51 protein-coding genes and 1 pseudogene (2 of these 52 running past the window's edge) are annotated in these 57,671 nt (G+C 38.4%); 27 read left to right on the forward strand and 25 right to left on the reverse strand.

The window, feature by feature from the left end; all coding sequences use genetic code 11:
* The 5 genes from QK255_RS01955 to mdxK form a co-directional block, all read right to left on the reverse strand.
* Positions 1–493, reverse strand: partial view of an RNase A-like domain-containing protein gene (locus QK255_RS01955; RefSeq protein ID WP_002292604.1) — the 5' portion only. The gene continues 1,466 nt to the left of window position 1, outside the view; only the first 493 of its 1,959 coding nucleotides appear in the window; its start codon is at positions 491–493; its stop codon lies beyond the left edge, outside the window.
* Positions 494–870: 377 nt separating this feature from the next.
* A complete protein-coding gene (locus QK255_RS01960) occupies positions 871–1,896 on the reverse strand; it encodes a LacI family DNA-binding transcriptional regulator (RefSeq protein WP_002292606.1) in 1,026 nt (341 codons plus the stop codon).
* Positions 1,897–1,917: 21 nt separating this feature from the next.
* On the reverse strand, positions 1,918–2,925 hold the full coding sequence (locus QK255_RS01965; protein ID WP_002292607.1) for an aldose epimerase family protein: 1,008 nt from the start codon (positions 2,923–2,925) through the stop codon (positions 1,918–1,920).
* Positions 2,918–3,583, reverse strand: a complete 666-nt coding sequence (gene pgmB / locus QK255_RS01970; protein WP_002292608.1) for a beta-phosphoglucomutase — start codon at positions 3,581–3,583, stop codon at positions 2,918–2,920. Before pgmB ends, QK255_RS01965 begins: the two co-directional genes overlap by 8 nt.
* Positions 3,576–5,870 carry a maltose phosphorylase MdxK gene (gene mdxK, locus QK255_RS01975; protein ID WP_002292609.1) on the reverse strand — a complete coding sequence of 765 codons (2,295 nt, stop codon included), beginning with the start codon at positions 5,868–5,870 and terminating at the stop codon, positions 3,576–3,578. The genes pgmB and mdxK overlap by 8 nt, the downstream gene beginning before the upstream one ends.
* 257 nt (positions 5,871–6,127) lie before the next feature.
* Between mdxK and QK255_RS01980 the strand changes: the two genes are divergently transcribed.
* Positions 6,128–8,293, forward strand: a complete 2,166-nt coding sequence (locus QK255_RS01980; protein ID WP_002292610.1) for a PTS transporter subunit IIBC — start codon at positions 6,128–6,130, stop codon at positions 8,291–8,293.
* Between the two features lie 188 nt (positions 8,294–8,481).
* On the forward strand, positions 8,482–9,312 hold the full coding sequence (locus tag QK255_RS01985) for an endonuclease/exonuclease/phosphatase family protein (protein WP_002292611.1): 831 nt from the start codon (positions 8,482–8,484) through the stop codon (positions 9,310–9,312).
* Positions 9,313–9,413: 101 nt separating this feature from the next.
* Here the strand turns inward: QK255_RS01985 and QK255_RS01990 are convergent, their stop codons facing one another.
* Positions 9,414–11,114, reverse strand: coding sequence for a putative glycosyltransferase family protein (locus tag QK255_RS01990; protein ID WP_016853106.1), 1,701 nt, complete (start codon positions 11,112–11,114; stop codon positions 9,414–9,416).
* Positions 11,115–11,696: 582 nt separating this feature from the next.
* Here QK255_RS01990 and QK255_RS01995 point away from each other — a divergent pair.
* Together QK255_RS01995 and QK255_RS02000 are read left to right on the forward strand one after the other, a co-directional pair.
* Positions 11,697–12,857: a class C sortase gene (locus QK255_RS01995; RefSeq protein WP_002292615.1), complete on the forward strand. Its 1,161-nt coding sequence runs from the start codon at positions 11,697–11,699 to the stop codon at positions 12,855–12,857.
* A gap of 15 nt (positions 12,858–12,872) precedes the next feature.
* On the forward strand, positions 12,873–13,316 hold the full coding sequence (locus tag QK255_RS02000) for a GNAT family N-acetyltransferase (RefSeq protein ID WP_002292616.1): 444 nt from the start codon (positions 12,873–12,875) through the stop codon (positions 13,314–13,316).
* 627 nt (positions 13,317–13,943) lie between these two features.
* On the opposite strand, the gene QK255_RS02005 is transcribed toward QK255_RS02000, so the two are convergent.
* Positions 13,944–15,161: an IS110 family RNA-guided transposase gene (locus QK255_RS02005; protein ID WP_002329618.1), complete on the reverse strand. Its 1,218-nt coding sequence runs from the start codon at positions 15,159–15,161 to the stop codon at positions 13,944–13,946.
* Between the two features lie 223 nt (positions 15,162–15,384).
* Positions 15,385–15,942 (reverse strand): phenolic acid decarboxylase, encoded by a 558-nt coding sequence (locus QK255_RS02010; protein ID WP_002336071.1) that lies wholly within the window; start codon positions 15,940–15,942, stop codon positions 15,385–15,387.
* 104 nt (positions 15,943–16,046) lie between these two features.
* On the opposite strand from QK255_RS02010, the gene QK255_RS02015 reads away from it, so the two are divergent.
* Positions 16,047–16,601, forward strand: coding sequence for a PadR family transcriptional regulator (locus QK255_RS02015; RefSeq protein WP_002293202.1), 555 nt, complete (start codon positions 16,047–16,049; stop codon positions 16,599–16,601).
* Positions 16,602–16,757: 156 nt separating this feature from the next.
* On the opposite strand, the gene QK255_RS02020 is transcribed toward QK255_RS02015, so the two are convergent.
* Positions 16,758–17,231 carry a MerR family transcriptional regulator gene (locus tag QK255_RS02020; protein ID WP_002293203.1) on the reverse strand — a complete coding sequence of 158 codons (474 nt, stop codon included), beginning with the start codon at positions 17,229–17,231 and terminating at the stop codon, positions 16,758–16,760.
* Between the two features lie 137 nt (positions 17,232–17,368).
* On the opposite strand from QK255_RS02020, the gene QK255_RS02025 reads away from it, so the two are divergent.
* The 3 genes and pseudogenes from QK255_RS02025 (at position 17,369) to QK255_RS02035 (ending at position 19,939) form a co-directional block, all read left to right on the forward strand.
* Entirely contained in the window at positions 17,369–18,841 is a 1,473-nt protein-coding gene (locus tag QK255_RS02025) for an MDR family MFS transporter (RefSeq protein ID WP_002293204.1), read from the forward strand.
* Positions 18,838–19,548 carry a DUF4811 domain-containing protein gene (locus QK255_RS02030; protein ID WP_002293205.1) on the forward strand — a complete coding sequence of 237 codons (711 nt, stop codon included), beginning with the start codon at positions 18,838–18,840 and terminating at the stop codon, positions 19,546–19,548. The genes QK255_RS02025 and QK255_RS02030 overlap by 4 nt, the downstream gene beginning before the upstream one ends.
* A gap of 107 nt (positions 19,549–19,655) precedes the next feature.
* Positions 19,656–19,939: pseudogene (locus QK255_RS02035) on the forward strand (DUF1905 domain-containing protein).
* Between the two features lie 42 nt (positions 19,940–19,981).
* Here the strand turns inward: QK255_RS02035 and lpdD are convergent.
* The 3 genes from lpdD to QK255_RS02050 are packed head-to-tail and all read right to left on the reverse strand — an operon-like array spanning position 19,982 to position 22,509.
* Entirely contained in the window at positions 19,982–20,401 is a 420-nt protein-coding gene (gene lpdD / locus QK255_RS02040; protein WP_002315934.1) for a prenylated flavin chaperone LpdD, read from the reverse strand.
* A 1-nt stretch (position 20,402) separates the two neighbouring features.
* A complete protein-coding gene (locus tag QK255_RS02045; protein ID WP_002293209.1) occupies positions 20,403–20,987 on the reverse strand; it encodes a UbiX family flavin prenyltransferase in 585 nt (194 codons plus the stop codon).
* Positions 20,988–21,033: 46 nt separating this feature from the next.
* Positions 21,034–22,509, reverse strand: a complete 1,476-nt coding sequence (locus QK255_RS02050; RefSeq protein ID WP_002329604.1) for a UbiD family decarboxylase — start codon at positions 22,507–22,509, stop codon at positions 21,034–21,036.
* Between the two features lie 180 nt (positions 22,510–22,689).
* On the opposite strand from QK255_RS02050, the gene QK255_RS02055 reads away from it, so the two are divergent.
* Positions 22,690–23,001 (forward strand): hypothetical protein, encoded by a 312-nt coding sequence (locus QK255_RS02055; protein WP_025477542.1) that lies wholly within the window; start codon positions 22,690–22,692, stop codon positions 22,999–23,001.
* A gap of 262 nt (positions 23,002–23,263) precedes the next feature.
* Here QK255_RS02055 and QK255_RS02060 read toward each other — a convergent pair whose 3' ends face one another.
* The gene (locus QK255_RS02060; protein ID WP_283341575.1) at positions 23,264–25,600 is read right to left on the reverse strand and encodes an ABC transporter ATP-binding protein/permease; all 2,337 of its coding nucleotides are present in this window, start codon (positions 25,598–25,600) and stop codon (positions 23,264–23,266) included.
* 141 nt (positions 25,601–25,741) lie between these two features.
* On the opposite strand from QK255_RS02060, the gene QK255_RS02065 reads away from it, so the two are divergent.
* Positions 25,742–26,410: a response regulator transcription factor gene (locus tag QK255_RS02065; protein ID WP_002293217.1), complete on the forward strand. Its 669-nt coding sequence runs from the start codon at positions 25,742–25,744 to the stop codon at positions 26,408–26,410.
* Between the two features lie 2 nt (positions 26,411–26,412).
* Positions 26,413–27,456, forward strand: coding sequence for a HAMP domain-containing sensor histidine kinase (locus QK255_RS02070; protein ID WP_002336068.1), 1,044 nt, complete (start codon positions 26,413–26,415; stop codon positions 27,454–27,456).
* 233 nt (positions 27,457–27,689) lie between these two features.
* Here QK255_RS02070 and QK255_RS02075 read toward each other — a convergent pair whose 3' ends face one another.
* Entirely contained in the window at positions 27,690–28,571 is an 882-nt protein-coding gene (locus QK255_RS02075; RefSeq protein ID WP_002293221.1) for a LysR family transcriptional regulator, read from the reverse strand.
* Between the two features lie 161 nt (positions 28,572–28,732).
* On the opposite strand from QK255_RS02075, the gene QK255_RS02080 reads away from it, so the two are divergent.
* The 10 genes from QK255_RS02080 to QK255_RS02125 all read left to right on the forward strand — a co-directional run bounded on the left by QK255_RS02080 (position 28,733) and on the right by QK255_RS02125 (position 37,318).
* On the forward strand, positions 28,733–29,461 hold the full coding sequence (locus QK255_RS02080; protein WP_002293223.1) for a DUF554 domain-containing protein: 729 nt from the start codon (positions 28,733–28,735) through the stop codon (positions 29,459–29,461).
* Between the two features lie 155 nt (positions 29,462–29,616).
* A complete protein-coding gene (locus QK255_RS02085; protein ID WP_002293224.1) occupies positions 29,617–29,934 on the forward strand; it encodes a PadR family transcriptional regulator in 318 nt (105 codons plus the stop codon).
* Entirely contained in the window at positions 29,927–30,535 is a 609-nt protein-coding gene (locus QK255_RS02090) for a DUF1700 domain-containing protein (protein ID WP_002293226.1), read from the forward strand. The genes QK255_RS02085 and QK255_RS02090 overlap by 8 nt, the downstream gene beginning before the upstream one ends.
* Before the next feature lie 14 nt (positions 30,536–30,549).
* Complete coding sequence (locus tag QK255_RS02095; RefSeq protein WP_002293228.1) at positions 30,550–31,380, forward strand: DUF4097 family beta strand repeat-containing protein; 831 nt, start codon at positions 30,550–30,552, stop codon at positions 31,378–31,380.
* Positions 31,381–31,517: 137 nt separating this feature from the next.
* Positions 31,518–32,006 carry a DUF5348 domain-containing protein gene (locus tag QK255_RS02100; protein WP_002293229.1) on the forward strand — a complete coding sequence of 163 codons (489 nt, stop codon included), beginning with the start codon at positions 31,518–31,520 and terminating at the stop codon, positions 32,004–32,006.
* A 47-nt stretch (positions 32,007–32,053) separates the two neighbouring features.
* Complete coding sequence (locus QK255_RS02105) at positions 32,054–32,926, forward strand: SPFH domain-containing protein (protein WP_002293231.1); 873 nt, start codon at positions 32,054–32,056, stop codon at positions 32,924–32,926.
* Between the two features lie 169 nt (positions 32,927–33,095).
* A complete protein-coding gene (locus QK255_RS02110) occupies positions 33,096–33,458 on the forward strand; it encodes a YxeA family protein (RefSeq protein ID WP_002293232.1) in 363 nt (120 codons plus the stop codon).
* An 8-nt stretch (positions 33,459–33,466) separates the two neighbouring features.
* On the forward strand, positions 33,467–34,219 hold the full coding sequence (locus QK255_RS02115; RefSeq protein ID WP_002312797.1) for an ABC transporter ATP-binding protein: 753 nt from the start codon (positions 33,467–33,469) through the stop codon (positions 34,217–34,219).
* A 13-nt stretch (positions 34,220–34,232) separates the two neighbouring features.
* Positions 34,233–36,035, forward strand: coding sequence for an FtsX-like permease family protein (locus QK255_RS02120; protein WP_002293234.1), 1,803 nt, complete (start codon positions 34,233–34,235; stop codon positions 36,033–36,035).
* A 233-nt stretch (positions 36,036–36,268) separates the two neighbouring features.
* The gene (locus QK255_RS02125) at positions 36,269–37,318 is read left to right on the forward strand and encodes an aldose epimerase family protein (protein ID WP_002293237.1); all 1,050 of its coding nucleotides are present in this window, start codon (positions 36,269–36,271) and stop codon (positions 37,316–37,318) included.
* 47 nt (positions 37,319–37,365) lie between these two features.
* On the opposite strand, the gene QK255_RS02130 is transcribed toward QK255_RS02125, so the two are convergent.
* The 6 genes from QK255_RS02130 to QK255_RS02155 form a co-directional block, all read right to left on the reverse strand.
* Positions 37,366–39,531 (reverse strand): glucosaminidase domain-containing protein, encoded by a 2,166-nt coding sequence (locus tag QK255_RS02130; RefSeq protein WP_002293238.1) that lies wholly within the window; start codon positions 39,529–39,531, stop codon positions 37,366–37,368.
* Positions 39,532–39,890: 359 nt separating this feature from the next.
* Positions 39,891–41,264 carry a PTS transporter subunit EIIC gene (locus QK255_RS02135; protein WP_002293240.1) on the reverse strand — a complete coding sequence of 458 codons (1,374 nt, stop codon included), beginning with the start codon at positions 41,262–41,264 and terminating at the stop codon, positions 39,891–39,893.
* Positions 41,264–41,659, reverse strand: coding sequence for a D-ribose pyranase (rbsD, locus tag QK255_RS02140; protein WP_002293242.1), 396 nt, complete (start codon positions 41,657–41,659; stop codon positions 41,264–41,266). Before rbsD ends, QK255_RS02135 begins: the two co-directional genes overlap by 1 nt.
* 21 nt (positions 41,660–41,680) lie before the next feature.
* On the reverse strand, positions 41,681–42,604 hold the full coding sequence (gene rbsK, locus QK255_RS02145; protein ID WP_002293244.1) for a ribokinase: 924 nt from the start codon (positions 42,602–42,604) through the stop codon (positions 41,681–41,683).
* A 109-nt stretch (positions 42,605–42,713) separates the two neighbouring features.
* Entirely contained in the window at positions 42,714–43,727 is a 1,014-nt protein-coding gene (gene rbsR / locus QK255_RS02150) for a ribose utilization transcriptional repressor RbsR (protein WP_002293245.1), read from the reverse strand.
* A gap of 81 nt (positions 43,728–43,808) precedes the next feature.
* Positions 43,809–44,411, reverse strand: coding sequence for an isochorismatase family protein (locus QK255_RS02155; protein ID WP_002293246.1), 603 nt, complete (start codon positions 44,409–44,411; stop codon positions 43,809–43,811).
* A 184-nt stretch (positions 44,412–44,595) separates the two neighbouring features.
* Between QK255_RS02155 and QK255_RS02160 the strand changes: the two genes are divergently transcribed.
* The 3 genes from QK255_RS02160 (at position 44,596) to treC (ending at position 50,097) form a co-directional block, all read left to right on the forward strand.
* Complete coding sequence (locus tag QK255_RS02160; RefSeq protein ID WP_002293249.1) at positions 44,596–45,297, forward strand: ABC transporter ATP-binding protein; 702 nt, start codon at positions 44,596–44,598, stop codon at positions 45,295–45,297.
* Positions 45,298–45,306: 9 nt separating this feature from the next.
* Positions 45,307–48,027, forward strand: coding sequence for an ABC transporter permease (locus QK255_RS02165; RefSeq protein ID WP_002293250.1), 2,721 nt, complete (start codon positions 45,307–45,309; stop codon positions 48,025–48,027).
* Positions 48,028–48,468: 441 nt separating this feature from the next.
* On the forward strand, positions 48,469–50,097 hold the full coding sequence (treC, locus tag QK255_RS02170) for an alpha,alpha-phosphotrehalase (RefSeq protein WP_002293254.1): 1,629 nt from the start codon (positions 48,469–48,471) through the stop codon (positions 50,095–50,097).
* A gap of 61 nt (positions 50,098–50,158) precedes the next feature.
* Here the strand turns inward: treC and QK255_RS02175 are convergent, their stop codons facing one another.
* Positions 50,159–51,340, reverse strand: coding sequence for an AI-2E family transporter (locus QK255_RS02175; RefSeq protein WP_002293256.1), 1,182 nt, complete (start codon positions 51,338–51,340; stop codon positions 50,159–50,161).
* Positions 51,341–51,586: 246 nt separating this feature from the next.
* Here QK255_RS02175 and QK255_RS02180 point away from each other — a divergent pair, with 246 nt between their 5' ends.
* Complete coding sequence (locus QK255_RS02180; RefSeq protein ID WP_002293257.1) at positions 51,587–53,110, forward strand: zinc ABC transporter substrate-binding protein AdcA; 1,524 nt, start codon at positions 51,587–51,589, stop codon at positions 53,108–53,110.
* A gap of 67 nt (positions 53,111–53,177) precedes the next feature.
* On the opposite strand, the gene QK255_RS02185 is transcribed toward QK255_RS02180, so the two are convergent.
* The 3 genes from QK255_RS02185 to QK255_RS02195 form a co-directional block, all read right to left on the reverse strand.
* Entirely contained in the window at positions 53,178–53,906 is a 729-nt protein-coding gene (locus tag QK255_RS02185; RefSeq protein WP_002293258.1) for a LytR/AlgR family response regulator transcription factor, read from the reverse strand.
* 12 nt (positions 53,907–53,918) lie between these two features.
* Positions 53,919–55,199 (reverse strand): sensor histidine kinase, encoded by a 1,281-nt coding sequence (locus tag QK255_RS02190; protein ID WP_002293259.1) that lies wholly within the window; start codon positions 55,197–55,199, stop codon positions 53,919–53,921.
* Positions 55,200–55,339: 140 nt separating this feature from the next.
* A complete protein-coding gene (locus QK255_RS02195; protein WP_002293263.1) occupies positions 55,340–55,942 on the reverse strand; it encodes an accessory gene regulator B family protein in 603 nt (200 codons plus the stop codon).
* Between the two features lie 246 nt (positions 55,943–56,188).
* Here QK255_RS02195 and QK255_RS02200 point away from each other — a divergent pair, with 246 nt between their 5' ends.
* Both QK255_RS02200 and QK255_RS02205 read left to right on the forward strand, forming a co-directional pair.
* Entirely contained in the window at positions 56,189–56,395 is a 207-nt protein-coding gene (locus tag QK255_RS02200) for a hypothetical protein (protein WP_002293266.1), read from the forward strand.
* Positions 56,396–56,579: 184 nt separating this feature from the next.
* On the forward strand, positions 56,580–57,299 hold the full coding sequence (locus QK255_RS02205; RefSeq protein ID WP_016853096.1) for a deoxynucleoside kinase: 720 nt from the start codon (positions 56,580–56,582) through the stop codon (positions 57,297–57,299).
* A gap of 79 nt (positions 57,300–57,378) precedes the next feature.
* Here QK255_RS02205 and QK255_RS02210 read toward each other — a convergent pair whose 3' ends face one another.
* On the reverse strand, positions 57,379–57,671 hold the 3' portion of the coding sequence (locus QK255_RS02210) for a YoaK family protein (protein WP_002293268.1). It continues 391 nt past the right edge of the window; 293 of the gene's 684 nt are visible here — the last part of the coding sequence; its start codon lies beyond the right edge, outside the window — the gene reads right to left on this strand; it ends in the stop codon at positions 57,379–57,381.

Raw genomic sequence — 57,671 nt, forward strand, 5'->3', positions numbered from 1 at the left:
AGGTACTAGTAGTAGAATCGATCCCCGAAGTGGCAAAAGCGGCCAATTCTTGTTGCAGGGCAGGATTATTGGAAGATAATTCATACAAGCTCGCATTCGTTTTGAGTAAGTCTGCAGTGGCGACACCTAAGGAAGAACCTAATTGGTAAAAACTATAACCAAGTCCTGCTCCTAGGATAGCAGAAACTACTGCAGCAGAAGCAGGGAGGGAAACCAATGCAGAACTTAATGTAGCACCAACAGCAGAAAAAGGAGAGAGAAAAGAGGAGAAACTGACGCCACCGGTGAAAGAAACCAATGCTGCGTTGTGCGGATCTGGTTCTTGGGTAGTGACAGGGATACGAGAGATAGACGGGAGTTCAGGAACAACTTCGGTCGTCGCGTGTTTTTCTGCTTTAATCGTATACGTTTCTTGGGCGTGCGTTTGGACAGGCGTGGCAGCAAATGGCAGAAGTGTCAACACAACAAAAAACAAATGAGTGAGTTTTTTCATGTTTTCTCCTTTCAAGAACACGTGCGACTGATTGACAAGGGGGCTTTTGCACCTCCGTTCATTCATATTCACTTACACATTTAATTATTCTTGAAAAAACGAAATAGTACAAGGCGTAATAGAAAAAATCGATTTAAAAAATGTTTTTTATATTATTGATGTTTCCTTCGTGTATTCTCATGGAAGACAGTAGTTATGTCAAATAATCGTTTGTTTTGGATGCATAATCGTTCACGTAACTGATAAAGAAAAAGAAGGGGTAGATTTATTTATTTTAATATTAATGTTATTTAATATTTGCTTTTAAAACTTATAAAAATAACGTTTTTTATGTAAAAAAACTGACCATAGGATAAATGGTCAGCAAATTCAGTGATTTAACTAAGTTTCGTGCTTTCTAAAGGAACGACTGTCTCTCTTTTGATCAAGCGATGAGGGATGACCAAACGTACGCCGCTACTTAATTCTTCATGGATCAGTTCACGCAGTTTTTGCATAGCGACACGTCCTAATTCGGAGATATCGATATCGATGCTTGTAAGGTAAGGATGTGTCAATGTTGAGAAGATCGAGTTGTTGAAGCTAATGACAGAAAGTGTCTCTGGAATGACATAACCATACATTTGTGCCAACTGCATCGTGCGAAGGGCGAAGATATCGTCAATGACTACCAATGCTGTGGCTTCGTTTTCTTTCAACGTTTTCTCAAAGGTCAGATAATCTTCTGTATGTTCCAGTACTACACTGGAAAACGCAGGAAAATCAGCTATCATCATCGCTTTTTGATAACCGAAATATCGTTCGAAATACAAACTCTCATGAGTCGTATTCGTCACGAATAGGATATTCTTATGTCCATTCTGGATCAAAAATTCTGTTGCTTGTTTGCCTAGAAGCTGGTTGTCATTATCTACATAAACGATTTCGTTTTCGTGATGATAAGGCTGTCCGATCAAAGTGAAAGGGATGTGGTTTTGGTATAAATAATCAATGACAGGGTCTTGACTATCTGAATACACTAGAATAAAACCATCTACTTGTTTTTGTAGATGCATACGCTGGACGTTCTCTAACAGTAAATCAAAATTTTTAGCAGTAGCAATCGCTGTCGTCATATCATAATTCCGCGCTTCTTCGTTGATTGCTTCCATGATCTCAAGATAAAAGGGATTCCCAATCCGCTCTTTTGAATCAAGAGGAGGTAAGATCACGCCGATGGCACTGGAAATGCGTTTTCCTAGATTGCGGGCAGTCATGTTAGGAACATAACCTAGTTCATCCATGATTTTTCGGACTTTCTTCTTTGTTGCCTCGGAAATACTAGGATGATCATTGATAACACGAGAGACGGTCGAGGTAGCAACGCCGGCTTTTTTCGCCACATCTTTTACGGTAATAGCCATGATAAAAACACCTTTCTCTTGTTATTGTGCAGAGAACCGGTAAATCGTCTGACTGACCCGTTCTTGACCAGGATGGAGGTTGATCGATCCAAAGTTGGGAAAATGAACGATATCAGGGATTTCTTGCGGTTCGATTGCTAATCCGTAGTTTGAATGCATCTGTTTTCCGTTGACAGAGAAATCAGCTTCAAATCCAGTCGTAGAAAATAATACCATACTTTTGTTGGAAGTTGCTATAGTCATTTGACGACCAGAATGCTTCTCGAATAATTGTAAGGAAGTTCTGGAAAGCCTAGGATGATGCAAAAGAAATACATCATCTAGTCCAGCTGGATAACAAGCAAGGATTTCTTGCAGTGTTGGAGATTTTCTAAAGTCGATGGGCAGGTCTTCTTTTTTCGTCCAATTTCCAGTAGGTAGTTTTTCTTGATCTAATTCAAGTATACCATCTAAGAAGACCGTTAACTGATGGTCATAGATATCTCTTTTTCCATTTCCTGAAAGGTTGAAGTAGGCATGATTGGTAGGATTGCAGATGGTTTCAACCAGGCTACTGGCAGAGGTCGTCATCTCTAACTCGTTTTTTGTCAAACGGTAAGTGATCGTAGCAGTGATTGGTCCTGGATAGGTAGAAAATTCATCTTTTAAGTAAAAGACCACGCCTATTGATGAAGGAGTTTTGAAAACTTCTACTTCCCAATATTGGAAAGACCAGCCTTTCGTGCCACCGTGGATATGGTGTGATCCGCAGTTTTTTTCCAATCTATGCTCACCCCAAGAAGCATCTCGGATCCTTCCAGCTACAGGTCCGACAGTTGCGCCAAAAAAGCTTTTATCTGTTAGAACATCTTCGAAACGATCGTAAGATAATAAAATATTTTCTGATTTTCCTTCTTTGTCTGGCGCGAAGATTTGATGCAGGCGGGCACCATAGTTGAGAAGAACGACTTCTAAATAGTCGTTCTTCAACGTGATTTTCTTTATTTCAGTCTCTGGAACTGGTACGACGGAGATTTCTGGATTATCCATGGTCATGCCACTTTTCTTTCAAGTAATCGATCGTAAGAAAAGTCGTATCAGGGACAAGCGGGATCTCCTCTCCAAGGTCTTCAGCACGTCCCACGCCAATTGGTTGAGCACCACTTGAGAGGATGGCTTGGATACCAGCTTGCGCGTCTTCGATCCCGATACATTCTTCTGTTTTTAGTCCGACAGCTTTTGCTGCAAGGAGGAAGATATCTGGTGCAGGTTTTCCGTTTGCTGCTTCTGCCGGGTCGGCAATAGCGTCAAAGTAAGGTGTGAGACCCATTTTTTTAAGTAGGAAAGGCCCATTTTTACTTGCAGAAGCAAGAGCGATCTTGATTTTTTCTTCTTTTAAAGAATCCAGTAAAGGGACGATCCCAGGGAAGACATCTTTTGGTTCGATCGTCTGGATCATCTCTAAATAATAATCATTTTTTCTTTTTGCTAATTCTGCAAATTCTTCCTTTGAAAAAGAGTGTTCTTTTCCGCCATAAGCTAAAAGCAAAGAGAGAGAGTCTTCTCGGCTGACGCCTTTTAGCTGTTCGTTGAATGTGCGGTCGATCGTAATGCCGATTTCCTGACCAAGCTTTTGCCAAGCACGATAATGGAATTCGGCAGTATCGGTGATGACGCCGTCTAAATCGAACAATACCCCTTTAAACATTTGCTTCCTCCTTTCTTAGCGTTATTTCTAGGCGATCCTCTAAAGTGTAAGACTGTTCATAGACGAAAAGTTCCAGAGGCATACCTTCTAATAACTCAAAAGTAACTTGTTCATCTGTAACTGAGATGAATAATAAACGTCCGCGATAATTGATATGGAAAGAATAAGCATTCCAGGTTTTTGGCAGAAATGGTGCGAATTTCAATTGATCATGGGCGGTTTTCATTTGAGCGAATCCTTGGACGATCGACAACCAGCTGCCAGTCATGGAAGTGATGTGCAAGCCGTCTTCTGTGTCGTTATTGTAATTATCCAAATCCAAGCGAGCTGTTCGTTGGTACATTTCTACAGCTTTGTTTTCCATTCCTAATTCTGCTGCTAAAATCGAATGGATACTTGGTGAAAGGGAAGACTCATGGACAGTCATTGGTTCATAGAAATCAAAGTTTTTTTGTTTTTCTTCTTTTGTAAAAGTATCGTTGAAGAAATAAATCCCCTGTAATACGTCTGCCTGCTTGATGAAGCAAGATCTAAGGATTTTGTCCCAAGACCAATGCTGGTTCAGAGGAAGATCGCTTGTGGGAATATCGGATACAGGCATGAGATCTTTATCTAAGAATGTGTCATGCTGGACAAAAATACCTAATTCTTCGTCCACTGGGAAGTACATGTTCTCTGCGATATCTTTCCATTTGGCTAGTTCTTCTTCGCTGATAGTGATAGCAGCTTCTTCTTGATAAGTTAAATAATTTTCTCGCGTGTAACGCAAGACCCAAGCTGCGATCGTATTTGTATACCAATTGTTATTGATGTTGTTTTCATATTCGTTTGGTCCAGTCACTCCGTGGATCATGTATTTATTTGCTCGTTTTGAAAAATGGACACGGTCTGCCCAGAAGCGGGCGATTTCTGCTAAAACTTCCAGACCTTCATTTTTTAAATATTCCGTATCACCGGTGTAATTCGTGTAATTGTAGATTGCATAGGCGATTGCACCATTTCGGTGGATCTCCTCGAAAGTGATTTCCCACTCGTTATGACATTCGACGCCAGTGAAGGTGACCATAGGATAAAGCGCGCCTTTCAATCCTTGTTGCTGAGCGTTGTGGATCGCTTGCGGCAGCTGGTTATGCCGGTATTTCAGAAGATTCTTAGTTACTTCGGGTTTGGCTAAAGCAAGATAAAGAGGGACTGCATACGCTTCTGTATCCCAGTAAGTGGCACCGCCGTATTTTTCTCCTGTGAATCCTTTGGGTCCGATATTCAATCGTTCATCTTCGCCGTAGTAAGTAGAGAATAGTTGGAACAAATTGAACCGAATACCTTGCTGTGCTTCTTCGTCTCCTTCGATGACCACATCGGCAAGCTTCCATCGTTCTGACCAAGCCGCTGTTTGTTCTTCTTTTGCTTGGATATAATTGTTTGTCTGATTTGCTAATTCTGAGACGGCTTTTTCTGCTTGCTGCGCTTCTGGGATATCTCGACTAGTAAGAACGATGATTTCTTTCTCTACTATCCATGTCTCGCCTTGAGATAATTCAGCAGACAGGCAACCATGTAAGGCTAAAGTATCTTCGTGATAGTCAGGAACGACTGCTTTTCCGTTAACGAAATGACGCATTGCTGCAGTAACAGTGAATTGTTCGATCCCGAAGTTGTTTGGAATAGTTTTAGTTGTCAAATAGCCGATTTCTTCTATGGTTCCACGATCGATCTCATTCCAAAAATGTTCATCATAGTTGCTGTCTTCGTTTTGGACATTTCCATCCAATTTCGATACGAGGTCGACTGTTCCATTACCTTCAAGCATTTCTATAGTCAAACGGATGTAAGCTGCTTCTTTTTTGACAATGCTTAAAAAACGTTCAAAGGAGATACGTACTTTATTAGTAGAAGTAGTGATTGTGAACGTACGAGATAGCACACCATTTTTCATATCTAGTTCCCAATAAAAATCTTCTGGTTCCAAAGAAGCCAAGTCGATCAGCTGATCGTTGATCGAAATATCTATTGCGATAAAGTTCAAGGCATTGATCACTTTTCCAAAGTACTCTGGATAACCGTTTTTCCACCAGCCGACACGTGTCTTATCAGGGTACCAGACACCTGCCAAATAAGTACCTTGATGGTGGTCCCCTGAGTAAGTTTCTTCAAAGTTCCCACGCATCCCCATATAACCGTTTCCAATACTTGTCAAAGATTCTTGCAGTCGAAGATTTTTTTTATCTAATTGGGTCGTGCTGATTTTCCATGGATCAATAGCAAATAGTCGTTTGATCTGTTTCATTGTTCTCCTCCTAATGAGCTGTTTATACGTTCATAATAAACGCAACCGATTGCGCAAGTCAATAGACAATAGGAAATATTTCATAGAAAAAAGCATAAAAATAAATTTTTTTCGAGCTATTTATAGAAGGGGACTTATGTATTATGGGTTTTAAAGAATGGTATAGACAGAAGAATAAAAAATAAAGCATTTACAAAAAAGAAAACGCACGCTATAATACATTTAACGAAACCGATTGCGTAAAGGAGCTAAACGGAATGAAAAAGATATTTAGTTTTGAGTTTTGGCAAAAATTTGGAAAGGCTTTAATGGTTGTGGTGGCAGTGATGCCGGCAGCTGGATTGATGATCAGTATAGGGAAATCAATTCCTTTGATCAATCCTGAGTGGACGCCGCTTGTTACAACGGGCGGAGTAATAGAAAATATTGGTTGGGCAATTATTGGGAATCTTCATATTTTATTTGCTTTAGCAATAGGAGGAAGTTGGGCAAAAGAACGGGCAGGTGGGGCATTTGCTGCTGGGATCTCATTTATTTTGATCAATCGGATCACTGGGGCCATCTTTGGGGTCACAAGCGATATGCTTGCGAATGAAGATGCGTTTACTCACACTCTTTTCGGTACGAAGATCATGGTTAAAGGGTTCTTTACAAGTGTGTTGGAAGCACCAGCTTTGAATATGGGTGTATTTGTAGGGATCATCGCTGGTTTTGTCGGGGCAATGGCTTATAATAAGTACTATAATTATAGAAAATTACCGGATGCTTTGTCTTTCTTCAATGGAAAGCGCTTTGTTCCGTTTGTCGTTATCTTATGGTCAACGATTGTGGCATTGATTCTTGCTGTTGTGTGGCCAAACGTACAGGCCGGAATCAATAATTTTGGTTTATGGATTGCAGAATCACAGGAAAGCGCACCGATTCTAGCACCGTTTTTATTTGGTACATTGGAACGTTTGCTATTACCGTTCGGATTGCATCATATGCTGACAATTCCTATCAACTATACACAGCTTGGCGGATCGTACGAGATTTTATCAGGCGCACAGGCAGGAACACAAGTTTTTGGACAAGATCCGTTATGGTTAGCTTGGGCCACTGATTTAGTGAATCTTAGAGGTGCAGGGGATATGTCGCAATATGAATTTGTGTTGCATAACTGGACACCTGCTCGTTTCAAAGTAGGACAAATGATTGGTTCTTCGGGTATTTTGATGGGGATGGCATTTGCGATGTACCGTAATGTCGATCCTGATAAGAAAGCAAGATATAAATCAATGTATTTTTCAGCAGCGTTAGCTGTCTTTCTAACAGGTGTAACAGAACCATTGGAGTTCATGTTCATGTTTGCGGCTGTACCATTATATGCCATTTATTCAGTCATTCAGGGAGCGGCATTTGCGATGGCAGACATTTTACCATTGCGGGTCCATTCATTTGGAAATATCGAATTGCTGACACGGACACCATTAGCTATCAAAGCGGGTCTAGGTGCAGATCTTATCAACTTCGTGTTATGTGTGATCGTTTTTGGTGTTGTTACGTATTTCTTAGCAAATTTCTTGATCAAAAAATTCAACTTTGCTACACCGGGGCGTAACGGAAATTATGACAATGACAGTGAAGAAACCACTGTATCTAACAGTGGAACAGGAACTGCAGACCAGCAAGTGGTGCAGATCATCCATTTGTTGGGCGGAAAAGAAAATATCAAAGATGTCGATGCCTGTATGACTCGTTTACGTGTAAGTGTAAACGATCGGGAAAAAGTTGGGACTGAAGAAGCCTGGAAACGAGCAGGAGCAATGGGACTGATCGTCAAAGACAATGGAGTCCAAGCAGTTTATGGACCAAAAGCAGATGTCTTGAAATCTGATATCGAAGATCTGCTGCAATCAGGAGCAGAGATTCCAGAGCCGCAAATGGTTTCTACAGGAAATGGACAAGCAGATAGCAAGAAATACTTAGGCATAGAACAAGAACTAGTTTCCGCAGCTTCTGGGGAAGTGATTCCTTTAGCTGAAGTAAAAGATCCAGTATTCTCACAAAAAATGATGGGTGATGGTTTTGCTGTTATTCCAACGTCAAGAGAAGTTGTTGCGCCGATCGCTGGAAAAGTGACAAGTATTTTCCCTAGCAAACATGCAATTGGGCTAGAAACGAAAGAGGGCGTCGAAGTTTTGATCCATATGGGGATTGATACAGTCCAAATGAATCAGTCAGCTTTTGAGATTGCTGTCAAAGAAGGACAAGAAGTAGGAACAGGAACGAAATTAGCTGAAATGAATCTTGAAGTGATCCAAAACGAAGAAAAAGATCCAACGATCATGATCGTATTTACGAATGATAAAGTGGAAGAAGTAGTGATCAAGCAATTAGGGACAGTGGCAGCTGGTAAAGTGATCGGCTCCATTAAAATATAAAGGGAGGTTGTGAAATCAGCGTCCTGACCTGAGTATTAGAGAGACAAAACGGAAAAATAGCTCCTCATATTTTGCCTTTTTTGAGCTAATACCGAAGGTCAGCTGATTGAACACTGTTTACTGGGGAGGTTGTGACAAAATTTTGTCACAACCCCTTTTGTTTCGAAATGAAGAGAAGGAGAAGAACCATGAAATTCATGACATTGAACACACATAGCTGGCTTGAGCCAGAACCAGATAAAAAATTACAGGAATTAGCAGATAAGATCCTGTTAGAAGATTATGAAGTGATCGCTTTACAAGAAATCAACCAATTACTGGAATCTGAAGAAGCAGACCCTGCAAAACTAATGAAGTTCTGTCCAGTAGAGAATCAAGTTCCTATCCGCAAAGATAATTTTGCCTACTGTTTAGTCCAGCTTTTAAAAGAACAAGGAAAAGAGTATTTTTGGAGTTGGGAAATGAGCCACATCGGTTATGATAAATATGAAGAAGGAAATGCGCTGCTTGCGAAAAGACCATTGGAAAGTCAGGTCCTCACCGTCTCCGAATCTCAAAAGAAAGAAGATTATCGAACGCGCAAGATCTTGATTGGAAAAACAAAGATAGATGATCAAGATATTTTTGTCTCTAGCTGCCACTTTTCTTGGTGGACAGATAAAAAAAGCGGCTTTTATTTTGAGTGGAAAAACTTGGAAAACTACTTTTTTGAAACCCGCGCACCACTTTTTTTCCTAGGTGATTTCAATAATCCGGCAGATTCTGAAGGTTATCATATAGTAAAGGAAAGTGGTCTTCTTCTTCAAGATTCGTATGTTATCGCGAATGAAAAAGGCAAAGCTGCTACTGTAGAAAAGAAGATTGATGGTTGGGAACAAAACACAGAAAAATTGCGTATAGATTTCATTTTTGTCCCTGAAGGAGTACGAGTAAAAAAATATCAACGGATTTTTGACGGGATCGATAGTCCAATCATCAGTGATCACTATGGGGCTGAAATCGAAATAGATGGACGATGAACGAACAAAAATATGACACAAAAAACTAAACAAAATAAAACTCTCCGATCGATCTTACCGTTCGGAGAGTTTTTTTTGATTGGATGTATCATCCGTTTTGACTAAGCATGTAGATGCTTGTATCTATGATAAATAAATAAGCACAGCAAGGTAAACCAACCAATCAAAGTAAGAGAAAGAATGAAATAGAAATAGATCGGCGTTCGATAATGAAGCGTGAGCTCGTTGATCCCTTTTTGCTGATTCACGATTGGGGTCCCGATATCCGTTAATTCATAATCAGTCAATGTTTTTCCATTTTGCTGTAGTACAGTCCGATCATAAACGATAACAGGGATATGAACCGTTTTGTCCCCAGTATTTTTCCACTTGATTGTCAAAAGACCGTCTGGATGTGTTTTTATGAAAGTTGTTTCGTTTTCTAATATTTCTTCGTTATATCGGTCGTATTTGTTGTCTTTTGTCTCCTTATAGATTGGCAGATAGTCAGGGGTGGTTTTTTGGAAAACGAATAAGCTGGTAGACATATCTTTGCTGAAGAATGTTTTCCTTGCTTCTTCCGGTGTATCGAATAGATAAGTATGTCGACTGACAAATGTTTCATTCTCCCACTTTTCTAGATGCTGGTATAAGTTTTGGATCGTCTGTGCAGAAAAAATAAGAATACCCAATATACCTAAAAGACGGAACCACTTTTGCTCAGACCATTGATTTAGTGATAGGGCAAGGTAAAGCAGAAGCAATAGCGTAAATGGGACGAAAAATCGAAATGGAAATTGAATTAAGCTAATAAAAGGCACATTTTTTTCGATCAATGTCGTCCATGGAATCAAGCTAGTAGAAAGAAAAAAGAAAACAAGACTTGTATAGAACACGATTTTTTGGAACAAGGTGTTCTTTTGTTGAAAGAAAATAAAAAGCAAAAAACCTGACAATATCAATATCGGAAAGGCTTTAGGATAATGAAGCCAATAACTGCCATCCAGGTCGATCGCCTTTTGACTCATTTCTCTGTTAACAAAGGGAGGAAGAATCTTATTCCCGCTGTAAACAATAGCCAGTCCTGCCCAAATATTTGCTGTCAGGACAAAATAAAGCAAGACCGACTTGATTAGTTGAAGCAGTGCTTTTCCTTTTTCAGTCTGGTTAAAAAAGTAATAAAGATAAAAAGGAATATACATCAAGGCTAACATGATCGAAGACAGTAGATGAATCTGCGTCATAAGTCCAACTGAGATCGCAACTTTGATTACAGGAAACTTTTTATGAAGGACGAAATCAACAATAGGGATCATGCATAAAGGATAGAAACAAGTCCCCCAACTAGTGAATCCTTGATTGATAGACCAATATTGAATAGAATACGTACTCATGAATAAAACGGCTACTGGTACACTTACCCAGTTCCGAACATTGACATATCTTAGTAAGATCAGCATAGAAAATCCTGAAATAAGATAAAGAATAAAATTTGAAAGAATCTGATAGTGAAACCAACTACCTGCAAGCAACACGATCAATCCTTGTAAATAAGCAAAAAATGGGCCGTAAACGGCATTAACGATCCTACCGCTTTGCTGGAATCCATAAAGGGAAGGAAAATAGTGGAAATCCCCATGTTTGATTTGTTGCGCAGCATCGTAGAACCGATTGTAATGGAAGGGGGCATCAGCACCCAAAATTAGTTTATGTGTGAATAAATGAGGCATGAGAAATGCCAAAGCAATGAAAAAAATTGCTAAAAACGGGCCATATTTTTTCAATTGTCGAACTCCTTTGCAAACTTTAGATAAATTCATCATATATCCTATGCGGTAGGGAGGCAAGAAATTAGAAAATTCATGAAAATATTTATGAATTTTACAAGAAAAACATAAGTGAAATTTCTAAGGAGAGAGGATGTGGCAAAGCCATGTCGCATTCCTTGTTTTGAGTCAAAATTTTCTTAATACTCGAAACAAAATCGCTTTTTCATGACCTCTCGGTAAACGGTGTTCAAAAGCTTGCATCTGCGGTAATAAGCCCAACCAAACAAAAAATATGAGGAACTATTTTTGTTTGGCTGTTCTTATGACTTGATGCAGGACAGCTTTTTTACAACCTCTCGATAAACGGTGTTCAATCAGCTGCTTCTCAGTAATAAGCCCACTAGCCTAGAAAAGATGAAAAGCTATTTTCTGGCTAGCGCTCTTATTACTCAAAGCATAACGCTGATTTCACAACCTCTGATTCACGGTGTTCCAGAAGTAGCTTCTTCGGAAATTTCTTCTTATTTCTTGAACCTAACCACTTCTGTCACAACCTCATCGGCTTTCATTTTCTATTTTTTTCCTGAACCCATATAATAAAAGAAAGAACAAAAAAACTTGCAAGGGAGGACGCATGTGAAGCAGAGAAAGCAAAAACAGTCTCGTCGGCTTTTGTTTCGTTTATTTTTATTGATATGTATCGTCGTAGGGTTACTAATCGCTTTGTATCCATTTTATGTGGATTCTTTAAATAGTCTTATGGATCAAAAACGAATGGAACAAGTACAAAAACGAACCGCAGCCGAAAATGAAGCGCAGCGAAAGAAAATGGAGGAGCAAAACCAACGATTAACTGACCAAGGATTCAATCCTGGGGCTGATCCTTTCGATGAACAGAACAGAAATGAAAGCACGACATCCGGCCAATTAGAGGAATGGCTGATCGGAAGTATCAATATACCTAAAATCCAAATAAATATTTCACTTTATGATCGGCTTAACGGCATGATTCTTGAGAATGGAGCAGGTGTCTTACAAGGAACTTCTTTCCCACTTGGTGGAAATTCGACGCATTCAGTGATTTCTGCTCACAGCGGGTTACCCAATCGACGATTATTTACCGAGTTAGATCGTTTAGAACACGGAGATACGTTTATTTTGACTGTTTTGGGGGAGAAATTGGCTTATCAAGTTGGGAATATACAAGTGGTACTGCCAGATGACACGTCTGTTCTAACGATTGAAGAAGGAAAAGACTTAGTTACCTTGCTTACATGTACACCGTATATGATCAACACGCATCGTTTGCTAGTGACGGGACATCGGATTCCTTATAGTGAATCGGTAAAAAACGAAGAAGAAAAAGGAAATCAGGAAAGAACTTTGCGACAGTTGCTTATTCTTGCAGGAACGATAATAGCTGTAGTTATACTGTTACTGTTTATTGGTCGACTGATTTATCAGTATCGGTTAAGTAAAAAAGTGCTTGATTTTTCATTTATTATAAGTGATTCAGCAGGAAATCCAGTAAAGGGTGGCTCATTTATTTTGAAACATAAGAAAAAAACACTTACTAGAAACGGTGTGCCGTTTTCAGTGCAAAGCGATCATTATGGGAAAGTCAAGCTGGATCAATTGCCTGGTGGGACTTATCGAATCGTGTCAGTTGATGATCCTAAAGTCGCTGCTTCTTTTGGTATCAGAAAATTAAAACAAGAAAAGATGTACTTTTTTGAGGGGCGAAAACTGGTGAAAGAGCTTCAAAAAAATGGTTTTTGGTTTAAACTCAATGACTAAGTAAGGAGAGAAAAAATGATTCGTACAACAACAGAATTGTCTGCTGAAGAACTGGAAACTGTTCTATCGATTTGGCTGCATGCTAATTTGGATTCTCATGGATTCATCTCACCAACTTATTGGGAGAGTCAAATAGAATCTGTTAGGAAAGCTTTGCCAGAGGCAGTGATTTACTTAGCAGAAATAGATCAAGAAATCGTCGGTTTTGCTGGGGTGATTGATCAGTTCATCGCAGGGATTTTTGTAAAGAGGGAATATCGGCAACAAAAAATCGGTACGCAACTAATGAAAAAAATAAAAGAAACCAATAAAACACTGACTTTGACAGTCTATCAAAAAAATCAATCAGCTATTCATTTCTATCTTTCACAAAGCTTTGCAATTCAAATACTGCAAAAAGATGAAGCAGTAAATGAGGAGGAGCTTGTGATGCAATGGAATCAAACCAATGATTTTTGATGAACAGAGTAACGAAATAATGCTCCCAGCCTAATTTTTGCTGGGAGCATTATTTCATTTTGAAGTCACTAATTTAACTGTGTGAAGATGCAGTTGTTACGACCTTTGATAAACGGTGTTCAAAAGCTTGCATCTGCGGTAATAAGTCCAACCAATTTAAAAACATAAGGAACTGTTTTTACTTGGCTGTTCTTATTACTTGATGCAGAACAGCTTTTTCACAACCTCTCCACTAAACGGTGTTCAATCAGCTGACCCTCGGTATTAGCTCAACAAACGGCAAAATATGAGGAACTATTTTCCATTTGTTTCCCTAATACTCAGGTCAAAACGCTGATTTCACAACCTCTTGATAAACGGTGTTCAATCAGCTGCTTCTCAGTAATAAGCCCACTAGCCTAGAAAATATGAAAAGCTATTTTCTGACTAGCGTTCTTATTACTCAAAGCGTAACGCTGATTTCACAACCTCTCTTTCACAACCTTATTTCCTACGATTAGTCAAGTAAAAGGTGTAAGAAAAATAGCTCATAAACGAAAGCGACAAAATCAAGGCACACCAAATAAAGCCCCGTTCGTAAAAAATTTTCGATCTGGGCAAAGAAGTGGTATACTGTAAGTGGTTTAGTTAATGGTCCACTGAGACCGCGTACGCATAGTCGTACTCTGTATGTGCCCTAACCATAGCGTGCATACATTTCAGAAGCTTGTTCATACAAGCAACTGTGGCAACCTTATCTTTCTTAGGGATAGGTTGCTTTTTTAATTTGTAGTAATAATCGACAATATGATTAGGAGCTGCGCGTTGCTGGCGAATCATATTTCGAATGGTGAAGAAAATAATTTTCCGTGCTTTGGGATTACCACGCTTATTGATGCGGTCTTGGCCAGTATACTTACCTGAATGATACCGTCGGATGTCAATTCCGACAAAGGCATTCAATTGTTTATGGGTTTTAAATCGTGTGATATCTCCTAATTCACCGAGCAATAAAGCGGCTGTGAGTGCGCCAATCCCAGGGAACGTTTGGTACAACAAAAAGCAAGGAGAGCCTTCGGCTTTTTTGATCATTTGTGTCGCCAGTGCTTCTTTTTGTTCGAGTAAATCTTGGAGAAGTTCGGCGTAATAGATCGTTTTTTGACAGTGGATACTGTCTTTTTCAACAGCTGGATAGGCACACTGTGCATAGTGGATGATTTGATCTGCCTTTTGCTCGGCACGATTCGCGGAGATTTTTTTCCGTGTTTCGTTGATCAGTTTATTTTTTATTTTTGTCCGAGTAGATGCCAATACAAAATCTGGATGGGGAAAAAGACGGATCAATGTCAATGCGTAAGGGGTCAGCCTGTTTGAAAAGAACTGTTCAAGCTCTGGAAAAGTCAACTGAAGGCAGTTGTGTAAATCCATGCGCAGACGAGTGATTTTCTTCTCAATTTCTTGATAAAAACGGGCTAAATCGCGCATCTCTAAGTAAAAATTGCTTTGTACTTCTTTTGGCTGACGTTGATTTTTAAGATGAGTCTGTGCGAGCCGATGGGCATCCGATTTATCTGTTTTCCAACTGCGTAAGGTGTTTTCTTCCATCTGCTTTTTCGCTTCTAACGGGTTTAACAAACAGTAAGAAAAGTGATGATCTTGAAAGAACTTTTCGACTGGTCTGGAATAAATCCCCGTTGCTTCAAAAACAATCAATGGACGTTCAGGCAAGTGCTGGATCTCTTCGAGTAATGCATGAAATCCTCTTTGAGTGTGTTCGATCTCGTCTTCAAATAAGCAGGTGTCGTCTTTGTATAGGACACTGTAGCTGTGTCCCATTGAAACATCTAATGCAAGAATGTAAGGCATTTGTTTTCCTCCTTTTTAAGTTTTGAAAGAACTTTACTGCTTCATTTCGATTCCAATTTCCTATACACGGGTTCATGGCCCCAACATACGTAAACCTGATTCTAAAATGACAGTAAAGAAGTTCGGTTTTTGATAGGGACTCGTAGTCCTCAAGGCTTTGTTCGAACTTTCTTTCATTCTTCACTATAATCTAAAAATAGAAAATAGAGGAGAACATCATTCGTCAATGATGTTCCCCTCTAATCTTAGTATGTTTTACTCGTTTATAATTTTCATCGAAGTATTTTCCGCTACGGATATCATCAGGCATGCCATCATATGGCGCTTCACTAATGACATCTTCATTGTCTATACCTGCATCACCCATATAAGTGATGGTAGCAAATTCAGGAACAAGTAATTTTGGATAAGTTTCATATTTTTCACGAGCTGCTTCCATTTCTGCGATATGTTCATTTTGGAAAGTAACAGTGATTTCTGGATGTTCTTCAACCCATTTAGGGAAAAAGATCATTCCGTGAAGTTTCTTTTCATTTGGCATAAAGTCTAATGCAACGTCTGTCCCTGTTGGTTCTGTCCAAGTAATTTTGAATACGCCATCTGTCAATTTAACGATATCAGCTTCTTGGTCTTTTACCCAACGACCTTTGACCATTCCGCCGTGGATACGGTAATCGACAGTATGGTCATTTTTTGCATACCATTCATATTCCCAACCGTTGTCATACGTATAAATAAAGTGAGTTCCAATAAAATCTTCCAATTCTTTAAATTCTTTCATGATTAAGCATCTCCCTCTAAATCAAAACATGTAATAAACTACATGTTTTTGATTACTCGTTTATGATAGAATGGATTTAAAGATTTGTCAAGGAGGAAAAACTGATGGCAAGAAAAAATACACTTCGCTATATTTTATTAGGGTTATTAAGTAAGAAGCAGATGACAGGATATGAATTGAATCAATCATTCAAAAATGAAATAGGAGAATTTTGGCAAGCAAAACATAGTCAGATTTATCCTGAGCTGGCAAAAATGGAAGAGCAAGGAATCATTCAACATCAAGTAGAGATCACAGGCGAAAAATTGGAAAAAAAAGTTTATGAATTAACAGAAGAAGGGAAGGAACAATTAGCAGAGTGGATTCATACACCGACCAATGAACTGCCGGTTAATCGAGACGAATTCGTTTTAAAATTGTATTTCGTCAAAGACGTGAATGATCCGGCATTAGTAGAAATTATCCAGCAGCAGCGTGATCTTCATGAAGAAAAACGCCTTCATCTATTAGAGCGAAAAAAAACAATCTTTCCTACAGAAAAAGAAAAACATGAAAATTACGGACATTACTTGATTTTAGCGCATGCGATCAATCGGGAAACAGAATATGCAAGTTGGCTGACAGATGTATTGGAAGAAGAAAACAACCGAAAAAAATAAACTAAAAAATATCCGAACAGTGATGGATGCTTCCTTTCTATATGAAAGAAATGCAGATCACCGTTCGGATATTCTTATGTTCAAACAGGCTTTTTCTAAGTGTTATATGTATCATCTACTTTTTAAAAAGTCTGATGTTTAGGAGATTAGCGGAGCTTAGAGTTCTTTTAACAGCTGCTCGTAGTCAGCTTTTTCATCGACAGGAAGGAGTTTGTAAGACAATTCGTCTGTCTCGTTGTCATGAATGATGTACATCTTCGCATTCTCTTCTTTGAAGTTGCCAATTTGTAAAATCGTATAGCGTTCGTCGATCAATTCGATATCTTTGATTGCTTTTGAAAAAACTTTGCGGACATGATGCATTTTCTTTTGTCGGATTTCTGCCTTTTCTGCAGCTTTAGATAAGGTAAATCCGTCATCTAAGTATTTTTTGATCAGTTCTACTTTTATAACTGTAGGCAAACGATATTTTCTAGGACAATTCGCATCAGCTTCGATCGAACGAATGAATCCCTTTTGTTCCCAATACCTTAATTGACGTGGAGACACACCGACGATATCACTTAATTCACTGATGCCAACAACCAATTGATCGTTTTCCAACAAACGTTTAAGGGAAGCCCCAACCATTTTTGTCACTCCTTTTGTCCTCTTACTTTCCTTAATTATATCTGTATTAACTAATGTGTCAAGTAGGTTGACAAATGGCGGATTTAGGACTAAAGTATTCTAGTAGTTTCAGAAAAAATTCAGAAAGAAGGAGAAATATGAGTAACAACCAACCCGTAGATATTTACGGAAAACCATATAATCGGACACTTTTAGTTGTTGTCTTATTAATTGGTACATTTTGTACCGTTTTGAATCAGACCTTATTGACGACAGCTTTTCCTACATTGATGAAAGCTTTCGATATTTCAGCGTCTGATGTGCAATGGTTAACGACTGGTTTCTTGCTAGTCAACGGGATCATGATCCCAATAACAGCATGGCTGATCAATAAATTCAGTTCAAGAAATTTATATCTTTCTGCCATGACGATCTTTTTGATCGGAACGATTACTTGTTTTACAGCACCTAATTTTAGTACATTACTAATCGGTCGCTTGATCCAAGCTTGCGGTGTGGGAGTATCGATGCCATTATTGCAAAATATCATGTTGTCTATTTTTCCACCAGAAAAAAGAGGATCAGCAATGGGGATGTCAGGAATCGTTATTGGGCTTGCTCCTGCTTTAGGCCCTACATTATCTGGTTACATCATTGATAACTACCATTGGCGTGACTTGTTTGGTATGGTACTGCCAATCGTTGTTCTTGTCTTGGTTTTAGCATTCTTCCTAATGAAAAGTGTTATTCCATTGTCAAATCCTAGCATTGATATTTTATCAGCTATTTTGTCAACGATTGGATTCGGTAGTTTGCTTTACGGATTTTCTAGTGTAGGTGATGATGGCTGGGGAAGCTTGAAAGTAATTGGTTTCTTAGTCGTTGGTGTGATTTTCATCGCCTTGTTCTCATGGCGTCAATTACATTTGGAACATCCATTCTTGGAACTTCGCGTATTCAAATCATCTACATTTACGATTGCAGCTGTTTTAGCCGGTGTAACGAATATGGCGATGGTAGGGGCAGAAATGGTCGTGCCGTTGTATATCCAAAACATTCGCGGAGAATCAGCATTCCATTCTGGCTTGATGTTGTTGCCAGGTGCTTTGATCATGGGGGCTATGATGCCCGTTACGGGTGCGATTTTCGATAAATACGGCGCGAAACGTTTAGCCATTACAGGGATGTTCATTTTGACAGCCGCAACTGCACCATTTGCTTTCTTGACAAAAACGACTCCAGTTTTATATATCGTGATCCTTTATGCGATCCGTATGTTTGGGATCTCCATGGTCATGATGCCGGTAACGACTTCTGGTATGAATGCATTGCCAAATAACTTGATCAGTCACGGGACAGCGGTAAATAATACATTCCGTCAAATTGCAAGCTCAATCGGTACAGCTATTTTGATCAGTGTGTTGACGAATGTGACAAAAGCAAATATCCCAAGCAAATCTGTATTGGACAATACACCATTAGCTTATAAAGATCAGGCAATCAATGCCACACTGTCAGGTTACCATGCCGCGTTTATCGTAGCGATCATCTTTGGGATCCTTGGCTTTATTATTGCCTTTTTATTGAAGAAAAAAGAACCTGTTCTAACGAAAGCGGGGGATAATGCATGATTATTGGAGTTTTGATTGTCAGCTTGCTTGCTTTTGCTTTAACGAACGTGTTCGCTAAAAAAACATGGCAAACCTTTTTATCTTTGATTTTCGGACTAATCTTCGTCGCTTCACTAAGTTTGATCGTCGCTAATTTGTCCAATCACTTTGGAATGGAAAAAGTAACGGAAACGAAAACAGAAAAAATTGTTTCCAGTGCTGATTCCCAAGGAGCAGATATGCTTTTGTATAAAGCTTTAGGGAATGGAAAAGAAAAAGTGTATCTTTACCGAACGAATGAAAAACAAGAGAAACCAAAAGCAACTGGTACGGATAACGAAACAAATAAAGTAGAAAAGACGGACGGCGATGCTGAAAAAGTGACGAAAACTACTTATTGGGAATACAAAAACGACATGTATAAATTCTGGTTCAATATTGCTGATAACAATCACGAATATGACAGCCGAGTGAATACATTCAAAATCCCAGAGACATGGGTAGAATTAAGTACGGACCAAGCATCCAAGTTAGCTGAATTAGTGAAGAAACAGCAAAGTACGATGGAAAGTGAAGCAAAAGCTTATGTGCAAGACGGTATGGTAAAAGCAATGACTGAAAATCCGCAAATGAGCAAAGCAGAACAAGAACAACGTACGAAAGCCTTAACTGCTGAATTCCAACAACAAGCATTCGCGAAATTAGTGAAAGAAGCAAAAGGCGAATAATATTTTGAACACCGTTTATTCAAAAAAAGGGAACTGCGACAAGACTTTTGTCACAGTTCCTTTTTTTTTGCTATGCTATACTAGATGTAAAAAATAGGAGGAATAAAATGAGGAAAACTTATTCTTTTGAATCAAAAATCTATGCTTCCGAAGTCGGCAAGGGTGGCGCATATATTGTTTTTCCATATGATATAAGAGAAGAATTCGGTGCTGGAAGAGTGAAAGTCCAAGCAACTTTTGATAATGTGCCGTACGAAGGAGTATCGTGAATATGGGCGTGAAAAATTTAGATGGTTCGGTCTGCTATATCCTTGGACTACGAAAAGATATTCGTAAAAACATCGGAAAAGATATTGGTGATATCGTAGCAGTTACAGTGAAGCAAAAATAAAAACAAGAGGTTATGACAAAAGATGTGTCACAACCTCTTCTTTCATAATGGTTTTTCACCATCTTTATAATAAACGGGTTCTTTGATATGGAAATCTGTTTTTTCCAACCAATCTAAAATCTTGTAACCTAACTCTTCTGACATCGGAAAAGAAGCGTTGATTTGTGCATTGGAGATATGGTCAACATGGATACCGGAAGTGATCGTACAGCTTCCTGGAACGGCATTTTTGATGACCACAGCTATTTTTTCGGCTAAGACATCGTCTTTGTGGAAACGACCATCGTGGCTAGGGAAACGTACAGTTTGGATCTCTGTATCACGAGAAAATGTAGTGACTGTTCCGATATGTGGTGTATCTCCGCCTGTTAAAGTAATCAATAAGTCTTTACCGATTACTTTAACAGCAGCTTGGATCGTGAAACCTAGTTTTGTTACTTCAACTATCGTTTCTTTTTCCATATTAATCACCTTGCCAACGTTTTGAATGTTCATTTACAATCCCAAATTGATCCAAAAGTTTCATTGTATGGTGATCAACAAGATCTTGGATCGTCTGAGGCTGATTATAAAAAGCAGGGATCGGTGGTATGATTTGCACACCTAGTCGTGCTAATTTAGTCAAGTTTTCCAAGTGAATGGCATTTAATGGCGTTTCACGAGGGACAATGACTAACTTTCGTTGCTCCTTCATTGTTACATCAGCAGCACGTGCAATCAGGTTGTCGCCTAAACCAACAGAGATACCTGCGACTGTTTTCATACTTGCCGGTACGATGATCATTCCATCGGTCAAAAATGATCCGCTGGCGACAGCAGCACCTAGATCTTTGTTTGAATAATGGTAATCAAACAGGCTTTCGAATTCATTTAGGGATAAGTCGGATTCCAGCTTTAAGTTCTGTTTTGCCCATGGACTGATGATTCCGTGTGTTTCTACCATCGGATATTCTTTTAGTTTCTTCACTAGGTTGATGGCATAAATGGTGCCCGAAGCGCCACTTACACCAATCACGATTTTTTTCTTCCGTTGTGCCAATTGTTCCATTTTCCGCACTCCTTTTTATGATGTCAAAACAGTTGCAGATCATTCATTATTTCAAATATTTTTCCCAATCTTCTACTTCTTGGAATTTTGCACGTACAAAATGTTCTTTCATATCGAAAGGAACTGTACCGTCAAAGATAGTTTTTGCACTCATCCCACGGAAACGAATAGAGCCAGGATTATATTCTGGTAATTCTGATGGGTCCAATGGATGGTTTCTCATTCCTGGGAGCACAATAATGTCTTTATCTCCTTGGAAACGAGTGTTGAAAGTCCAAACTACATCGTTCATGTCGAAAATATCAACATCTTCATCGACTAAAATGACTGTCTTCAATTCTTTGAAGGCTGATAAGGCAAGAATAGCTGCTTGGCGTTGAATACCTTCATCCGCTTCGTTTTCTTTACGAATCTGCATGATGGTCATCAATTTACCGCCACCTGCAGGAGGATTGTAGACATTTACTACTTTTCCTGGAATAGCTTTATCAACCAAAGCAAGAATACTTGCTTCTGTAGGAATACCGGCCATAGATACGTGTTCTTCACTTGGACCAATCGTTGTTTGCATGATTGGATTGTCTTTTCGATGAGTAACTGCTTTGACTTTTACTACTTGTACAGCTGGATTAGCATCCCCAGTATAACCAGGAAATTCTGGCATTGCTTTCCCTGAGTTCGTGTTGATATCTTCTTGCATTGTTTCATTTGGCATGATTTCTGCTTCAATGATGAATTCAGCACGAGCAATACCCACTTCATCGACTGCTACACCATCAACGATTTGAATAGGTTCGTTACGCAAAGCTCCTGCACACCATAGTTCGTTGTAGCCAAGTGGAGTGGTAGGTGGTTCGAAAGTCGTACCAATGGCAATTGCTGGATCTAAACCAATATTGATAGTGATAGGCATTGGTTTATTCAATGCTTCAAATTGTTTTTGGAAGTGACCAATGTGGCGCCCACCAGGCATGATGTACATACCGATCGTATCTTTGTCTTCTAGGACCATACGATGGATCGTTACATCGCTCATTGTTTTTTCTGGATCTGATCCTAAGACTACACCCATCGTGATGTATGGACCTGCATCTTCAGGAGTATTTGTAGGTGCAGGCAAAATGTTGCGAATATCGAAGTCTGCATCGGTAGCTAGATGAACGACTTCTTGTGCTGGAGCGTCTGCTTTGTCTACTTTCACAGGTTTGATTGGATTTTCTACAGCGTCTTTCAAGAAACGGCCAAGTGTTCGATAATCATGGTGCAAAATTTCACCTACACGTTTACGACTAGCCATTGTCCCGATGTTCACACGTGTGCCGGGGAAACCTTTGATATTGTTGAAAGTCATAGCTGGTCCTTCTTGAGTCGGACGTTTTACTGTACCGCCAGCACCGATATAACGGTAAACACCAGATAATTCTGCTTCAGGATCGATTTCAATATCTGTTTCGTGATATTGACCTGGAAGTGTTTTTAGTTCTTCGATGACTTTTCTTAAATCATACGGTTGATCTGTCATGAAAAATTCCTCCTTAGTTGTCTTTACCTATCTATAGTAAAAGGTACAAAGGAGGAAAACAATTCAACTTGTTTGATAAAATATTCCTTAATGGAATGGATACGGTTTTTTGATAATAGAATAAATTATGATATACTTACAACAATAAGAAAGCGCATACTAAATGCTAATGGAAGGAAAGTGAAAAAAATGGAGGAGTCATTTCCTAAAGCAGTAAAAGTAGAAAATATAGCGAATATTTTGAAAGTTACATTTGAAAACGGGGAAGTAAAATACGTGAAATCTCATTGGACAGAAGAGATAACCGATGCCTTGCAATTTGGAAAAAAAGGAAGAGGAAAAAGAAAAAATCTTCTCGCTTTGTCTACTAATATGTGGATTGAGACTGAAGTAACGATTGAAGCAGATGGAACAGTATTCATAAATGGAAAAGACAAATATACACCGCAAAAACTGTGGCTCAAAGGGGAAAACCATATTCCAGAATTATAAATAGGCAAGAGGTTGTGACAGAAGTGGTCAGCTTCAAGAAATAAGAAGGAATATACGAAAATTGCTTCTCAAATTTTTGTGACATTTCGGCTTATTTCCGAAGAAGCTACTTCAGGAACACCGTGAATCAGAGGTTGTGACCGAGGAGTTGGAAGGAGAACGCCGTTTATCGAGAGGTTATGAAAAGCTGTTTATTCAAAAAAAGGGTGGTGACAACAATTTTGTCACCACCCTTTGTAGTAATTGGAAAAAACGAATAGCTTTATTCTGCACGCAAAGCGATAGCAGCGTCTTTTTTCGCTGCCATTCGTGCAGGAAGATGACCGCCAAGCATCGTCAATACAGTAGAGACAATCACTAGAATGATCGAATGGACAGGATTTAGTTGCGCAACATTTTTTAGATCCGTCATGCTGTACAAGATGCTATTGATAGGGAATGTAGCTAGCCAGGCAATAAACACACCTAGTATCCCAGAAGAAATACCTAAAATACACGTTTCTGCGTCAAATACGCGAGTGATGTCTTTTTTCCGTGCACCTAAAGCTTTTAGTACACCGATTTCTTTTGTCCGTTCAATCACAGATGTATAAGTAATGATACTGATCATGATCATACTTGTTACTAAAGAGATCCCTGCAAAAGCAATGAGGACATAAGTGATAGCATCCATCAATCCGCCAGTCAGTTCAGTCATCGTTCCAGCTAAATCAGTATAAATGATTTTATCTTCATCTGATTTGCCTTTATTGTAATCATCTAAATAATCCAAGATTTTTTCTTTGTCTTCAAAATTGTTCGGATAAATCATGATACTTGAAGGCAAGCTGTCTCCGCCTAAATAACTAAGCAATGTTTGTTTGGCATTTTCGTCAACTTTTTCAGTAGTTAAGACATTTACATCACTGTCTTTTTGGGCTTTGACGATTTCTGATTCTTTGTTCTCATTGACGATTTGAGTCGTTAATTGATCACTATAAGCGATTCCTGGCGATAAGAGATTCATTGTAGAAGAAGACTTCACGCGTAGGATTCCTGAAATCTTCAATTCATCTGAAGAATTCTGGTACATCGAATCATAATCTGTATTAGGAATGAAATTCCCAGTTGGAAGTTTTGTATAGTAAGTATTGTTGTTTACTAACTTGAATGTTGTACCGACGATCTCATCGAAATCAAGTTTTTCGTCTTCCTTCACATCAAATCCAAGATTTTTCAATGCATTGATATTAGTATTATTGTTGCCGTCTACGATCAGCACGACATCTGTTGCTGAGGCTGGATAACTTCCGGCAAGTAAAGAATAATTGTCTTTTAAAAAGTTTTCTTTGCTAGTGTCAAGCTGTGTAGGGAAACTTGACACTCCCACACCTGTCATTGCTGACATCGTACTAGACAAGGAAAGAGATTCCGCATCAGGGTTTTGATTCGAGAAGCTGACAGGCTGTACTTTGCCATTTACATCACGTAAAAGATTGATTCCTGTTGTACGAGTAAACCCAATATTATTACTTAAATTAGGATCGATGCCTGTTACATAATCGACGTAGGTTTGATCGATTTTATTCGTATGCTGTGCTTTGTCTTCTTCGCTGACTTTTGCTGTGATCGTTTTGCTGTCTGGATACTCTGCTTTGCTTGCACCTAATCCAGCATCGTCACGGGTCTGGTTAGTCGTTACCTTAGAAATAGTGATCGGAAATTTCGCCATCGTTTCAGCTTGCGTGTTATCGATTTGCTTTTGGAAACCAGAAGAAAGGGAAAGGACGATCGCGATTCCGATGATCCCGATACTGGAAGCAAAGGAAGTCAAGAAAGTACGTCCTTTTTTTGTTCGGATATTGTTGAAAGAAAGCTTCAACGCTGTCCAAAAACTCATCTTCGTTCTGCGTAGGTTAAATTGATCATCTTTTGGTCGTTCGATGTGAGGATGGGAATCCGTTAAGATCTTACCATCAGAAAATTCAATGATCCGGTCTGCATATTGATTGGCCAGTTCAGGATTATGTGTGACCATGATCACTAATTTTTCTTTCGATAACTCTTGGATCAGTTCCATGATCTGGATACTTGTTTCTGTATCTAAAGCTCCGGTTGGCTCATCACACAAAAGGATATCTGGATCATTGGCTAGCGCTCGAGCGATTGCTACCCGCTGCATTTGTCCACCAGATAGCTGATTTGGCTTTTTGTGCATATGATCTGTCAAGCCGACCCGATGCAAGGCATCTTCTGCCCGTTTTCGTTTTTCGTCTTTAGAAACACCACTTAATGTCATCCCAAGTTCAACATTTTCAATAATGCCTAAATGACCAATCAAGTTATAACTTTGGAAAATGAACCCGATAGAATTGTTTCGGTAGGCATCCCAGTCGTTGTCTTTGAAGTCTTTAGTAGACTTTCCGTTGATCACCATATCACCGGAATCATAATTATCTAGTCCACCAATCACATTCAGCATAGTCGTTTTACCAGAACCACTAGGACCTAAAATCGCTACGAATTCTTTTTGTCTGAAAGCGACAGATACACCATCCAATGCTTTAGTGGTGGTTTCGCCGACTTTATAATATTTTTTTATATCTTTTAATTGAAGCATAATCACCCTTCTCCCGTATTGAAATATTCGGTATACTAATAAGTATATCAGAACAATGATTGTAGTATACAAAATAAATGTTAACTGAAGATGAACTGCAAGAAAAAATCTAGAAATTTTTCAAAAAACAGAGGGAGAACAATGAATCGTATTTTAATAGTAGAAGATGATCCGCAATTACAGTTGCTTTACCGTTCTGTGTTGGAACGAGCGGGCTTTTCAGTCATCACTGCACTGAATGGAGAGGATGCGCTGAAAAAACTAGAAACGACACGTATAGAATTGATCATTACAGATATCATGATGCCGAAAATGGATGGCTATGACTTGCTAGACTCATTACGTAGCACCAGATTTGACACACCTGTTCTGATGATTACGGCAAAGGCCGATTTTGAGGATAAGAAACGCGGGTTCAAACTAGGAGCAGATGATTATATGACAAAACCCATCGATGTCAATGAGATGATCCTACGTGTGGAAGCATTGCTTCGACGTTCAAAAATCAATTACAGCAGTAGCTTGATGATTGGACAAACAAAATTAGAGCTGGATACTTATACAGTGCTACAAGATCAGCATTCGTTGATTCTGCCTCAAAAAGAATTTCTGCTTCTGTATAAATTACTGTCTTATCCCAACAAGATCTTCACTCGCCAACAGTTGATGGATGACATTTGGGGATTAGATACGAATACAGAAGAACGAACGATCGATGTACATATCAAACGTTTAAGGACCCGTTTTGAAAAGACGGAAGATTTTCAAATCATGACAGTACGGGGACTAGGCTATAAGGCGGTTATTTAAAGATGAAAAAAAAGCTATTTTCACAATTATGGATCTATTTTGCCAGTATTGTCTTCATTTCGATCTTAGTGACACTGCTGTGTTTTCTCGGTTTTATTTTCTTATTGTCTCGGCATTCTATCTCACCTGCTGAATCGGCTGGAAAACCAACGCTATACCCGTTATTCGTCTTTGCAGGGTTCAGTATGATCGTGGGTACAGGAATATCGATTTTTGTTGGGCGGCGTATTCTGCATCCAATCAGTGCACTAGGGACAAATATGAGTCTGGTAGCAACGGGAGATTTTTCGATTCGAATGGATGAGCAGCAGAAAGTAGCAGAAGTACAGCAACTGTATAAAGATTTCAATGTTATGGTCCAAGAACTCAATAGTATCGAAACATTGAGGAATGATTTTGTGTCCAGTGTATCCCATGAATTCAAAACACCATTAGCAACGATCCAAGGATATGTACAATTGTTACAAGCCCCAAATCTCTCTGACGAAGAATGCCAAATATTTTTATATCGGATTATCGAAAGTATCACGCAGCTTTCACAATTAACAGAGAATATCTTAAAATTGAACAAACTGGAAAACCAGCGTATCCAACTGGAAAAAAAAGAGTACCGATTAGATGAACAAATTCGAGAAGTAATCGTTTTTTTGCAGCCTAAATGGGAGAAAGAACAGCTAGAATTGGATATCGAACTGGCTGCAGTAAATTACACAGGCAATGAAGAGTTTTTGTACCAAGTGTGGTTGAATATCATGGATAACGCCATAAAGTACAATCAAGTCAATGGACAGATTCATATCAAACTATTTGAGGCAGCCACAGAGATTGTACTGGAAGTGACCGATTCAGGTGTAGGAATGAATGAAGAGACCAGAGATCGAATGTTTGAAAAATTTTATCAAGGAGATACAAGCCGTCAAATTTCTGGGAATGGGCTAGGACTTTCACTGGTCAAAAAAATTCTAGAACTGCATGATGGTCGTATTGATTATAGCAGTATCGAAGGAGTAGGAACGACAGCAATGATACGGTTAAGTAAACAATAGGAAAAAGAATAAAACCCCCTAAAAATTCGATTGAAGGTTTTTAGGGGGGGAGTCGTTTTTTTGTGATTAGGGAAATGTTCTTACGGTTCTTTCGACATAAAATCGCTGCTTTCTTATTGAACTACGAGAAATGATAGATGTGTCATTGAAACAAGGATATGATCCAAAAAAGAGAGCGAAAGTCATGAGTCGCTCTCTTTTTTGGATGGATTGATAGACAGAAAATGAAGGGCCTAGTTCTCTTCTTGTTTCAAATACTCCCAAAATGTGTCTGAAGCCAAAGAATGTTCACCGATTTTACGCGTAAATGCGAGATAACTTTCTTTTGTTGGAGAGATGGGGAGGATCACAGTATTTTCTTTTAACAGATTTTTGACTGTTTTTTCCATAACAATAGCAATCCCCATGTCATTTGCAATCATATTGATGATCAAGTCGGTCCTAGATCCTTTATAAGAGATTCTCGGTTCAAATCCAGCTTCGCGACACAAGTCTAGCACAGGTTGATACAAGTTCGTAGTAGGGCCAAGAACCAAAAAATTCTCCTTTTTCAGTTCACTTAGATCCAATTTCTTTTTAGCAGCTAAAGGATGGGTTTTAGGCAGAACTGCTACAAAATCGTCTGTTTCAGTAGGTAGCCACTCAATCGAACTTGGTGGGGCCTGGAAGCTTCTGGCAAAGTGGATCGTATCACTATGTTCATTTGTATCGTCATAAGTCAGTTCGATACTTTCCACTTCTTTCAACTGGACCGTAAATTCAGGATGACGTTTCAAAAATTCGGTAATCTTGGAAAAGCCTTGGTAATTGATCATGGTTGGTATCGTTAAGATATTTAATGAAAGATTGTTTTCTTGCGTATAGGTTTCAAGCACTTCTTGCATGGCATGGTATTGTTCTACGACATTTTTTACATAAGGGAGCAACAAGCTTCCAGCTTCGGTCAACTCGATTTTTCTATGGGCACGTTCGAATAATTTGACGTCTAATTCTGTTTCTAACGAAAGAATCTGTTTAGAAATGTTTCCTTGGGTGGTGAATTGTCGTTCAGCAGTTTTGGTAAAATTCATCGTTTCGGCTAAATCAAGAAAAACTTCAAATTTATGGATATCCATCATATTCCTCCTACTTATTCCAATAAAGAATACTTTAACACAAAAAATGAATTGGTGTAACCTACTCTGTCTGGTACAATCTTTCTTGCAGTGAAAGCAGTGATTGCAGAAAATTTTCTGTAATAATTTTCGCTTTATAGAGAAAGAGAGGAGTTTTTTTGATGCCAACTGGAGTTTTGATCAATGTAGGTTCCGTTTTGCTTGGCGGACTAATTGGCGGATTAGTAGGAAATAAATTAAGCGAACACTTTAAAGCGCAGCTGACGATGGTTTTTGGTGTGTGTTCAATGGGGATGGGTATCTATTCCATTGCGCCAATGAAAAATATGCCAGCTGTTATTTTTGCTTTGGTGATAGGAACAGCGATTGGACTGATTGTTCATTTAGGTAATGGGATTAACAAGGGCGCTGCGTTGATGCAAGTGCCTATTTCTAAAATCTTTCCTAGTGAAAAGCTTGGTATGACCCACGATGAATTTATCAGCACATTAGTAACGGTCATTGTTTTATTTTGTGCAAGTGGTACGGGGATTTATGGAAGCTTAGATTCTGGGATGACTGGAGATAGTACGATTTTGATTTCTAAATCTGTCCTTGATTTTTTCACAGCAGCAATTTTTGCATGTAATTTAGGATATGTCGTTTCCGTAGTAGCGATTCCCCAATTCATTATTTTTTATATCTTGTTCTTATTGGCAAAATTTATTTATCCATTGACTACACCAGATATGATCTTAGACTTTAAAGCTTGCGGTGGATTCTTGATGGTTGCTACCGGTTTTAGAATGATCAACGTGAAAATGTTCCCAGTAGCTGACATGATACCAGCGATGATCGTTATCATGCCACTAAGTTGGATGTGGACGAATTGGATCATGCCACTGTTATAATAATAATCAAAGAGAAGCCATTTTTTGCTGACTAAAAGGGATCAAACCTTTTAGTCAGTTTTTTTGTATTTGACAAACTGATTTTGAAACTATATTATATGATGTATAATATAGATTGTAATAAAATATTACACTTGAGAATAGAAGGTGACGTAATGCACATCCAGATTCCAACTGTTCTTCTTGATGGCACTGTGTTAGCAGCATTAAGCAAAGAAGATATGTATGGTTATGCCTTAACAAAAATCGTACAAGAAAGCCTCTCAGTCAGTGAATCTACACTTTATCCGGTTTTGAGAAGATTGAAAAAAGAAGGGTATCTTGAGACCTATGATGAACCTTTTGAAGGTAGGAACCGTCGATATTACTCGTTGACACCAATAGGAAGTCGTCATTTAGAAGAAATTATTGATGAATGGATTGTTTTTCGAGATTCTTTAGACCGGTTATTGGAGGAGAGCACAAATGAATGATTATTTGAATGAAGTTGTGGATCATCTTCAAGAAATTCCTGAAGACGATCGTTTTGATTTGATCCAATATTATGAGGAATATTTTTTAGATTCCGGAAAAACATTAGATCAGGTCATTGATGAATATGGTACACCAAAGCAGTTTGCTTTAAAATTAAAAATCAGTTACTTTTCAGAAGAAGAACAAGCAGAAGACGAGTTAGTGAGGAGTCCAAAAAGACAAATGCGTCTGATTTGGTTAATCATTATCGGTTTATTTGCTTCTCCTGTCCTCATTCCACTAGCATTGGGGTTTATATTGGTTATTGGGGGACTATTGATTGCTTTGCTGGCGCTCATTTTTAGTATCTATGTTCTATGTATCAGTATCTTAGGTATTGGCTTATTCATGATCATCTCAGGAATCAGTGTGTTTGGTCAATCGATTCTGAGTGGGTTATTCTTTATCGGTGTTGGTCTGTTCGCCACGGGAAGCGCAGTATTTATTTCGCCACTGTTGCTGAAAGGAACAAAATGGCTTTTTTATGTCATGATGAACTTTGTTAAATGGATGGGACGGCGTTTTATTACAAAAAGAGATCTGCATTCAGCGGGCGCTTGAAGGAGGACAGATAAATGAGATTGAAACATTTTTTGATTACCGGTATTATCCTGATGGTTACTGGCGGACTCCTAGCAGGTGCAACTTATACATTAGGCGCTCAAAAGAGTCTGACTTGGGATGATGGCCCTCGATTGATCGATATGGTGACGGAGACGAAAAAAATCAAAGAGGCAAACAAAATCGTCATCCATGCAGAACATCAAACAGTGTCAGTCATACGCGGGTTGGATTTTGAGATAAAAACGACCTACGATAAGACAGAAAAGCCAGAAATAAAGGAGAAAAATGGTGTATTGACCGTGAATGCAGTCAAAAAATCAGAAGGTGCGATTATTAGTTTGGAAGACACCAGTGCACAAATCACTATTGTTGTCCCTGCAGATCAGGAATTATCTGAATTGACAATCGAAGGGAATAATAGTGCAATCGACATCAACGAAGTATCGATCAAAAAAGTAAATACTATGACACACGATGGTTGGGTATCATTCAATGAATTTACGGGAGGAACAATAACGGTGAAAGATGAATTAGGTTCTCTTCGTTTAGATGAAGTCAAGGTGGATAACTTGACCGTCATAGGAGAAAGCAGTAATTTACATCTAGAAGACAGTTTGGTCAGCAAAGAAGGAAACGTCACTCTAAACAATAGTAATTTATCTTTGCATGAGATGGAAAACAGTGGCTATACTCTCCAAATATCTGGTGAATCTCATATTGAAAAAGACTACCAGCCAATAACAAATACGTTGTTAGAGCAAGGACAGAAACGGCTGAAGATCACTGCCAAAGACACTTCGATCAATATCACGACAGATCAAGAAGACGATGAAACAGATTGATCTAGCAAACAACTGGATAGTTTAAGAAAAAACAGCAAAGATCGGAAGGATCTTTGCTGTTTTTCATCGCTTAACACACATAACTATAGTAAAATAAGTAAGAACATATCTATAAAGAAAACAGGGTGAAAAAGTATATGAAGGCAGAAGAAGGTCAAAGAGAAAAGTTAAAAACAGAAATGGAAAGATTACATACTTATATCACTCAACTAAGTCAAACCTTTTATGATCCAGATAAAGAAAAAGTGATGGTCAACTATCCGAACAATTCAGAAGGTCGTCAATTAGAGCAAGTGTACCATGAAGTTTTCAAACATTTATTGACGGTGAAGAAAGAACTGGACTATTATTCTTTACCGATTATCGATACAGGAATATTGAAGTATGATGGGGAGAAGGAACGATTTATCTTTAAATCTGTTCGGGAAGACTTGCCTCTTTCAGCAGGAATGGATCTAGAAATCTTGGTAGAAGACTATTTTACAGAAGAAAAACACTGGGTTCGAACAAGATTGGATTATTTGCCGCAAGCAGCCGGAGGAACACAAGCAAGCGGTTGGTACATCACTGAAGACAAAGATTTGGAACTAGAAGGTGCAATGGCGCGAATTCGAAAAAAGGATTAAAAAGCAACACTATATTTATTGAAGGATAAAGGAGCGCAGAAAGTAGAATGAGAGAAAAAAGAGCAATTTATATCAATGGTTATGCAGGAATCGTCGGTTTGGTCGTATTAGCTTTAGTTGGTTTATTTTTCTTCTATTTAGGCATGTGGCAAGCGAAAGTTTGGGCACTATTTTTAAGTATTTTTCTTTGGCTGATAGCGTTACTGTTGCTAAGTTCGGCAACTGTAGTCAGCCCTAATCAAGCAAAAGTGATTTTGTTTTTTGGACAATATTTAGGTACGATCCGGGAAAATGGCTTTTTCCTTACGATTCCTTTGGCACAAAAAATGACTGTTTCGTTGAAAGTTCGGAATTTCAACAGTTCTGTTTTAAAAGTCAATGATTTAGACGGAAATCCCATCGAAATCTCAGCGGTAGTCGTGTTTAAAGTCATTGATACAGCAAAGGCATTATTCGATGTAGCGTATTATCAAGATTTTGTAGAAATCCAAAGTGAGACAGCCATCCGGCATATCGCTAGCCAATATCCGTATGATACCTTCAATGATGATGATTTGACGCTTCGAGGAAACACTACGGCAGTGTCTGACGAGTTGAAAAAGGAGTTGCAAGAGCGTTTAGCAGTAGCAGGTGTCGAAGTAATCGAAACACGATTGAATCATTTAGCCTATGCAACAGAAATCGCCAGTGCCATGCTGCAACGTCAACAAGCAAGAGCTATTTTGTCTGCTCGACAAACCATTGTTGAAGGAGCTGTCACGATCACTCAAATGGCTTTGGAACAAATCGAAGAAGGACAAGAAATCAATTTCACCGATGATCGAAAAGTCCAATTAATCAATAATTTACTTGTCTCAATCATTACAGACAAAGGAACGCAACCCGTTATCAATACAGGCGATATGAAAGACCGTAAGTGATATAGTTTTTGTAAGATAGGAAGAAGGAGTTTAGGACGATTGTCTTAAACTCTTTTTTAGTTGTTCAATGAAAATGACAAAATTGAAAGAAGAATGATAGATGATTCGAAGGCATAATTGTTCGTTTTTTTCTATAATCAATATATAAAGTAAGAGAGAAGGGGAAAAAGTGAAAAAACTTCTGATCGGACTACTTGTTTTCATCGTTGTGGCACTTGCAGGGGTGAAAATCGCAGATTACGTAGTGATGGGCGGAGAAGAATACTATGTACAGATTACGACAGATGGTGCAAAAATAGTATCCAAAGCAGACTCTGGACAAGAAACAGTCAACTATAGATATATCCTGCCTGGTTATACGAAAGAGGGTAAGGAAAAAGAACTAGATTTCAATGGGCAATTGACTCGACCGCTTCGTAAAGGAGCATATTTGAAAATCACCTGGAACAAAAAGAAAGGTGTCACTTCATATGAAGAAGTCGAAAAAAAAGATGTGCCGAAAACAGCACTAGAAAAACTAATTAAAGGGTAGGGAAAGAAATGAACAAAATAGTCGAAGTACAGAATGTAACAAAAGTATACGGGAAAAACAATGAGAAAAAGACGCAAGCATTAAGCGGCATCAGCTTCGATGTAGAAAAAGGTGAATTTATTGGCATCATGGGTGCTTCCGGTTCAGGTAAATCAACGCTTTTGAATATTTTATCCACATTAGACAAACCAACAGATGGACATATCCGAATCAATCAAAAAGATGTGACGACATTAAAAGGAAATCAACTAGCAGATTTTCGTGCGAATGAAATCGGCTTTATTTTCCAAGATTTCAATTTATTAGAAAGTTTGACAGCACAAGAAAATATCGCTGTTCCTCTTTCTTTACAAGGTGTCAGACCAAAAGAAATCAAGCAACGTGTCCAAAAAATTGCAGAACGTTTATCGATTGCTCATATTTTGGAAAGCTATCCTTCTGAGATTTCCGGTGGACAAAAACAACGGGTCGCTGCCGCACGTGCGTTGATCACACAACCAACGATTTTATTAGGGGATGAGCCTACAGGTGCGCTGGATTCTAAAAGTGCCCGTGATCTTTTAGATACGATGGACGAATTGAATACAAAAGATCATGTATCGATTCTTCTAGTGACACATGATCCGTTTTCTGCAAGTTATTGCCAACGTATTTTATTTATCAAGGATGGCGGTATCCATCAAGAAGTGAAACGTGGAGATCAAAGCCGGGATTCCTTCTATCGGGAAATACTATCTATTCTTGGAAACTTGGAACAGTAGGGGGAGATCGACTATGCTTTGGAAATTATCACTTACTGGAATCAAGAGCCGTTTAAGAGATTACTTGGTATTATTCTCAGGATTAGTTATGGCATCTGCTATTTTTTATATGTTTGAATCAATGGCGAGCAACGAAGCCTTTTTGAAAAGCAATACGGTCGTTGCTGCTACAGTTATCATTTTCCGACTAGGTTCTGTTTTACTAGGGATCATCACATTCGTTTATATTTTATACGCGAATTCCTTTTTGATGACGATGCGACAAAAAGACTATGCCATGTTTATGATGCTAGGAGCAAAAGGCAGAAAAATCGCACAGATGATTTTTTCTGAAACATTCGTAGTAGGGATCGCGGCTACTTTAGTAGGTTCAGCTGTCGGTGTAGGATTGACAAGTATCGTCCACCGATTATTAGTGGATCAGTTAGATATCAATATTTCGCATTTTACACCTTTTAGCATTCATGGGTTGTTGATCACCGTTTTGTTTTTTGCTATTTTGTTTTTATTAGCAGCTATTGTCAATGCTTTTTCGATTGTCAAAAAACCGATTTTAGCATTGATTCGTGCGGATCAGACACCAACAAGAATCAAGCAGCATAAATTCTTGTTCTTCCTTGAAGTAGTACTAGGGATTGCTTTTCTAGGCTGCGGTTATTATATGATGAAACATGTGGGGACCTATCAAGTTTTTGGTATGGGAGTAGCTCTAGTCACGATCGTATTAGGAACTTATTTCATTTTCCACTCTGTGATCATTTTCTTCTTATCATTATTAAAGAAATCAGAACAGATTTCATTGAAAAAATTGAACAATTTCACATTGTCACAGTTAAGTTTTCGTATTCGTGAATATACACAAATGCTCTCCATGGTTGCTATGCTGTTTGCTTTAGCACTTGGTGCTTTGACAGTAGGTCTAGGATTTAGAAATGAAATTTCGGAAATGACGGAAAATGCTGCTGGTTATGACCTAGTGATGAATAATCCTCGGGCAGAAGATCAGCAAAAAATCAAAGAACTATCACCAACACTTTCTGCTTCTTATACTCAAAAAGAAGATGCGGGAACGATTTACTATAATGCAAGTGAATTTGCGGCTCAACCATTGGTCATGATAAAATATGAAGATGGGACACCGCCGAAAATCACGAAAGAAAAAGTTCCTGCTGAAAAAATGAATGAACTGACTGTACAAGATGAGCTTCGTGGCTATGAATTGCCTGAACAGCAAGAAAAAGAAATCAAGGTAGTCAGTCAATCGGAATTTGATCAACTGAGTTTGCCACAATCCACTTTACAGCTAGTTCAGGTCAAAGACTTCCAAGCAAACTTGGAACCAATCAAAGCACTTGCTACACAAAATAAAACGAACAATCCATCTTTGCAAAAAGTAGAGTACAGTAACCAGAAGTATGAAATGTATGAAGGATATAATAGTCTATTCTCTGGTTTTGAATTTATGGGATTCTTCTTAGGTTTAGCTTTCTTGACTATGCTTGCTAGCTGTTTGATGTTCAAGATCTTGTCAGGAAGCAAGAGTGACATCGCTCGTTATGAAATGCTTGAAAAGATAGGAACACGACGCGGATTGCTTAAACAATCGATCCGTAGAGAAGTAGGTGTGTTATTCTTAGCACCAGGAATCTTAGGTGTAGTCCATGTCTTATTCGGATTACAAATGTTTGGTCTATTCATGCAAAATCCATATAAAGATATTTGGGTGCCATTTACGATCTTCTTCGTATTGTATTTCATCTACTATGTACTGACGACATGGTTGTATACTGGAATCGTATTGAAAAAGAGGTTGTGACAGAAGTGATCAGCTTCAAGAAATTTCGGCTTATCTCCGAAGAAGCTACTTCTGGAACACCGTTTGTTCAGAAAGAGGGACTGTGACAAGATTTTTGTCACAGTCCCTCTTTCGTGATCTTTTATTAGAATATAGTAAATTTTTTCTCGTTACTCACGGAATAAGCTGTTAAGAAAACGGTTTCCATGTATACTGGAATCAGTACAAATGAAAGAAAAGAGGGTGCAAGGAACATGGAAATCAATGAACAAAATTTTGGCGGAAACTATCACTTGATCACGATCACGAATCAAAATGGGACATCTTTGTCTGTCAGTGATCTAGGTGCACGAGTCGTCCATTTTCAAACAATGATCGATAATGAAAAACGAGAGTTGGTTCTAAGCTTTGATGAAGCAAAAGAATATCTGGAAAAAGATCCTTATATCGGAGCTTCAATCGGACGTATGGCTGGACGGATCACGGATGGCACATTCAAATTAGATGATGAAACATTCAAAGTAAAAACAGATCCAGATACTGGCCATTGTTTACATGGCGGTGCACCTAGCTTTGAAGCCAAGCAGTGGCATTATACAGTTATTAATGGTGAGAACGAAGCCTCAGTCATTTTCTATCAGACTAGTCCAGACATGGAAAATGGATTTCCTGGCACTTTAGACGTAGAAGTACGGTATACACTGACGAATGATGATACATGGCGAGTGACAGTCCAAGGGATCAGTGACCAGAAAACAGTATTCAATCCGACGAATCATGTTTATTTCAATTTAACTGGTGATCCAACACAGCCAATCGACGAACATACGCTTTGGTTGAACAGCCGATTATTTGCTACGCTCAATAAAGATACGACGCCTACAGGAGAAGTGGTTTCAGTAAGCGGTACAGCATTTGACTTTCAACATCCTAAAAAATTAGGTGAGGTATTCGCCAGTGATTTTCGCCAATCAACGATGGTAGGCGGTATCGATCATCCATTTTTATTAAAAAAACAGGCTGATCTGCTAAATGCAGCGGAATTGACGAGCCCTGATGAAAAAGTATCAATCCAAGTAAAAACGGATGCTTCAGGAATTGTGATTTTTACCGCAAATTTTGGAGAAGATGGGCCAGAAATGCGTGGAAAAAAATTAGTAGATCATGGCGGTATCACATTTGAGACTCAAGAACTACCAGGAGCAGAGCGACTTGAAAGTTTTGGAGATGTCACTCTGGAACCTAACCAAGTACGCGAATTTGTAACGGAATACAAAATAAATAAATATAAAGAAATAGAATAAATTAAAAAAGGGAATGTGACACTGTCACACGCCCTTTTTTATTTATTCTATTTCTTTAAAGGCAGATCAAGCCAGAATGATTTGTCTAAACTTAACAAAGTTAGTACAGGAACAGTTGCAGCTTTAACTGTACGAGTAGTTGTTTCTGGTATCTGTCTTGCCGTGAACGTGTTCCACAAATCCCAGATTGAAGCGACACGGAAGATGGAAGAAGCATTGTTGACGCGTTTTATCGTTGAAAATTCTAATCCTGTGATTGGCACGCCATCTGTTGTCCATTTGATTGGCACATCGAATCGCTTAGACATATGGAGAATTTCAGTATTTGCTTCTTCAGTTGTTGTTGCTTCTTTTTTCGGTTCATCATATTTTGTCAGGTCGTACGCTTCGATGATCGCGTTCAATTTTTGTGAATATTGGCGATCTGTAGCATAACGTCCTTCCAAATATTTGGTTGCTTCTTTGTAGTCTTTTGTTTCCGACTTCCAAGTTGGTTTGTAGAAGTCAGGATTGCCAGTCAGTCCATTTTTGATCAAGTCGGCATAGTCTTCCAAACTTTCCTTGTAAGAAGGATACTTACGGAATTGGGCGCGGATTTGGTAGCTTTGTCCCGAACTATCTTGTTCAAGTGTATTGAAGGTCACGCTGCTTCCTTTATACGATCCTTTGATACCAAAAAGGTTATGATTTGGTTCGCTTGATAATAAGCTGTTTCCAGATCCACTTTCCAGGATGGCTTGAGCCATCATGACTGATGCGTAGATTCCTTCTTTTTGGCCGATTTCCTGTGCATCATCTGCAATCTTTTTCAGGAACTGATCAGTTGTTTGGTTTTGACTGAAATGGAACGAGCCATCTAATCCATCTAAAATAGATGAGCCGCCTGTCAGCGAACCTGAAGCAGCAGGTAAACCTGCTAAGTTTACTCGGACAGCAAAATCAGGCGTGAAATCTGAAATAGAAGTTACTCGAACTTTATCTCCTGGTTGGGGCGCATGGATAAATTGTCCGTTCCCAATATAGATACCTACATGGTGAGTAACACCGGAAGAAGGTCCCCAGAAGACGAGATCGCCAGGTTGGGCCTGACTTACTGGAATCTGCGTACCTGCATATTGCTGTTCGCCTGTCCAGCCACCGATATAATGACCGGTTGCTTTCATATATACGTAATAAGTCAAACCAGAACAGTCAAAAGTATTTGGACCTTTTGCTCCCCATACGTATGGTTTTCCAAGATGCTTGAATGCTTCTCGAACGATTGCTTGTTGGACATTTGTTGCATTTGTAGGCAATACAGCATCAATTGGTGATTTTACAACAAAATCAGAAGAAGCAGAAGATGGATCCTCTATACCGCTTTGATTTGCTGTATTTGGACGAGACGAAGCATTGTTCGTTCCGCCATTCGATGAACCATTGTTTGGATGATTTGGTTCTCTCTGAGTATTTCCATTGTTATTCGATCCAGATGGGTTTGTTTGATTCGAAGAATTCCCGCTGTTCGAATTATTGTTATTATTATTTGAATTATTTGAATTATTTGAACCATTATTATTGTTGCTATTGTTGCTATTGTTGTTATTACCCTCATCTGGTTTATTTGGCGTTTCCGGATCTGGTGTACTAGGGACTTCTTCACTAGGATCAGTTGGTTCCTCTGTTGAAGTATCCGGTACAGGTTCAAATTCTGCAGTAATAGATAAATTGTTCGTACCTACTGTAAAAGTCTTTGCCTCATAGTTCACTTCTTTAGCACCATTCACAGCGACGGAAGCAATTTGTTCACCTTCAGCTGGCGTAATAGTGTAAGTCACCTTTGTTCCTGCTGATAAACCTTCTACCGTTCCGCTTTCTGTGATATTCAAAGGTTGCTGTTCAGCGGTATCCTCTGACGAAGCAGTTAGTTGGATCTTCCCTATCAAAGAAGGAGCAATCGTAAGGGTATATGTCTCGGCTGGTTTTTCATTTTCTGATGGATCAGCCGGATCAGTTGGTTCGGACGATTCTGTTGATGAGTCAGTTGTTCCGGTTGTGCCTTCTGTAGAAGAATCCGTAGTTTCGCTAGTAGATGAGCTGGAAGTAGACGTACCTGTTGAGACTGTTTGATCGGTTGTTTGATTATCTACAGCAAATACGGCATTAGTCGACAAAACAGTAGGAGCAATCAGCCAAGTAGCAGCTAGCAAACGCATCGTTTTTTTGTTTTTCATAATAAACTAGTCCTTTTCCTTTCATTGATTTTCTGTTTTATTCAGCATTCATAAGTTATTCGATTGAACAGATAATCGTGTCGAAAAGCTTTTTCTTTCCATGAATCTGCTTGTGTATTCTAAATAAAACAAGTTGTAAAAAAGCAACGAGCAGTCATTCGTTGTGGTTTGTCGTTCATTTTATTGCATAAACCATCTTTGTTTGGGGATAAACAAGTGGGGATAAAAATGGTCATGCATATGTAAATTATACCAAAGATTGGAGAGTATCACAAAAAATTTATAAAAATAACGATCCTAAAAAAGAAAAAAACTGAAATATGTGATAAGCATCTCATACTTCAGTCTTTTTTCGTTCATTATTCGTAAGACATTAGGTCTTCATCAAACCCGCTAACAAGGGTGGTGATCATTGCTACGACTAGACTAACAGCCAATCCTGCTAAGTACCAGAAAAAAGTACCGGAAATAAAGGCTGGCAATGTGGTCAGACTACCAAATACAAAAGCGATCGCTTTCACTTGAGCAAATCCCATGACAGCTCCACCAGCAGCTGCACCGATGCAAGCAGCAACAAATGGTTTTTTCAATGGAATCGCGATTCCGTAAACAGTAGGCTCGGTCACTCCCGCAAGTAAAATCGAAGCGAAAGCAGAACCAGAAATCGAACGTGTTTTTGAACGTTTACTTCGGAGGAATACCCCTAAAGCTGCACCAGCCATTCCAAAATTAGCTGCTCCTGTCAACGGAACGATACGGTCGAACCCATAAGCTGAGATATTGCTGATCATGACAGGATTTACAGCCCATTGGATACCAAATATCACCAAAATGTTCCAGCCTCCAGCGATGATTGCTCCACTGATCGGTCCGTTAATATCCATCATCCAAGTAATTGCTGCAGCTAAACCTTCACCAAGATAAACACCGGCAGGTCCGAAGACCATTAATGTCAAAGGAACCGTGATGACTAATGAAAGTAAAGGTACAAATACTAATTGCATGTTTTCACGAATATATTTTTTAAGGAATCTTTCGACAAAAGAATAAAAGAAAATACCTAAAATCGCCGGCATGACAGTAGACGTGTACTGCATCAGCACTACAGGAATCCCCAGAAAATCAGTAGCTGCTTTACCACTATCTGAAAGTAAAGAGGTCAAATTTGGCTCAATCAGCGCTGCAGCAATGACAGCCGCGATATATCCATTCACTTTAAACGTTTTGGCGGCAGAAAAAGCGAGAAAGATTGGCAGAAAATAAAAGGCAGCATTCGACGCAGCAGACAAAATATGATAAGTCCCGCTCGTTTCACTAAGCCAGCCAATCGTAGTCGCTAAAACAACCAGACCTTTTAATATACCAGAACCGGCAAATAGGGGAATGATTGGCGTAAAGATTTCCGATATCAAACCAAATAGTTTTTCGATCGGATTTAGCTTTTCTTTCGGAGCTGAATGATCGATTTGACGTGTCAATTCCTTATAAGCAGGGGCCAATCCCTGATCCATAATTACTTCTGCATATCTATCGAGTAAAATGAAATATTTGATGGAAGGGATTTGCTGCTTTAATTTTTCTACATTTGCTGCCGGCTGTTTTTGTAATTTGATACGAAGCCGAGTCGCACATGGGAGGACAGAATCAATATTGTCTTTTCCCCCTAACTGATCAATCAGCAGATGAATCTGTTCGGACAGTACCATCTGTTCAGGATTCATTGTCGTTTCCATTAGAAGACCACTCCACTCACTAAGATAATATTGGCATAAGGTGTCATCTCGCCTGTACGAATAAATGCATGGCAGTTATTCAAATCTTTTTTCATTTCTTCATGTGGGATAAAGCTAATCGGTGTATCTGGTAACAGTAATTTGATTTTTTCCAATATTTCCGGATTCATTGTCTTTATTTCTTCCGCCAATTCAATGGATTGTACTTCAAGTTCTTCTAAAACGTTTTCTAAAACAGATAAAAAACTTGGAAGTCCGTTTGAAACAGCTAAATCTATTTTTTCAGTACCAAAGGGAACAGGCATGCCTGCGTCCCCGATACTTAATTTGTCAAAGTGTCCCATTTGTGCGATTACTCGCGAAATATCTGAATTGATGACTTTTCCTTTTTTCATGTTTGTTTCTTCCTCTCGTTGTTAATTTATGACTGCTGATTGTTCTAAAGCTTCACGGTAAGGGATAGAAGGTTGCGCACCATAAGACTGTACGGCAATAGAAGAGGCTAGATTTCCATAAAGGATCGCTTCTTTCAAGTTACCAAGGTCTGGCAGAAGTGTGCTGCTCAATGCCCCAATAAATGTATCACCTGCGGCTGTCGTATCGACAGCATCTACTTTAAAAGCAGGGACGATACCGTGTTCTTTTTCTGTGTGGTAGAAAGCACCGGCACTGCCCAATGTAATGATTACTGTTCCAATGCCTAATTCATGCATTTTTTCAGCTGCTGCGACCAAACTGTCATGGTCTGTAACTCTGATTCCTGTAATAATTTCTGTTTCTGTCTCATTTGGTATAATGATATCTGTCTTTTCGAGTAGTTCAGTAGGAATGGTTTCTCTAGCTGGTGCAGGATTCAGGATCGTTGTTTTTCCTGCGTCTTTTGCAATAGAAAAAGCTAGGATCGTCGCATCTAAACTACTTTCGAATTGAGCAATAATAAAGTCACTGTTTGTAATCAATTCTTTGTTCTTTCGAACTTCTTGTTCATGGAAAGCATTATTTGCGCCTGCATGAATCAAGATACTGTTTTCTCCTGCGGCATCCACCATAATCATTGCTTGTCCGGTTGCGGCGCCCTCAATTTCAGCAATTCCAGATGTATCGATGTTTTCTTTCGTCAGTAGATCCAACAATTGCTGTCCTTCACTGTCAGTTCCAACACCTCCAATAAAAGATGTTCGTGCGCCTGAACGTTTGGCTGCCACTGCTTGGTTGGCGCCTTTGCCTCCGCCAGCGTGAAAAATCTCATGTGCATGCATCGTTTCTCCTGGTTTTGGCATTTTGGTTAAACGAAGGGTAGTGTCCATATTAATACTTCCAATTACTGTAACCGTGTTCATTTCACAAACCTCCAACTATCTCATTTATTTTGATGGGAAGAATTATTTTTTTAAAACGTTTTAGTAAAACGTTTTAATAGTTCGATAAAAATATAGCACACCTTGAAAGCTATTTCAAGGGTGCAGTCGAAAATCTTTTTTCTAGTCGTACAGGTAGCCGTTTTTCTTCCCACTCTTTTTCTGGGAATTGGATTCGATCTAACAATAATTGGGCAGATGTTTGCCCCAATTCGAAGATTGGTTGTGCGATTGTCGTCAGTTTTGGCTTGATATATTCGCACATATCTATATTATCATAGCCAATAATGCTATAGTCTTCTGGGATGCTTTTTCCAGCTTCCTCTAATCCGCGATATAATCCAAAAGCTAATTCATCATTTAAAGCAAACACACCAGTTGCAGCAGAATCAAGAAGTTTGGCTGTGATTTGGTAGCCGCCTTGTTTTGAGAACTGTGTAGGCAAGAGGATCAGTCGGTCATGAGGGATTTGGTAAACATCAAGAGCAGATTTAAACCCATCAATCCGAGCGTGGACATTTTCTGGCAGATTTTCAGGATAGACAAGGGCGATCGTTTGATGTCCTAGACTAAGTAGGTGCATACCTGCCAGATAACCACCGCGAAAATCGTCTGTTCGTACGGCATCACTAAATCCTTCAGATTTTTTTTGATCCAAAACAATGAAGGGCCGGCCTTGTTTTTTCAAATTTTCGTTGATTGCATTCGTAGAGACAGCAGAAGTCGCAATAATGAATCCATCCACACCTCGACGTGTGAGCTCGGCTAGGTACTCGATTTCTTTTTGATGATCAGAATCAGCATTACATAATATCGTGACGAAGTTCTGATTGTACAAGATATCTTCAATTCCTCGCATCAATGTACTGAAGAATGGATTCGTGATATCAGGAACGAGTACGCCAATCGTTTTCGTTTCCTTGGTAATCATTTGTCTAGCAAAATAATCAGGTTGATAGCCTAATTCTTCTTTAGCAGCTAAAACTTTCTGAACGGTTTTCGGACTGAATTTCTCCGTATTTCCATTTAATATCAAGGAGACAGTTGTGATTGAAACACCGGAAAGTTTAGCGACTTCTTTGATTGTGATCTTTTTTTTCACCATGTTCATACTCCTATCTAAATCCTGTGGTTATTTTCCCATGAAATCAAAAAGAAGTAAATGAAAATCACATACGCTAGTACCCTATTTGCTTTGTTGGATTGCTTCGATTATTTGTTTCGTTGAACGTACTCGTGCAGTTTTCGGAAATATCTTTTTTATGAACAATTGATGCGATTCTTTGTCGCGATCACTACAAGCATCTTCAGCAAGCACGACATGGTACCCGTGTTGAAAGGCATCTAATGCAGTAGCATATACACCGTTTGTTGTCGCTACACCGCTTAAAATGATGGTTTCGATTCCACGACGGCGAAGTTGAAGATCAAGAGAAGTACCAAAAAAAGCACTTGGATTGTATTTTGTGATAGTCAACATATTGTCTGTATCTTTCAAAGAATCCTTCAAAAGTAAATCAGTGAATTCTGGAGGTACAGAAGCAGCAGTCATTCCACCCATATCAGTTTGTTGACTCAAATAAGGGAAAGTGGAGATGTCTACATTCACTAAAACTTTCAAGGCAGCGGTACGTTTCAATGTTTTTGCTAACGAATCATTGTTTGTCAGAATAGATGCTGCAGTGTGTGGAGAGAGTGTACCGTTATTTACGATCCCTTTTTGCATGTCGATCGCGACAAAAGCAGTTTTTGATAAATCAAAAATCATATTTTTCTTTAAATCATTCATGATGTTCCTTCTTTCAAATAACAATGTTTTTTATGTAAGTAAATCATAAATCGTTTATTTGTCAACTAAATAAAGAATTCCTTTCTTTAGTCTAGAGAAATTCAATGGTAAAATGAATAAGTGTGAGAAAACGCATTCGATGCATAGATATAGCGAGAAATATCGTGAAAATGGAGGAATCAGAGTGAAGTATGTCGAAGTAAAAAATGAATACAAACGATACAAGATGGGAGAAACGACCATTACAGCAAATGACGATATTTCTTTTTCAATTGAAAAAGGCGAATTAGTGATTATACTTGGCCCTAGTGGAGCGGGAAAGTCAACGATTCTTAATATTTTAGGTGGGATGGACACACCTGATGAAGGGCAGATTATTATTGATAACACAGATATTGCACAATTTTCAGACAAGCAGCTTACTGCTTACCGACGAACAGATGTAGGGTTCGTCTTCCAATTCTACAATCTCGTTCCTAATCTAACAGCAAAAGAAAATGTGGAATTGGCAACGGAAGTTTCCCCTGATGCGCTTGATCCTGTCGAAGTATTGACGCAAGTGGGCCTAGCTCATCGATTGAATAACTTTCCGTCCCAATTATCAGGAGGCGAACAGCAGAGGGTTTCCATTGCTCGAGCATTAGCCAAAAACCCTAAACTGCTTTTATGTGATGAGCCGACAGGTGCACTGGATTTTGAAACAGGAAAGCAAGTATTGAAATTATTGCAAAATGCTAGCAGACAACACGGTAATACTGTTTTGATCATTACACATAATTCTGCTTTAGCGCCCATCGCTGACAGAGTTATCCACATCAATGATGCGAAAGTAAGGACAGTTGAATTGAATGAGCATCCTTCATCCATTGATGAGATTGTATGGTAGGAGGATTTTATGAAAACAAAAACATATCTTAAAGCAGGTTTTCGCGAAATCCGGCAATCTAAAGGGCGGTTCATTGCAATCATCCTTATTGTCATGCTAGGAACACTTTTATTCGTAGGTGTCAAAACTGCTGGACCTGTCATGCAAAAAACGATGGATCACTATGTTGATACAGCAGGACTTTCTGATTTGCAAATCGTTTCTACTGGTGATTTGACACAAAAAGATATCGCTCAAGCAGAAAAGATTCCAGATGCAAAAGTAGAAACAGGAAAACAGTTCTATTATTCCAATACTGGCAAAAATGAAGTGATTCAAATCTTTTCTTATAACAAAAATAGCAGGCAGAACAAGCTACAATTAATTGATGGAAAATGCCCGGAAAAATCCAACCAACTTTTATTAGATGAAAAAGCGGAGAATGAGGAGAATGAAGGGTATAAAATCGGTGATGTCTATCAGATTGATTCAGATGAATTGAAAGAAAAAGAGTATACCATCACTGGCTTTGTCCGTTCTCCATTGTTCATCAACAATTTGGAGAGAGGATACGCGAATGTCGGAAATGGTAGCGTGGATTATTTTGTCTATTTGCCTGAATCCAATTTCAAGACGGATATTTATTCTGTCTTATATCTGGATTTTACGAACGTAAAGAATTTGAATACGTACAGCAAAGCTTACAAAGATAAAATGGAGCAAAATCAAGAAAAGGCAGAAAAGTATTTACAAGATCGACCCGAAGAACGCTTAGAAGAGCTGAAAAAATCGGCAAACGAAGAATTAGAACCAGCACAGCAAAAAATAACAGAAGGCAAAGCACAAATAGCACAGGGAAGAACACAGTTAGAAGATGCTAAAAAACAGTTAGCGCAGCAGTCAGCAGCTATCCAGCAGCTTCCTGAAGCGCAACGGACAATCGCTGTACAAACTTTGTCTCAACAAGAAACTCAACTCGCTGAACAAGAAAGGCAGTTAGTTGAGAAAGAACGAGAACTAGCTTCTGCAGAGGAAGAATGGAACAAAAATGCAGAAAAAATTGAAAATTTAACTAAACCATCATACCTATACAATGAACGTTCAGAAAATGTCGGGTTTCAAGAATTTGGTGATCTGGCTGAACGTATCGCAGCAATCGCCAATGTTTTTCCTGTTTTCTTTTTCTTTATTGCTGCATTGATCACCTTTACGACAATGACGCGTATGGTAGAAGAAAACCGCAGGGAAATCGGAACATTGAAGGCGTTAGGTTATACGAAAGTTGAAATCGCAAAAAAATATGCAATCTATGCAAGTCTAGCCTCAGGAATAGGCATTGTTTTAGGAACGATATTAGGAACGAATCTTTTACCAAGGATCATTTTTGAACTATCTAACGAGCGATATGACATTGGGAGTGCCCTTGTTTTTTATGACTGGCCACCTATTTTACAAGCAGCTGCCGCATTCTTCATTGCCGCATTTGGCGCTGCAATGATTGTTTTGTTCAAAGATTTAAGAGAACGGCCTGCTGCACTGCTTCAGCCGAAAGCACCGAAGCCAGGGAAACGTATTTTTCTTGAATACATCACTCCGCTGTGGTCACGCCTTAGCTTTAATCAAAAAATCAGTTATCGAAATCTCTTCCGATACAAGTCAAGAATGCTTATGGCGATTATCGGAATTGCTGGATGTGCCGGTCTGATGGTTGCGGGCGTGGGATTGAAAGATTCTCTAAGTTCTGTCTCAGCCAAACAATTTGGACCGATCATTGACTATCAAGCAATTGTTACATTAGATTCATCCACGGAAGAGAATCATCAAAAAGCAGCGGATATGTTGCAGCAGCAAGAAAAAGTAAATGAGATCCTAGCTATTCATACTCAAACCGTAGAATTGAGAAAAAAAGGGCATGCTTCACAAAGTCTGACAGTGATCGTACCGAGTAAAACAGCTGATTTTGATCGTTTTATCCATTTAACAGATCTTGAAGAGAACCCACGTTCCTTACCTAAAGCAGGAATCGCTATTACGCAAAAAGCAGCAGAACTATTTGACTTATCTACAGGAGATCATATATCGCTTTATGATGAAAATCAAAAAGAATGGAAAGTCGAAGTAAAAGAAATCGTGAAAAACTATCTAGGCAGCTTTATTTATCTGTCCCCTGAATATTATGCTTCAGTGACTGATCAATCGATGTCGGATAATGCATTTTTGCTGCGTACAGATAAGATGACAACGAAAGAAGAAGAAATGCTTTCCGAGAAACTGCTGGCTACAGACGCTGTGACAAATACGTCTTTCATGTCCAAACAAATCGAAACGCAAGAAGAATCAATGGCGAACTTAGACTCAGTTGTATTAATCTTTGTCGTATTGTCAGGATTGCTGGCTTTTATCGTCTTGTATAATCTAACTAATATCAATATTTCTGAACGTGTACGCGAATTATCTACGATAAAAGTCCTTGGATTTTTTGATAAAGAAGTCACGATGTATATTGTTCGAGAAAATATCATCTTTACTCTCTTAGGGATCATTGGAGGATTTGGTGTAGGATATGTATTGACTGACTTTATCTTACAACAAGCATCTATGGAGAATGTCATCTTTCCATTAGTGATTACATGGTGGGCTTATGTTTTATCAGCAGGATTAACCATCGTATTCACGGTTATTGTGATGATTGTTACCCATTTCAAATTAAAGCATATCGATATGATTGATGCGTTGAAATCGAATGAATAAAAATAGAGGTTGTGAAATCAGCGGTTTGACCTGAGTATTAGAGAAACAAACGGCAAAATAGTTCCTCATATTTTGCCGTTTTTTGAGCTAATACCGAAGGCCAGCTGATTGAACACCGTTTAAGAAAGAGGTTGTGACAGAAGTGGTCAGCTTCAAGAAATAAGAAGGAATTTACGAAAACAGCTCCTCATATTTTTCATTTGAAAGGACTTATTGTCGTAGATGTAAGCTTCTGAACAACATTTATAGAAGAAACAAGAACTTTAAACAAGAGACTAGACAAATACATGTCTGTTCTCTTGTTTTTTATTGGACAACACCCTCTTAGGAAGTATAAAGATAAATTTTACAAACGCTTTCGGTTCAGTTATAATAATAAATGATAACTTGTATATATAAGTTGTGATAAGTAAGAAATCAGTTGAATGGAGGCAAATATCCATGACATTTAAAGACAAAGTCATTTATCAAATCTATCCCAAATCTTACAAAGACAGTAATGGTGATGGAATTGGAGATTTAAAAGGAATTAAAGAAAAACTGCCATATTTGAATGATCTAGGGATCGATATGATCTGGCTAAATCCTATTTATCCAAGTCCTCAAAAAGACAACGGTTATGATATCTCTGATTACACAGCCATCGATCCTATCTTTGGTACGATGGAAGAATTCGAGCAACTAATAGCTAAAGCAAAAGAATACCAAATAGAAGTCATGCTTGATATGGTATTGAATCATGTTTCGACAGAACATGAGTGGTTCAAAAAAGCACTAGCAGGGGATCAGTATTATCAGGACTTCTTCATTTTAAGAGAAGAACCAACGGACTGGGTATCAAAATTTGGTGGGAGTGCTTGGTCGCCCTTTGGAGATACAGGGAAATATTATCTGCACTTATATGATCAGACACAAGCTGACTTGAACTGGCGGAACCAAGCAGTAAGAGAGGAATTATTCAAAGTAGTTCGTTTTTGGATGGAAAAAGGGGTAAAAGGATTCCGTTTCGATGTTATCAATGTTATCGGTAAAGACGAGCAATTGAAAAATAATAAAGAAAATGATGGTAAACCTGAATATACAGACAAACCAATCACCCATACGTATCTAAAAGAATTGAACCAAGCAACGTTTGGGACGGATTCCACTATCATCACAGTCGGTGAAATGAGCTCTACGACGATCGAAAATTGTATCTTGTATACAGAACCTAGTAGAGAAGAATTATCAATGGTCTTTAATTTTCATCACTTGAAAGTCGACTATGAAAATGGCAATAAATGGTCAACTCCTCCATTTGATTTTGCAGAATTAAAGCGACTGTTCCATACTTGGGGAGAAAAGATGAGTGATGGTAATGGCTGGAATGCTTTATTTTTTAATAACCATGATCAGCCACGTGCGCTCAATCGGTTTGTAGCTATCGATCAGTATCGAAAACAAGGAGCAGAGATGCTAGCAACCATGATCCATTTAAATCGTGGAACACCATACATTTATATGGGAGAGGAAATCGGCATGGTCGATCCAGACTATTCCTCGATTTCCGACTATATTGACGTAGAAAGTTTGAATGCTTACAAGTTGCTCCTTGCACAAGGATGTACAGAAAAAGAGGCGTTCCGTCGAATCAAAGCAAAATCTCGTGATAACTCTCGAACACCCATGCAATGGTCCGATGCAGAACAAGCAGGTTTTACTACAGGAAAACCTTGGTTAAAAGTTGCAGGTAAGTTAGAAGAGATCAATGTAGAGAAAGAACGATCTTCTGAGGATTCTATTTTGTCCTATTATAAGAAATTGATTCGGTTGAGAAAAACATATCCAATCGTTGCACAAGGCGATTATCATGCTTATGGAGCAGATCATCCGCAAGTTTATGGCTATCTTCGCCAATTTGAAGGGCAGCAGCTACTTGTATTAACAAATTTCTATGATAAAGATACAAGGATCACCATTCCAGAAGGATTCACAGAAGCCGATATTCTTATCGATAATTATTCCGATACTGTTCTCCATCAAAACCTGGAGCTAAAACCATATCAGGCAATTGCTTTACTGAAAAACTAAAATAAAAAAGTATAAAACGCCGATCCTACGAGCTATTCTCGTGAGATCGACGTTTTGTGTTTTATTTAAAATAATCTTCTTCAGAAAATGAAGAGTGTTCATACTCTCCTTTGTCGCCATAAAATTTATTGTAGCGTTGTTTGAATTTACGGAAAATAAAAGTAACGAGTAATTTGACTAGCGTATAGATAGGAATACCGAAAATAACGCCCACAATTCCCATTAGATCACCCATGACAAGCAAAACGATCAAGATCGTAATCGGATGGATCTGCAAACGATCACCCATTACTCGAGGAATTACCAAGTCACCATGGAGAAGTTGTACGGCAAACCAGACAATGACAAATTTGACAGCCATAAAAGTAGAGTCTTGGAATGCAATGATCAAACCCGGGAAAAAAGCGATAAACGGTCCAATATATGGAATAATACATAATAACCCAGCAGAAATAGCTAAAACACTGGCAAATTCTAATCCGATCAGTAAGAAACAAACCCAGTAGACTGCTCCAAGGATAAATGAAGCAATGATCTGCCCCTTTAAAAATGAACCCAATTGTTGATTAGCAATCTTTGTCAAATTTTTAAAGTCTGTACGAAAGGCTGGTGGGACAATGGCTAAAACTGACTGATAAAATTTTTGAGGATTTCTCAAAAGGAAAAAAGTGACAATGGGCCCAGTAAATAAAGTAATGAAAATAGCTGTAACAGTTGAAAAAATATTGCTGATCCGTTGTGCGCCGCTTTCCCAATAATTTCCAATAAAGCCAGCTATATCAGACGTCACGTCATCAATAGAAGTAAAAAATTGATTAAATGAATCGGCAAAAGGTGTTTTCTCCAAAAATTGACGGAGACTCTCTTGGAAATCTTGAAATAAATCTGGCAAACTGCTAATCAATGTTTTTGTCTGTTCTTCAAGAAAAGGAACAAGCCATACGCTTCCAAGCCCCAATAAAAATAAAATAATCACATAAACAATAATGACTGACAGGTTCCTCGAAAGGTGCTTGCTTAAACGCTTGATGACTGGTTCCAAAAGATAATATAAGATCAGCGCAAACAATAATGGGGGCAAGATAGTAGCGATAATAATCCCAACAGGCTTGAATATAAATGAAATCTGATGGAAAAAATAAATGATCAGTGCCAGCAGGATCACCATACCTAAAACATAGTAAGAGGTTTTGCCTCCCAAAAAGCGGATCAAACGATTCGTTGTATCTGTTTCTTTTTTCACTCATTTTCCTCCTTTGTCTATAACTTTATTATAGACAAAAGAGGGGATAAAAGGAAAATGATAGAGGTTGATTGAAAAAATATCGTGAATCATCCATACAAAAGTTCTCCTCAATTAAAATAAGAAAACGCTTGACAGCTCTTTTAACCCTATGATAAATTAAATTCTGTTGCTAAAACGTAACTATTACGATTTACTAGAGGCGAATCGGAACATTATGAAAGAAGATGAGAAGGAGTGTTATAAATGAAACGACTGATAGGTATATTGGCTACACTGGTTTTAACAGGTATGTTAGCTGGTTGCGGGGCAAGTGGAGAAGCAGGGGACAGTAAAGAAAAATTGAGCGTGATGACGACCTTTTATCCTATGTATGATTTTACAAAAGCAATCGTCGGGGATGAAGGAGAAGTAGAATTATTGATTCCAGCAGGGACTGATTCCCACGATTATGAACCTTCTGCTAAAGACATGGCAAAGATCCAAGATACAGATATCTTTGTTTATAATGATGAAAACATGGAAACATGGGTCCCCGCAATCCAAAAAACATTACAAGAAGGCAACGTCCATACGATAAAGGCGACAGAAGGTATGCTTTTACTTCCGGGAAGTGAAGAAGGACATGATCATGACCATGAACACGGGGAAGAAGGTCATACACATGAGTTAGACCCGCATGTATGGTTAGCACCAAGTTTAGCAATCAAGCAGGTAGCAAGCATACGTGATCAGCTGATTGAAGCCTACCCAGAAAAACAGGAAGTATGGACAAAAAATGCAGCAGCCTATACCGAGAAACTTCAAGCACTCCATCAGCTTTATCAAGAAACATTTAAGCAAGCAAAACAAAGATCTTTTGTCACGCAACATGCTGCATTCAACTATCTGGCATTAGAATATGGATTGAATCAAGTATCTATTGCTGGTCTTTATTCTAGTGAAGAACCCTCTGCGGCGAGAATCGCTGAACTGAAACACTTTGTTAAAGAACATGGGATCAACTATATTTATTTTGAAGAAAACGCCAAAGATAGTATTGCTAGAACGTTAGCAAACGAAGCAGGTGTATCTTTAGAAGTATTGAATCCTTTGGAGGGGTTGACGAATGAACAAATAGAAAATGGAGAAAACTATCTTTCTATCATGGAAGCAAACCTCGAAGCGTTGAAAAAAACGACAGAGACAGAAAACCCGTTAGAAGATACTTTGACCCCCAAAAAAGAAAAGAGCGTCTATAACGGTTATTTCGAAGACGAGGATGTACAAGATCGCTCTCTTTCAGATTGGTCAGGAACTTGGCAGACAGTAGATACGTATGTAGAAGATGGGACATTTGATCCTGTTTTTGAATATAAAGAAAAATTGAATCAGGATAAAACAGCACAAGAATATAAAGAATACTATACGAAGGGCTATCAAACAGATATTGCTTCAATCAAGATCGGTGAGAAAGAGATGGCATTTACGTTTAAGGATGGAACAACGAAACGTTCAAATTATCGTTATGTAGGGAAAGAAATCTTGACCTACGAGGCAGGAAACCGTGGTGTAAGGTATCTATTCGAAGCAGAAGATAAGGAAAGTGGCGCGTTTAGATATATTCAATTCAGTGATCACACGATTGCACCGGCTGACTCCGAACATTTTCATTTATATGCAGGAAATGAAAGTCAAGAAGCATTGCTAAAAGAAATGGAAAATTGGCCAACATTTTATCCAGACACAATGGATGGCCGTGAAATTGCACAGGAAATGCTTTTGCACTGAGAGACAAAAAGAACCGAAGGGTTTGGATCGGCTGATTATTTAGTCGGTCCAAACTATTCGGTTCTTTTTATGAAATTAACTTTTTTAATCCACGGATAGAGACAGGGATAGTCTCACCGTTTGCCAACGTGACTTCTCTGGTTTTTTTATTAATCGACCGCACGTTTTGTGTGTTGATAACATAAGATTTATGGCAACGAATAAAATTCCGATGCATTTTCTCGATTTCTTTGATCTTCTCGTAGAATTGCAATTGAGCATGAGTCAAATGAACTTCCAATTTATGTGGTGCGCCTAACGAAGTAGAAAAATATTGGATTTCTTTGATCGGTAAAAATTTGATCTCATCATTGAACTCTATTTTGAAGATATCTTTTTGGATCTGGGACATTTGAAAATCTTCAAAAATTTTGCTCAGGATCTGCTCGACATTTTCTTTTAAATCATAAAGGTCTTCTTTCACAATATAGTCAGTCGGCTCAATGTTGCTTTTTAAGATTTTCATCGACATTTCCGTATGAGAAGTCACGTAGATGATTTTTCCTAAAGGATCTAATTCACGGATCAATTTACCAATCGCTACGCCATCCATTTCACTGTCTTCTAATTCAATATCTAAAAAGTAAATACCAAAAGAAGAAGTTCTGATCTTGGCCGCATTGAGAAGTTCTTCCGGATCAGAGGTAGAAATATGAACATAACTGTCTAAGTTTTCAATCATGATCCTGTTTTTGATCACCGTTGATAAAACTTCCAATTGTTTTGGATCGTCTTCACAAATATAAATGGGAATCATATCATTACTCCTTTATTTTATTTGTATATAAATCGTTTGAGAAAAACGTTGGTTTTCAATTGATGTTTCAAGGAAAAGATAAGGGTTTGTCTTTGTCAATTCATCCAAGATAAACAAGCCAAGTCCTTCGTTTTTTGGATTTGTTTTTGTTGAGAAACCTTTTTGTTTCAACTGGTTTAACGGTAATGTATTGGTTGTTGTATTGATTACACGAATCATCACGGAATGATTTTTCTTGATGATTGTCAATTCGATCTTTTTCTTCTTTGCAGCACTAGCTCCTTCAATCGCATTGTCCAAGATAATACCAAGCATACGTACAAGGTTTACCGTATGTTTCGTATCCAACTCGATTGGCTTAGGAAAATGAAGCTGGACGATCAATCCTTTTTCCTGTGCCATCATAAGTTTTAATGACAGCAAACTGCGTATTTCAGGAACTTTCATATTATCCAACATACTTAGATTGGCCGGGAAAAGGTTCATCATCTGGCGTGTAGGCAATATCGTTTGATCGTAGTACGACCGTAATCCTTCCAAGTCGCCTTCTGCAATATAGCTGTGAAGAGAAAAGAGCAGATTTTGGTAATCATGTTTGAATTCTCTCAAGTCTTGATAGTTTTTTTCCAGATCTTTGATATAATCCTGCTGCATCCTGACTTGTTGCTCTAACAACTGATCAGCTAACTTCTTATTAGAGATTTTCCAATAATAAACCAAGATGATCAAGCCGACACACAGATAGAGAATAAAAAAACTAGTATTCAAAGCTAAGACATCAGGTGTTTCACCAGAAAAACGGGTATAAAAAATAATGATATAGTATGTAAATAATATCAACGTCCCAATCGTACCGATCATACGGCGGTCCACTGTGTGAAACCAAGTCTCTAACGATTTTTTAAAACAAAAAGCTAATAAAGCAGATAAAAGAGCGGATAAGGCAATGTGAAAATACTGCAAGGAATCTCCTGGTTCAACAACCGCAGATTTCAAAACAAAAAAATCGCCGATGCTTGTTAAATGATCTCCTAAAAGCGACGTCAATAATCCAAAAGGAAGCGCGTAAACTAATTGTTGACGCGAAGTCGAAAAGAAGAAAAAAGTAAGCATCAGCATTCCTATAGCAATTAGAGCAGTAAAAATCCCTAAAACTGAGTAGACCCATCCAATCAAAATGCAAGAAATCAGAGTGAATCCTGCAAACAGATAATTGTATCGGATATGATGGTCAATCAATAAGATACAAATTGTGTAAATCAAATATTGCAACGCTATGGACCATAAAAACATAAAGTACAGCTCCCATTGATTTTTACCAAATTATAGCACAATTAGCGTATTATTTTTTTAATTTTTCAGGGATTTTGAATTCAGAACTCATACCAAAGCAGCAGCCAGATACAAAAAAGTCAGATAAGTTAGTTAATTGTTTAATGATTGTTTTTTTCATGAAAGATTCCTCCAAAATTCATCAAGTAGTTTGTAATAGGGAGCAACGTAGCTATTTCTAAAACAATCCCAAGTAGCAAATAGGTAGAAAAGTAAGAAGCTGAGAAAAATAAAGTGATGAGAGAAAAAATTAGAAACATGCTGATCGCCTTCTTTAATAATGGTGGACGTTTCTCGGGTTCAATGGGATTGATGGCTGTACCTCTTGATCCATAGCGAAGCAGTAACAAAAAGCAGCTGATTAACAAAAAGACCATCATTGGGAAGGAGATAGTCAATTGCAGATGTTTCATCACCAAAGGAACGCCCCATAAATAAAGCAGTGTCCACAGCAGACAAACGAATTCAGAGTCGGAATGCAATCCATAAGCATATCTGCGGATGCAGATATAGGAAAGAAAGGTGATTCCTGTTTCCGCCCATGAGCCCGTCACCAGAGAAAACACTAGAACGACCGCTAGTTTTCCAAGGTTGTTCAATAAAACTTCTAAGGCAAATTTTACTTGGACATACACCATATCTTCTTCCGATTTGTCTCCGCTGAATAAGGTTTCTAATAATTTGTTCACAACTTTATCTTTCATCTCATACGTACCTCCACCACAAATTCTATGCTAAAAAAAATAAAAAACGTGTTTTGTTTCATAAAAAGTGGTTTTGACATCAAAACCGTCATGATTTCCTTAAAAAAAATCTTCATTTTTTTAAATCCTTTCCAAAAAAGGTGACAGTTTTGATACGAAAAGTACATTTTATGACAAGTTTGTGTTTTTTCGAGTATTTTATGTTAAAAATTTACTGACCTTAGAAAAGGTGATGGAGGGATTCTTATGGAAAATGAACAATTGTTTGAAGTCGGCGAAACATATGCATTTAAATCTGATTTATTTGAATCACCAATAAAAGGAAAAATAGAAAAAATCTATGAAAATAGCGTGATGATACGTGTCATGAATTGCGCAGCAGAAGACAATGATACCGCTCATAATCTGCACTGGCAGTTAGTCGTACGCAAATCAAGTACAATAGAAGAATAAAAACAGATAAAATGTTGAGAGCATAAAAGAGTAGAAGTTCATCCATTCTACTCTTTTATTTTCATGAATAGGCGTGACTTCTAGCTACTATTGGCGAAGCAGCCTTTAAGGAGCAGATAAAGTCAAGGCTTTTATTTCTATAAATGAAGTAGTAAAATGAAGAACAGATTTTATTACAGGAAGGATGCCGATAATTGTGATTATTGTTGCAGGAACGATCGGTGCAGGGAAAAGCACACTGACTGAAATGCTTGCCCAAGATTTAGAAACAAAACCTTTTTATGAGAACGTGGAGGATAATGAAGTATTGCCACTGTTTTATTCTAATCCGGAAAAGTATACTTTTTTATTGCAGATATTTTTTTTGAACAAACGTTTTTTGGCGATTAAAGATGCTTTCAGCCATGATGACAATGTACTAGACCGCTCCATCTACGAAGATAGTATGTTGTTTCATCTGAATGCCGATTTAGGGCGTGTTTCTGAAGTAGAAGTAAAGCAGTATGAGGGTCTTTTAGAGACGATGCTGAAGGAATTAGAAGAAATTTCGCCGCAAAAGAAACCGGATCTACTGGTTTATATTCGTGTATCCTTTGAAACTATGTTAGCAAGAATCAAAAAAAGAGGTCGGGAATATGAACAGCTAGAGCAAGATCCTGAACTCTATTCCTACTATAAAGAACTCAATCGACGTTATGAAGAATGGTATGAACAGTTTGATATATGTCCCAAAATAGTAATCGATGGGGACAAATACGATTTCGTAGCCGATCCAGCATGTGGAGAACAAATCGTACAAGAAATCAAGATGCGGGCAAAGAAAATGACAGAAGAGGCAGATGGCCAGTCGATCCGCTACACTACAAATAACCCGAAAGCAAAGGGTATCTTTACAACTAAATAATAAAAAAACTAAGCAAATTGCTCACTCACAAAATTTCTTTGTGAACAGCATCCTGCTTAGTTTTTTTGATTCAGGGGAATCAAAAGGTGAAACGGTTCGTATGATAAAACTGCCATAACTGAAATGTCTGAGTGAGGGCCATGATCAAGAATAAAATAGAAACGACCAAAATCGAATAGGCGCCAAACAAATGATGACAGAATACAAGGACAATAGCCCCTGCGATAAAGGCAAGAACGACAGTTAAATAGTGGAAAAATCGATCAAAATCTGCTTTTTCTTTAGAAATACAATAATCATATAAATTTGTTGCTACCCCTTTTAAATTTCCTGTTGTGAATAAATTGGTGTAGGCACGCCCGTTGATTTTAT

It is taken from the genome of Enterococcus sp. ZQ21, from assembly GCF_030053755.1.
GTDB lineage: Bacteria > Bacillota > Bacilli > Lactobacillales > Enterococcaceae > Enterococcus_B > Enterococcus_B lactis.

Bases quoted from the DNA above. Each gene is read 5' to 3' on its own strand.
- QK255_RS01960 (WP_002292606.1), bottom strand. From the start codon at position 1,896: ATGGCTATTACCGTAAAAGATGTGGCGAAAAAAGCCGGCGTTGCTACC.
- QK255_RS01965 (WP_002292607.1), bottom strand. From the start codon at position 2,925: ATGGATAATCCAGAAATCTCCGTCGTACCAGTTCCAGAGACTGAAATA.
- pgmB (WP_002292608.1), bottom strand. From the start codon at position 3,583: ATGTTTAAAGGGGTATTGTTCGATTTAGACGGCGTCATCACCGATACT.
- mdxK (WP_002292609.1), bottom strand. From the start codon at position 5,870: ATGAAACAGATCAAACGACTATTTGCTATTGATCCATGGAAAATCAGC.
- QK255_RS01980 (WP_002292610.1), top strand. From the start codon at position 6,128: ATGAAAAAGATATTTAGTTTTGAGTTTTGGCAAAAATTTGGAAAGGCT.
- QK255_RS01985 (WP_002292611.1), top strand. From the start codon at position 8,482: ATGAAATTCATGACATTGAACACACATAGCTGGCTTGAGCCAGAACCA.
- QK255_RS01990 (WP_016853106.1), bottom strand. From the start codon at position 11,114: ATGATGAATTTATCTAAAGTTTGCAAAGGAGTTCGACAATTGAAAAAA.
- QK255_RS02000 (WP_002292616.1), top strand. From the start codon at position 12,873: ATGATTCGTACAACAACAGAATTGTCTGCTGAAGAACTGGAAACTGTT.
- QK255_RS02005 (WP_002329618.1), bottom strand. From the start codon at position 15,161: ATGCCTTACATTCTTGCATTAGATGTTTCAATGGGACACAGCTACAGT.
- QK255_RS02010 (WP_002336071.1), bottom strand. From the start codon at position 15,942: ATGAAAGAATTTAAAGAATTGGAAGATTTTATTGGAACTCACTTTATT.
- QK255_RS02015 (WP_002293202.1), top strand. From the start codon at position 16,047: ATGGCAAGAAAAAATACACTTCGCTATATTTTATTAGGGTTATTAAGT.
- QK255_RS02020 (WP_002293203.1), bottom strand. From the start codon at position 17,231: ATGGTTGGGGCTTCCCTTAAACGTTTGTTGGAAAACGATCAATTGGTT.
- QK255_RS02025 (WP_002293204.1), top strand. From the start codon at position 17,369: ATGAGTAACAACCAACCCGTAGATATTTACGGAAAACCATATAATCGG.
- QK255_RS02030 (WP_002293205.1), top strand. From the start codon at position 18,838: ATGATTATTGGAGTTTTGATTGTCAGCTTGCTTGCTTTTGCTTTAACG.
- lpdD (WP_002315934.1), bottom strand. From the start codon at position 20,401: ATGGAAAAAGAAACGATAGTTGAAGTAACAAAACTAGGTTTCACGATC.
- QK255_RS02045 (WP_002293209.1), bottom strand. From the start codon at position 20,987: ATGGAACAATTGGCACAACGGAAGAAAAAAATCGTGATTGGTGTAAGT.
- QK255_RS02050 (WP_002329604.1), bottom strand. From the start codon at position 22,509: ATGACAGATCAACCGTATGATTTAAGAAAAGTCATCGAAGAACTAAAA.
- QK255_RS02060 (WP_283341575.1), bottom strand. From the start codon at position 25,600: ATGCTTCAATTAAAAGATATAAAAAAATATTATAAAGTCGGCGAAACC.
- QK255_RS02065 (WP_002293217.1), top strand. From the start codon at position 25,742: ATGAATCGTATTTTAATAGTAGAAGATGATCCGCAATTACAGTTGCTT.
- QK255_RS02070 (WP_002336068.1), top strand. From the start codon at position 26,413: ATGAAAAAAAAGCTATTTTCACAATTATGGATCTATTTTGCCAGTATT.
- QK255_RS02075 (WP_002293221.1), bottom strand. From the start codon at position 28,571: ATGGATATCCATAAATTTGAAGTTTTTCTTGATTTAGCCGAAACGATG.
- QK255_RS02080 (WP_002293223.1), top strand. From the start codon at position 28,733: ATGCCAACTGGAGTTTTGATCAATGTAGGTTCCGTTTTGCTTGGCGGA.
- QK255_RS02085 (WP_002293224.1), top strand. From the start codon at position 29,617: ATGCACATCCAGATTCCAACTGTTCTTCTTGATGGCACTGTGTTAGCA.
- QK255_RS02090 (WP_002293226.1), top strand. From the start codon at position 29,927: ATGAATGATTATTTGAATGAAGTTGTGGATCATCTTCAAGAAATTCCT.
- QK255_RS02095 (WP_002293228.1), top strand. From the start codon at position 30,550: ATGAGATTGAAACATTTTTTGATTACCGGTATTATCCTGATGGTTACT.
- QK255_RS02100 (WP_002293229.1), top strand. From the start codon at position 31,518: ATGAAGGCAGAAGAAGGTCAAAGAGAAAAGTTAAAAACAGAAATGGAA.
- QK255_RS02105 (WP_002293231.1), top strand. From the start codon at position 32,054: ATGAGAGAAAAAAGAGCAATTTATATCAATGGTTATGCAGGAATCGTC.
- QK255_RS02115 (WP_002312797.1), top strand. From the start codon at position 33,467: ATGAACAAAATAGTCGAAGTACAGAATGTAACAAAAGTATACGGGAAA.
- QK255_RS02120 (WP_002293234.1), top strand. From the start codon at position 34,233: ATGCTTTGGAAATTATCACTTACTGGAATCAAGAGCCGTTTAAGAGAT.
- QK255_RS02125 (WP_002293237.1), top strand. From the start codon at position 36,269: ATGGAAATCAATGAACAAAATTTTGGCGGAAACTATCACTTGATCACG.
- QK255_RS02130 (WP_002293238.1), bottom strand. From the start codon at position 39,531: ATGAAAAACAAAAAAACGATGCGTTTGCTAGCTGCTACTTGGCTGATT.
- QK255_RS02135 (WP_002293240.1), bottom strand. From the start codon at position 41,264: ATGGAAACGACAATGAATCCTGAACAGATGGTACTGTCCGAACAGATT.
- rbsD (WP_002293242.1), bottom strand. From the start codon at position 41,659: ATGAAAAAAGGAAAAGTCATCAATTCAGATATTTCGCGAGTAATCGCA.
- rbsK (WP_002293244.1), bottom strand. From the start codon at position 42,604: ATGAACACGGTTACAGTAATTGGAAGTATTAATATGGACACTACCCTT.
- rbsR (WP_002293245.1), bottom strand. From the start codon at position 43,727: ATGGTGAAAAAAAAGATCACAATCAAAGAAGTCGCTAAACTTTCCGGT.
- QK255_RS02155 (WP_002293246.1), bottom strand. From the start codon at position 44,411: ATGAATGATTTAAAGAAAAATATGATTTTTGATTTATCAAAAACTGCT.
- QK255_RS02165 (WP_002293250.1), top strand. From the start codon at position 45,307: ATGAAAACAAAAACATATCTTAAAGCAGGTTTTCGCGAAATCCGGCAA.
- treC (WP_002293254.1), top strand. From the start codon at position 48,469: ATGACATTTAAAGACAAAGTCATTTATCAAATCTATCCCAAATCTTAC.
- QK255_RS02180 (WP_002293257.1), top strand. From the start codon at position 51,587: ATGAAACGACTGATAGGTATATTGGCTACACTGGTTTTAACAGGTATG.
- QK255_RS02185 (WP_002293258.1), bottom strand. From the start codon at position 53,906: ATGATTCCCATTTATATTTGTGAAGACGATCCAAAACAATTGGAAGTT.
- QK255_RS02190 (WP_002293259.1), bottom strand. From the start codon at position 55,199: ATGTTTTTATGGTCCATAGCGTTGCAATATTTGATTTACACAATTTGT.
- QK255_RS02195 (WP_002293263.1), bottom strand. From the start codon at position 55,942: ATGAAAGATAAAGTTGTGAACAAATTATTAGAAACCTTATTCAGCGGA.
- QK255_RS02200 (WP_002293266.1), top strand. From the start codon at position 56,189: ATGGAAAATGAACAATTGTTTGAAGTCGGCGAAACATATGCATTTAAA.
- QK255_RS02205 (WP_016853096.1), top strand. From the start codon at position 56,580: ATGCCGATAATTGTGATTATTGTTGCAGGAACGATCGGTGCAGGGAAA.